Source organism: Nonomuraea sp. B208, from assembly GCF_057536035.1.
The window spans coordinates 278376-334668 of the sequence record NZ_BAAJOU010000023.1 but is presented as its reverse complement, the minus strand read 5'-3'; the positions used below and the strand labels follow the sequence as shown (position 1 = coordinate 334668).

At 72.1% G+C, this 56293-nt stretch carries 55 protein-coding genes and 1 riboswitch (2 of these 56 only partly in view); of the genes, 24 read left to right on the top strand and 31 right to left on the bottom strand.

Going from position 1 to position 56293, the window contains the following annotated elements; translation table 11 throughout:
• The 4 genes from AC27IY_RS25445 to AC27IY_RS25430 all read right to left on the bottom strand — a co-directional run.
• Positions 1-232, bottom strand: partial view of an RNA-guided endonuclease InsQ/TnpB family protein gene (locus AC27IY_RS25445; RefSeq protein WP_487179376.1) — the 5' end (the start) only. 1001 nt of this gene lie to the left of the window's left edge; only the first 232 of its 1233 coding nucleotides appear in the window; its start codon is at positions 230-232; its stop codon lies beyond the left edge, outside the window.
• 290 nt (positions 233-522) lie between these two features.
• Positions 523-1059: a C40 family peptidase gene (locus tag AC27IY_RS25440; protein ID WP_364445656.1), complete on the bottom strand. Its 537-nt coding sequence runs from the start codon at positions 1057-1059 to the stop codon at positions 523-525.
• Positions 1060-1132: 73 nt separating this feature from the next.
• Positions 1133-1298, bottom strand: a riboswitch (cyclic di-AMP (ydaO/yuaA leader).
• A 318-nt stretch (positions 1299-1616) separates the two neighbouring features.
• Positions 1617-2543: a C40 family peptidase gene (locus AC27IY_RS25435; RefSeq protein ID WP_371250308.1), complete on the bottom strand. Its 927-nt coding sequence runs from the start codon at positions 2541-2543 to the stop codon at positions 1617-1619.
• A 140-nt stretch (positions 2544-2683) separates the two neighbouring features.
• Positions 2684-4006, bottom strand: coding sequence for an NYN domain-containing protein (locus tag AC27IY_RS25430; protein WP_423452798.1), 1323 nt, complete (start codon positions 4004-4006; stop codon positions 2684-2686).
• 144 nt (positions 4007-4150) lie between these two features.
• On the opposite strand from AC27IY_RS25430, the gene AC27IY_RS25425 reads away from it, so the two are divergent.
• Entirely contained in the window at positions 4151-5212 is a 1062-nt protein-coding gene (locus AC27IY_RS25425; protein ID WP_487179375.1) for a phosphotransferase family protein, read from the top strand.
• An 18-nt stretch (positions 5213-5230) separates the two neighbouring features.
• On the opposite strand, the gene AC27IY_RS25420 is transcribed toward AC27IY_RS25425, so the two are convergent.
• A complete protein-coding gene (locus AC27IY_RS25420; RefSeq protein ID WP_344214652.1) occupies positions 5231-5878 on the bottom strand; it encodes a response regulator in 648 nt (215 codons plus the stop codon).
• Positions 5875-7149: a sensor histidine kinase gene (locus tag AC27IY_RS25415; protein ID WP_487179374.1), complete on the bottom strand. Its 1275-nt coding sequence runs from the start codon at positions 7147-7149 to the stop codon at positions 5875-5877. Before AC27IY_RS25415 ends, AC27IY_RS25420 begins: the two co-directional genes overlap by 4 nt.
• Before the next feature lie 111 nt (positions 7150-7260).
• Between AC27IY_RS25415 and AC27IY_RS25410 the strand changes: the two genes are divergently transcribed.
• From AC27IY_RS25410 to AC27IY_RS25385, 6 genes are all read left to right on the top strand, one after another.
• Entirely contained in the window at positions 7261-7494 is a 234-nt protein-coding gene (locus tag AC27IY_RS25410; protein WP_423452801.1) for a hypothetical protein, read from the top strand.
• Entirely contained in the window at positions 7491-7982 is a 492-nt protein-coding gene (locus AC27IY_RS25405; protein WP_344214647.1) for a PH domain-containing protein, read from the top strand. The genes AC27IY_RS25410 and AC27IY_RS25405 overlap by 4 nt, the downstream gene beginning before the upstream one ends.
• 44 nt (positions 7983-8026) lie before the next feature.
• Positions 8027-9685: a PH domain-containing protein gene (locus AC27IY_RS25400; RefSeq protein WP_487179373.1), complete on the top strand. Its 1659-nt coding sequence runs from the start codon at positions 8027-8029 to the stop codon at positions 9683-9685.
• A gap of 274 nt (positions 9686-9959) precedes the next feature.
• Positions 9960-10628 carry an ATP-binding cassette domain-containing protein gene (locus AC27IY_RS25395; protein ID WP_487179372.1) on the top strand — a complete coding sequence of 223 codons (669 nt, stop codon included), beginning with the start codon at positions 9960-9962 and terminating at the stop codon, positions 10626-10628.
• Positions 10625-11434, top strand: coding sequence for an ABC transporter ATP-binding protein (locus tag AC27IY_RS25390; RefSeq protein ID WP_364445677.1), 810 nt, complete (start codon positions 10625-10627; stop codon positions 11432-11434). Before AC27IY_RS25395 ends, AC27IY_RS25390 begins: the two co-directional genes overlap by 4 nt.
• On the top strand, positions 11431-14436 hold the full coding sequence (locus AC27IY_RS25385; protein WP_487179371.1) for an FtsX-like permease family protein: 3006 nt from the start codon (positions 11431-11433) through the stop codon (positions 14434-14436). Before AC27IY_RS25390 ends, AC27IY_RS25385 begins: the two co-directional genes overlap by 4 nt.
• Before the next feature lie 8 nt (positions 14437-14444).
• Here the strand turns inward: AC27IY_RS25385 and AC27IY_RS25380 are convergent, their stop codons facing one another.
• The 3 genes from AC27IY_RS25380 to AC27IY_RS25370 all read right to left on the bottom strand — a co-directional run bounded on the left by AC27IY_RS25380 (position 14445) and on the right by AC27IY_RS25370 (position 19893).
• Complete coding sequence (locus AC27IY_RS25380) at positions 14445-15842, bottom strand: hypothetical protein (RefSeq protein ID WP_487179370.1); 1398 nt, start codon at positions 15840-15842, stop codon at positions 14445-14447.
• Positions 15843-16958: 1116 nt separating this feature from the next.
• Entirely contained in the window at positions 16959-18395 is a 1437-nt protein-coding gene (locus tag AC27IY_RS25375; RefSeq protein WP_487179369.1) for a serine/threonine-protein kinase, read from the bottom strand.
• A complete protein-coding gene (locus AC27IY_RS25370; protein WP_423452807.1) occupies positions 18385-19893 on the bottom strand; it encodes a serine/threonine-protein kinase in 1509 nt (502 codons plus the stop codon). Before AC27IY_RS25370 ends, AC27IY_RS25375 begins: the two co-directional genes overlap by 11 nt.
• 75 nt (positions 19894-19968) lie before the next feature.
• On the opposite strand from AC27IY_RS25370, the gene AC27IY_RS25365 reads away from it, so the two are divergent.
• The gene (locus AC27IY_RS25365) at positions 19969-21693 is read left to right on the top strand and encodes a DEDD exonuclease domain-containing protein (protein ID WP_487179368.1); all 1725 of its coding nucleotides are present in this window, start codon (positions 19969-19971) and stop codon (positions 21691-21693) included.
• 17 nt (positions 21694-21710) lie between these two features.
• A complete protein-coding gene (locus AC27IY_RS25360; protein ID WP_329580808.1) occupies positions 21711-21998 on the top strand; it encodes an Lrp/AsnC family transcriptional regulator in 288 nt (95 codons plus the stop codon).
• A gap of 156 nt (positions 21999-22154) precedes the next feature.
• Here AC27IY_RS25360 and qcrB read toward each other — a convergent pair whose 3' ends face one another.
• The 4 genes from qcrB to ctaE are packed head-to-tail and all read right to left on the bottom strand — an operon-like array spanning position 22155 to position 26402.
• Complete coding sequence (gene qcrB, locus AC27IY_RS25355) at positions 22155-23816, bottom strand: cytochrome bc1 complex cytochrome b subunit (RefSeq protein ID WP_423452809.1); 1662 nt, start codon at positions 23814-23816, stop codon at positions 22155-22157.
• Positions 23813-24928, bottom strand: coding sequence for a cytochrome bc1 complex Rieske iron-sulfur subunit (gene qcrA, locus AC27IY_RS25350; protein ID WP_364445694.1), 1116 nt, complete (start codon positions 24926-24928; stop codon positions 23813-23815). The genes qcrB and qcrA overlap by 4 nt, the downstream gene beginning before the upstream one ends.
• The gene (gene qcrC, locus AC27IY_RS25345) at positions 24925-25734 is read right to left on the bottom strand and encodes a cytochrome bc1 complex diheme cytochrome c subunit (RefSeq protein WP_344214623.1); all 810 of its coding nucleotides are present in this window, start codon (positions 25732-25734) and stop codon (positions 24925-24927) included. Before qcrC ends, qcrA begins: the two co-directional genes overlap by 4 nt.
• A gap of 14 nt (positions 25735-25748) precedes the next feature.
• Complete coding sequence (ctaE, locus tag AC27IY_RS25340; RefSeq protein WP_329580819.1) at positions 25749-26402, bottom strand: aa3-type cytochrome oxidase subunit III; 654 nt, start codon at positions 26400-26402, stop codon at positions 25749-25751.
• Between the two features lie 208 nt (positions 26403-26610).
• Here ctaE and AC27IY_RS25335 point away from each other — a divergent pair, with 208 nt between their 5' ends.
• Both AC27IY_RS25335 and trpD read left to right on the top strand, forming a co-directional pair.
• The gene (locus AC27IY_RS25335) at positions 26611-27009 is read left to right on the top strand and encodes a hypothetical protein (protein WP_344215053.1); all 399 of its coding nucleotides are present in this window, start codon (positions 26611-26613) and stop codon (positions 27007-27009) included.
• Positions 27010-27015: 6 nt separating this feature from the next.
• Positions 27016-28053 (top strand): anthranilate phosphoribosyltransferase, encoded by a 1038-nt coding sequence (gene trpD, locus AC27IY_RS25330; protein ID WP_487179367.1) that lies wholly within the window; start codon positions 27016-27018, stop codon positions 28051-28053.
• A 77-nt stretch (positions 28054-28130) separates the two neighbouring features.
• Here the strand turns inward: trpD and AC27IY_RS25325 are convergent, their stop codons facing one another.
• The 4 genes from AC27IY_RS25325 to ctaC all read right to left on the bottom strand — a co-directional run bounded on the left by AC27IY_RS25325 (position 28131) and on the right by ctaC (position 32379).
• Positions 28131-29339, bottom strand: a complete 1209-nt coding sequence (locus AC27IY_RS25325; RefSeq protein WP_423452811.1) for a L,D-transpeptidase — start codon at positions 29337-29339, stop codon at positions 28131-28133.
• A 150-nt stretch (positions 29340-29489) separates the two neighbouring features.
• Entirely contained in the window at positions 29490-29903 is a 414-nt protein-coding gene (locus tag AC27IY_RS25320) for a cytochrome c oxidase subunit 4 (RefSeq protein ID WP_329580828.1), read from the bottom strand.
• Positions 29903-31600 (bottom strand): aa3-type cytochrome oxidase subunit I, encoded by a 1698-nt coding sequence (gene ctaD / locus AC27IY_RS25315; protein WP_487179366.1) that lies wholly within the window; start codon positions 31598-31600, stop codon positions 29903-29905. The genes AC27IY_RS25320 and ctaD overlap by 1 nt, the downstream gene beginning before the upstream one ends.
• A complete protein-coding gene (ctaC, locus tag AC27IY_RS25310) occupies positions 31597-32379 on the bottom strand; it encodes an aa3-type cytochrome oxidase subunit II (RefSeq protein WP_449945407.1) in 783 nt (260 codons plus the stop codon). Before ctaC ends, ctaD begins: the two co-directional genes overlap by 4 nt.
• Positions 32380-32575: 196 nt before the next feature.
• Between ctaC and AC27IY_RS25305 the strand changes: the two genes are divergently transcribed.
• From AC27IY_RS25305 to AC27IY_RS25295, 3 genes are all read left to right on the top strand, one after another.
• Entirely contained in the window at positions 32576-33709 is a 1134-nt protein-coding gene (locus AC27IY_RS25305; protein ID WP_487179365.1) for a cysteine desulfurase family protein, read from the top strand.
• The gene (locus tag AC27IY_RS25300; protein WP_026214000.1) at positions 33706-33951 is read left to right on the top strand and encodes a sulfurtransferase TusA family protein; all 246 of its coding nucleotides are present in this window, start codon (positions 33706-33708) and stop codon (positions 33949-33951) included. Before AC27IY_RS25305 ends, AC27IY_RS25300 begins: the two co-directional genes overlap by 4 nt.
• Before the next feature lie 62 nt (positions 33952-34013).
• Positions 34014-34439, top strand: coding sequence for a CBS domain-containing protein (locus AC27IY_RS25295; RefSeq protein ID WP_364445706.1), 426 nt, complete (start codon positions 34014-34016; stop codon positions 34437-34439).
• A 54-nt stretch (positions 34440-34493) separates the two neighbouring features.
• Here the strand turns inward: AC27IY_RS25295 and AC27IY_RS25290 are convergent, their stop codons facing one another.
• Both AC27IY_RS25290 and erpA read right to left on the bottom strand, forming a co-directional pair.
• Positions 34494-35480: a carbohydrate kinase family protein gene (locus AC27IY_RS25290; RefSeq protein WP_487179364.1), complete on the bottom strand. Its 987-nt coding sequence runs from the start codon at positions 35478-35480 to the stop codon at positions 34494-34496.
• A gap of 98 nt (positions 35481-35578) precedes the next feature.
• Positions 35579-35932, bottom strand: coding sequence for an iron-sulfur cluster insertion protein ErpA (gene erpA, locus AC27IY_RS25285; protein ID WP_242381778.1), 354 nt, complete (start codon positions 35930-35932; stop codon positions 35579-35581).
• A gap of 180 nt (positions 35933-36112) precedes the next feature.
• Here erpA and nadA point away from each other — a divergent pair, with 180 nt between their 5' ends.
• Positions 36113-37264: a quinolinate synthase NadA gene (gene nadA / locus AC27IY_RS25280; protein WP_423452814.1), complete on the top strand. Its 1152-nt coding sequence runs from the start codon at positions 36113-36115 to the stop codon at positions 37262-37264.
• A 4-nt stretch (positions 37265-37268) separates the two neighbouring features.
• On the opposite strand, the gene AC27IY_RS25275 is transcribed toward nadA, so the two are convergent.
• Genes AC27IY_RS25275 through AC27IY_RS25250 form a run of 6 tightly spaced genes read right to left on the bottom strand, consistent with a single transcriptional unit; the run spans position 37269 to position 41887 of the window.
• The gene (locus tag AC27IY_RS25275) at positions 37269-37919 is read right to left on the bottom strand and encodes an SIMPL domain-containing protein (protein ID WP_423452815.1); all 651 of its coding nucleotides are present in this window, start codon (positions 37917-37919) and stop codon (positions 37269-37271) included.
• Between the two features lie 13 nt (positions 37920-37932).
• Entirely contained in the window at positions 37933-39294 is a 1362-nt protein-coding gene (locus AC27IY_RS25270; protein ID WP_449944708.1) for an alpha/beta fold hydrolase, read from the bottom strand.
• Between the two features lie 25 nt (positions 39295-39319).
• Positions 39320-39877 carry a PspA-associated protein PspAB gene (gene pspAB / locus AC27IY_RS25265; RefSeq protein WP_364445715.1) on the bottom strand — a complete coding sequence of 186 codons (558 nt, stop codon included), beginning with the start codon at positions 39875-39877 and terminating at the stop codon, positions 39320-39322.
• A gap of 5 nt (positions 39878-39882) precedes the next feature.
• The gene (gene htpX / locus AC27IY_RS25260; protein ID WP_344214596.1) at positions 39883-40782 is read right to left on the bottom strand and encodes a zinc metalloprotease HtpX; all 900 of its coding nucleotides are present in this window, start codon (positions 40780-40782) and stop codon (positions 39883-39885) included.
• 5 nt (positions 40783-40787) lie between these two features.
• Entirely contained in the window at positions 40788-41066 is a 279-nt protein-coding gene (gene pspAA / locus AC27IY_RS25255; RefSeq protein ID WP_344214594.1) for a PspA-associated protein PspAA, read from the bottom strand.
• Positions 41063-41887 (bottom strand): PspA/IM30 family protein, encoded by an 825-nt coding sequence (locus tag AC27IY_RS25250; RefSeq protein WP_423452818.1) that lies wholly within the window; start codon positions 41885-41887, stop codon positions 41063-41065. Before AC27IY_RS25250 ends, pspAA begins: the two co-directional genes overlap by 4 nt.
• A 152-nt stretch (positions 41888-42039) precedes the next feature.
• Between AC27IY_RS25250 and AC27IY_RS25245 the strand changes: the two genes are divergently transcribed.
• The gene (locus AC27IY_RS25245; RefSeq protein WP_423472637.1) at positions 42040-42624 is read left to right on the top strand and encodes a DUF3043 domain-containing protein; all 585 of its coding nucleotides are present in this window, start codon (positions 42040-42042) and stop codon (positions 42622-42624) included.
• An 88-nt stretch (positions 42625-42712) separates the two neighbouring features.
• Here AC27IY_RS25245 and AC27IY_RS25240 read toward each other — a convergent pair whose 3' ends face one another.
• Complete coding sequence (locus AC27IY_RS25240; RefSeq protein ID WP_487179363.1) at positions 42713-43762, bottom strand: SMI1/KNR4 family protein; 1050 nt, start codon at positions 43760-43762, stop codon at positions 42713-42715.
• 57 nt (positions 43763-43819) lie between these two features.
• Between AC27IY_RS25240 and AC27IY_RS25235 the strand changes: the two genes are divergently transcribed.
• Complete coding sequence (locus tag AC27IY_RS25235; protein ID WP_344214588.1) at positions 43820-44821, top strand: aldo/keto reductase family protein; 1002 nt, start codon at positions 43820-43822, stop codon at positions 44819-44821.
• A gap of 78 nt (positions 44822-44899) precedes the next feature.
• Here the strand turns inward: AC27IY_RS25235 and AC27IY_RS25230 are convergent, their stop codons facing one another.
• Complete coding sequence (locus AC27IY_RS25230) at positions 44900-45064, bottom strand: hypothetical protein (RefSeq protein WP_487179362.1); 165 nt, start codon at positions 45062-45064, stop codon at positions 44900-44902.
• 160 nt (positions 45065-45224) lie between these two features.
• Between AC27IY_RS25230 and AC27IY_RS25225 the strand changes: the two genes are divergently transcribed.
• Complete coding sequence (locus AC27IY_RS25225) at positions 45225-46214, top strand: bifunctional adenosylcobinamide kinase/adenosylcobinamide-phosphate guanylyltransferase (protein WP_487179361.1); 990 nt, start codon at positions 45225-45227, stop codon at positions 46212-46214.
• Positions 46215-46223: 9 nt separating this feature from the next.
• On the opposite strand, the gene AC27IY_RS25220 is transcribed toward AC27IY_RS25225, so the two are convergent.
• Positions 46224-47024 carry an ABC transporter ATP-binding protein gene (locus AC27IY_RS25220; RefSeq protein WP_487179360.1) on the bottom strand — a complete coding sequence of 267 codons (801 nt, stop codon included), beginning with the start codon at positions 47022-47024 and terminating at the stop codon, positions 46224-46226.
• A 33-nt stretch (positions 47025-47057) separates the two neighbouring features.
• Between AC27IY_RS25220 and AC27IY_RS25215 the strand changes: the two genes are divergently transcribed.
• The gene (locus AC27IY_RS25215) at positions 47058-48029 is read left to right on the top strand and encodes an adenosylcobinamide-GDP ribazoletransferase (RefSeq protein ID WP_487179359.1); all 972 of its coding nucleotides are present in this window, start codon (positions 47058-47060) and stop codon (positions 48027-48029) included.
• Between the two features lie 92 nt (positions 48030-48121).
• Here AC27IY_RS25215 and AC27IY_RS25210 read toward each other — a convergent pair whose 3' ends face one another.
• Genes AC27IY_RS25210 through AC27IY_RS25200 form a run of 3 tightly spaced genes read right to left on the bottom strand, consistent with a single transcriptional unit; the run spans position 48122 to position 50390 of the window.
• Positions 48122-49054, bottom strand: coding sequence for a CPBP family intramembrane glutamic endopeptidase (locus AC27IY_RS25210; protein ID WP_487179358.1), 933 nt, complete (start codon positions 49052-49054; stop codon positions 48122-48124).
• On the bottom strand, positions 49051-50034 hold the full coding sequence (locus AC27IY_RS25205; protein WP_487179357.1) for an SdpI family protein: 984 nt from the start codon (positions 50032-50034) through the stop codon (positions 49051-49053). The genes AC27IY_RS25210 and AC27IY_RS25205 overlap by 4 nt, the downstream gene beginning before the upstream one ends.
• Entirely contained in the window at positions 50031-50390 is a 360-nt protein-coding gene (locus tag AC27IY_RS25200; protein ID WP_344214576.1) for a GntR family transcriptional regulator, read from the bottom strand. The genes AC27IY_RS25205 and AC27IY_RS25200 overlap by 4 nt, the downstream gene beginning before the upstream one ends.
• 108 nt (positions 50391-50498) lie before the next feature.
• On the opposite strand from AC27IY_RS25200, the gene AC27IY_RS25195 reads away from it, so the two are divergent.
• The 5 genes from AC27IY_RS25195 to AC27IY_RS25175 all read left to right on the top strand — a co-directional run.
• Positions 50499-51980 (top strand): leucyl aminopeptidase, encoded by a 1482-nt coding sequence (locus AC27IY_RS25195; protein ID WP_423472455.1) that lies wholly within the window; start codon positions 50499-50501, stop codon positions 51978-51980.
• Between the two features lie 51 nt (positions 51981-52031).
• Positions 52032-53396: a dihydrolipoyl dehydrogenase gene (gene lpdA, locus AC27IY_RS25190; RefSeq protein WP_487179356.1), complete on the top strand. Its 1365-nt coding sequence runs from the start codon at positions 52032-52034 to the stop codon at positions 53394-53396.
• Positions 53397-53434: 38 nt separating this feature from the next.
• On the top strand, positions 53435-54925 hold the full coding sequence (gene sucB, locus AC27IY_RS25185; RefSeq protein ID WP_487179355.1) for a 2-oxoglutarate dehydrogenase, E2 component, dihydrolipoamide succinyltransferase: 1491 nt from the start codon (positions 53435-53437) through the stop codon (positions 54923-54925).
• A 95-nt stretch (positions 54926-55020) separates the two neighbouring features.
• A complete protein-coding gene (locus AC27IY_RS25180; protein ID WP_344214568.1) occupies positions 55021-55914 on the top strand; it encodes a TIGR01777 family oxidoreductase in 894 nt (297 codons plus the stop codon).
• Positions 55915-55949: 35 nt separating this feature from the next.
• Positions 55950-56293, top strand: the 5' end (the start) of a protein-coding gene (locus AC27IY_RS25175; RefSeq protein WP_344214566.1) for a Type 1 glutamine amidotransferase-like domain-containing protein. Its footprint extends 394 nt past the window's final position; 344 of the gene's 738 nt are visible here — the first part of the coding sequence; it begins with the start codon at positions 55950-55952; its stop codon lies off the right edge, out of view.

Here is a 56293-nt window from a genome sequence, read left to right as displayed (position 1 = left end):
GCACCACCGCAGACACCTCGCCAAACCAGGAGCGCTGCGGTGTCCGTTTCGCCTGGGTGATCACCAGGCGGGACAGTTCCGCGTCGGTGACGAACGGCAAGCCCTGCTGGTGGACGTGATTGCGCAGCGCGACCGCGTCGTTGAACACCACCCGGGCGCACCCGAACGCCCGCGCGAGCGCAAGGCGCTGGCCGGGGGTCGGGTCGATCCGAAAGGAGTACCGCAGCTGCACTGGGTAATCCTACGGTTGGGTCATGGGCGAGTGCAGCGATATCAGGTCCGGCGGGCATTCCGTCTTCGTGCTGCACCCGCATCTGTTCTTCGTGACGAAGATCCGGCATCCGGTGGCCACCGGCAAGCGCCTGGCCCCGGCTGCAAGAGAGCGAGCTGGTCGGCTTCACCTCCGGGCCGAAGGCCGGAGGTGAAGCCGACGGTTCCGGTAGCCGGGCCGGACGGGTGCCCGGGGTGGGAAAAGGCGACAGCCCCGCCCGATCCCGTACGGGGATCGGGGCGGGGCTGTGGTCACATACCGGGACGGACCGCGCCGACGAACGACGATTTACGCCATCCGCTCAGCTTGTCGATACGTACCCGTTCGCCGGTCCTGGGCGAGTGGATCATCTTGCCCTTGCCGACGTACATGCCTACGTGGCCGAGCCCGTTGAAGAACATCAGGTCGCCTGGCTTGAGCTTTTTCCAGGAGACCTTCGTCCGGGTGCGGGCGAACTGGCTGCTCGCCACGCGCGGGAGCCTGATTCCGGCCTTCTTCCAGGCGTACTGGACGAGTCCGGAGCAGTCGAACGAGCCGGGGCCGGTGCCGCCGTAGCGGTACGGGTCCCCGATCTGGTTCTTGGCCACGGCGACGGCCCGGTGAGCCTTCGCCTGCTGCCGAGCGACCTTGCGCGCCTTGGCCGACCTGGCGGTCTTGACGGCCTTGGCGGACTTCGACGACTTCGTGCTGGTCTGCACCGAGGTCGTGGAGGTCGTGGCCGCGTCGCTCGTGGTCGCCGCCTGAGCCGCCGGGGCGTGGAGGACCACACCTCCGGCCGTCACGGTCATGGTGAGCGCCGCGCCACTCAGGGCAAGACGGGACAGACGGGGGTTATGCGGGGAGGTAGACAGGATTTCTCCTTGAGACTTCCACGAACGCCTACCGGGTTAGCTGACGGATTCGGGCCTGGAAGTAGCCCTACGGCGCGTGCGAACAGCGCCGATTCACCCCTGATCCCCTAGGGAGGGGGATCGGTGGTTCCCCGGCTCCGTGCCTCCTGGCTGCACGGATTCGGCAGGTCGCCGCCCCGTCGAGGTTTTTCTCATGGGGATGTACGGGAGGCGACCGGCGGATTCTGCGGGCGACATGGCGTGTCACCGCGACGCCAGAAGCTACGCCGACACGTCACGAATCGGCAAAGCGGACGACGGCTTGTCAAGATCAGACAAGGGGTCGAGTCAGGATCGAAACTCCTGCTCGGCGACCGGGCTCCGTTACCGGAATGTGACCATACTCACACTTCTCAGGACAGGGTCCAGTAAGGGGCGATTTGTCACTTTCGTCACAGTTTTCACTGCGATAACAGGGCACCGCGTCGCCGGCGCGGGAGGACGTACGGACGGCCTCAGGGACGGATGGCGCCCACGAGCCGCCGCCCGTAGGCCGACAGCTTGACGACCTTCACGACGTCGCCTGTCTGCGGCGCGTGAACGATCTGCCCGTTGCCCGCGTAGATACTGACGTGCCCCAGTCCTTCGCTGAAGATGAGGTCCCCGGGCTGCAGCGCGTCCAGGCTCACCCGGCGGTTCGCCCCCCAGGCCCACTGCTGCCACGTCGTACGCGGCAGCGAGACCCCCGCGGCCCGCCAGGCCGCCTGCGTCAGGCCGGAGCAGTCGTAGCCGCCCGGGCCCGTCCCGCCGAACACGTACGGCTTGCCGATCTGCGCGTAGGCGAAGCGCAGCACCGAGGCCGCGTTGCCCGACGCGGAGCCGGTGTACTTCATGCCGGTGCTGTTGGGGTTGCCTGGGTTGTAGGCGTTCAGCTTCTCCAGCAGCTTCTTCTGCTGGGCGATCAGCTTGAGGATCTCCGCGCGTTCCTTCTGGACCCCGTCGCGCTCCTTGTCGGCCGCCTCCAGGGCCTTCTCCGCCTTGTCCCGCTCGGTCTTGAGCCCGCGGTTCTCCCGGTCGAAGGCGCTCAGCTTCTCGGCCCGTTCCTTGGAGATCTGGCCGGTCAGCGCGAGGCGGGCGAGGAAGTCGTCGGGGTTGTCGGCGCCGAGGAAGCCCGGCAGGGACGTGACGTCGCCGCCGAGCTGGTAGCTGTCGACGGCCATGCTGATCACCTGGGCGCGCAGGTCGGCGACGGTGGCCAGCTTGCGCTTGTAGCTGTTGTCGAGGTCCGTGTAGCTGGACTTCGCCTTCTTGTACCGCTCCGTGGCCGTGTTGTAGCGGTCGACGACCTTGTCCGCCTTGTCGTTGAGCTTCTCCAGCTTGGCCTTGGCCTGAGCGAGCGTGGGTTTGGGATCGGCGATCGCGGCCCCGGTGGGAGTAAGCACCAGTCCGAACGCGATCCCCGCGGCCACCGGTACCCGGCCAAACCTCACTGCGTCGCCTCCCAGGGTAAACATCTGGGGCGAATAGTACAGAAGTGGCGGGTGAGGTCTCACCTCAATGGGTAAAACCTTAAATTCGTAATCTAGGCGCGACCAAGCCGGCGCAACAGCAGAGCAGACGGAACCGGTCTGGCTCCCATCCGCCGCACCGATTCGGCCACCTCGCGGTCGGAGGACACGACGGCGATGGCCCGCCCCGGCGGCTCGACCCGGACGAGCTGCCGGATGAGGTCGTCGGCGATCTCCCCGGGGTCGCTGAAGAGCACCCGCACCCCGCGCGGCGCGACGACCTGCACGGGGGCGTTGAGCTCGGCCCCGTCGAAGACGACGGTCACCTCGACCCTGGTCTGCGCGGCCAGCCCGCCGAGGTTGGTCATGAGCCGGTTGCGCTGGTCGGCCAGGGTGAGCGTGCCGTAGCCGGTCTTGGTGACGTTGTAGCCGTCGATGATGAGGTGGATCTGCGGGATCGCGAGGAGCTGGTCGAGCAGCTGCGGGTCGTCGTCGGCCAGCGCTCGCGCGGGCACGCCGCGCACGCCCGGCCGCTCGCCGGGGTGGGCCGCGACCGAGTCGGCGGGCCGGCTGATGGTGGCCGGCAGGCCGAGCTCCCTGCGCAGCCCGGCCGAGGCGTCCTGCAGGGCGTCGAGCAGCACCCGGATGCGGGCGTCCTCCAGGCTGCGGCCCTCGCGGGCGGCCCGGCGCGAGGCTTCGAGCTGCTTCTCGACGTCGGCCAGCCGCTCGCGCAGCCGCCGCAGCTCGGACTCGCCCGCGCTGCCCGCGGCCACGGCGGCGGTGCGGGCCTCCTCGGCCACGCGCTCCATCTCCTCGGTCCTGGCGAGCGCGGCCTTGGCCCGCTCGCGGGCGTCGTGGAGCTTGCGCCGCAGGTCGGAGTTCTCGGCGCGGGCGGCCTTGAGCTGCTCGCGCAGCCGGTCGGACTCCTCCTTGGCGGCGCTCTTCTGCGCGGCGAGCTGCTCGCGCAGCCGGGAGACCACCTCCTCGCGCTCGGAGCCCTCGGCCGCCGCGGCGGACTGCTGGAGATCGCTCCGGGCGAGCTCGATCATCTCCTCCCAGCCGGGGGGCCGGGTGAGGTAGGCGGCCGCGGCCACCAGCACGGGGTCGGCCGCGGGCGGGATCTGGCCGTCGGCCAGCGAGGCGACCAGCTCGGGCCAGCCCGCGGCCACCGACTCGGCGACCAGCTCGCGGAACTTCTTGTCGTTCTCCAGCTGCGCGGCGATGGGCGCGCTGCCCAGTTTGGCCCTCTTGCGCGCCTCGAACTTGGCGATCCCGCGCAGCGGCGGCGGGATGGAGACAGCGGGCAGTGTCCCGAGAACGGTGGCCGCCAGGTCCACGACGTTGAGCCGTACCTGCTCGGGGAGCGGGCGAGACAAGCCTTCACCCGCTGAACTCATCCCACTTGTCCCTTCGTGACATGCCCTTTCAGACAAGGGTACGGCTGCCGCGTACCTGACCGTAACGGCCGCCTGTGTATGGACGAGCGCTTGGTCGGGGGTGTACGACAGGTGAACGGCAGGTGTGCACCCGGGAGGCCGACCGTGACGGAGCAGATGCGTACTTCCACCCGTGACCTCCACGAACTCCGTGAGCAGGTGACCGCGTGGCTGCGCGGCAAGGTCGGCAAGGACGCCTCCGTGTCGGAGCTGGAGCGCCCCACCGACAACGGCATGTCGAGCGAGACCCTGTTCTTCACCGCGACCTGGGAGGGGCGGCGTACCCGCTGCGTGGCACGGCTGGCACCTGCGGGGGAAGCGGTTCCGGTCTTTCCCGACTACGATCTGCGGTCGCAGTTCGAGATCATGCGTTTGGCCAGGGAAAAAGCTGGGATTCCAGCGCCCAGGACGCTCTGGTTCGAGCCGGACCCCGCGCCGCTCGGCTCCCCGTTCTTCGTCATGGAGCGGGCCGAGGGGCTGGTGCCGCCGGACGTGCTGCCGTACACGTTCGGCGGCTGGCTGTGCGAGGCCGCCCCCGAGGACCAGCGCCGGCTGCAGGAGGCCAGCGTGGGCGTCGTGGCCGCGCTGCACCGGACCCCGTTCACCCCGGACGAGCTGGCCCTTTTCGGACCATCGGGCCTGCGCGCGCACGTGGACGCCCAGTACGCCTACTACCGGTGGGCGCACGGCAGACGTCCCATCCCGCTGCTGGAACGGGCCTTCGCCTGGCTGGAGGCGCACTGGCCGGAACAGCCCGGCCCGGACGTGCTGCTCTGGGGCGACGCCCGCATCGGCAACCTGATGTTCAGGGACTTCGTGCCGGTCGCGGTGCTCGACTGGGAGATGGCCGCGGTGGGGCCGCGCGAGCTGGACCTCTCCTGGATGATCTTCCTGCACCGCTTCTTCCAGGACCTCACCGTCGCCATGGGCCTGCCCGGCATGCCGGCCTTCATGCGCACCGAGGACGTCTGCCGCACCTACCGCGAACTGACCGGCCACGAGCCGCGCGACATGGGTTTCTACGAGATGTACGCGGCCCTGCGCCACGGCATCATCATGGCCAGGATCTGGCAGCGCAGGGTCCACTTCGGCGAGCAGCCCGATCCGGACGACCCCGACGACCTCGTCCTGCACCGGGCGACGATCGAACAACTCCTCACCACCTGACCCGGCCCGCCGGCCGGGTCAGGCCGCCGCGTCGTAGACCAGCAGCGCCACCTGGACCCGGTTGTTGAGTGCCAGCTTGGTGAGGATGCGCGAGACGTGCGCCTTGACCGTGGGCACGCTCATGTACAGCTCGCTCGCGATCTCGGCGTTGGAACGGCCCTGCCCCACGGCCATCGCCACCTCCCGTTCGCGCTCGCTGAGCCGGGCGAGCAGCCGACGGGCCCGCGCGGTGCGCTCCCCCGCGCCGCCGTCGGAGACGTGCGTGATGAGCTGCCGCGTCACGGCGGGCGACAGGATCGGCTCGCCCGCCGCGACCTTCCTGATCGCCTGCACCAGGTCGGCGGGGGCGATGTCCTTGAGCAGGAACCCGGCCGCCCCCGCCCGCAGCGCCCGCAGCACCTGCGCGTCGGCGTGGAACGTGGTCAGCACCACCACCTCGGGCGGCGCAGCCGTCGCCCGCAGCGCCTCGGTGGCGGTGAGGCCGTCCACGGCCGGCATGCGGATGTCCATGAGCACCACGTCCGGCCGGTGCTCGGCGACCAGCGGCGGCACCTCCGCCCCGTCCGCGGCCTCGCCCACGATGGCGATGTCACCGGCACCGCCCAGGATCATCGACAGGCCGGCACGCACCATCGCGTCGTCGTCGACCACGAGCACCTTGATCAATGCCTCTCCCCCGCCACTTGCCCGGCCGCCCCCGCCACCTGCTCCACCGTCTCCCCCGCCGCCTCTTCTGGCCATGGCAGCCGGACGCGCACCACGAACTCCCCCTCCGGCGTCGGGCCGTGCTCCAACCGGCCGCCGGCCAGCTCCGCCCGTTCGGCCAGCCCGATGAGCCCTGCCCGTGCGCCCGGGATGCGAGGGAGATGGCGGGCGCCGAGCGGGTTGCGGACCTCCGCCGACAGCTCCGAGCCCGGGGCACCGGCAACGGTCACGGTGACCGGCTGCCCGGCGGCGTGCTTGCGCGCGTTGGTGAGCGCCTCCTGCACGATGCGGTAGACGTTGCGGCCCAGCCCGTCCGGCGCGTCGCCCGCCCGCTGCTCCAGCCGTACGTCCATGCCGGCCTGGCGGCACTCCTCGACCAGCGACGGCAGGTCGGCGAGCGTGGGCTGCGGCCGGTCGGGCACCTGGTCGTCGCCGCCCTCGGACCGGGGATGGCGCAGCACGCCGATCACCTGGCGCAGGTCCTGCAGGGCGAGGTGGGCGTTGGTCCGGATCGCCCCGGCCGCACGGGCGATGTCTGCGGCGGGCGCGTCCGGCCGGAACTCCAGCGCGCCGGCGTGCAGGCTGAGCATCGAGATGCGGTGGGCGAGCACGTCGTGCATCTCCCTGGCGATGCGCTCGCGTTCGAGCCGTTTGGCCTCCTCGGCGGCGCTCGCGGCGCGCTGGCGCAGCGACCAGATGAGCTGGCGCCTGGCCCGTACGACGATGCCCCAGGCGCAGACGGTCAGCAGCAGGGCCGACAGCAGGACGCCCCACTCCAGCGGCTCCATGTCGTCCTGCGGCCTGATCCACATGTACGGCGGGATCGTCAGGAGGTGGAGCAGCATGATCGGCCCGGAGACCTTGAACGGCCGGTGCACCGCCACGGTGAACAGCGCCACCAGCCCCGCGCCGCCGGCCAGCTCCAGGAAGGTCGAGAGCACCAGCATGACCAGCGCGAGCGCCACCGGCCAGCGGCGGCGCAGCCACACCGACACGCACGAGAGCGCGCCCACGATCTGCTCGGTGAGCAGGAGCGGCTCCGGCTCGTCCTGCACCTCGGACAGGGCGAGCAGCGTGATGCCACAGGCGACCAGGAAGATCGCGATGTCCACGATCCAGTCGCGGGTGGAGCGGCGCACCGGTCGGCCCTCGTTGCCGTCGCCGAGCAGCACCGAGGGCAGCACCCATCGGTACTCGGGCACCGGCCCGTCCTCCACGCGCACGTCGCTCACGTTCATCGAGGTTAGGCCCTGCCGAGGTCGCGCCGATAGCGACCAAAGTCGATACCGTGCGAGACCTGCGGACGATGCGGGCCGGGCGGCCGGCGGGCGAGCCTTGGTCCCGTGAGAACGGTGCTGACGGTGCTCGGCTGGCTGCTGCTCCTCCAGGGCGTGGCCGGCCTGGGCAACTCGCTGCTCGGCCTGTGGCCGTGGACCGAGCGGCTGCTCGTGGCCAACCATCTGGGGTTCCTGCGGGGGCACGAGGTGTTCGCGGCCATCGTGATCGGCGTGCTCGGCTTCGTGCTGCTCGCCGTCGCGGACACGGTGTCACGTACGCAGGAGGAGGAGGGCAGGTGACAGGGACGTCGATACGCCCGCCGCGCAACCGGGCCGATCCGCGAGCGGTCGCGTGGTGGACGGTGCAGTGGCTGATCCTCATGGTGCCGGTGGCCGCGGCGGCGGGCTGGGCCTACTGGACGTTCACCGACCGGCCGGTGTGGCTGGGGCTCGTCGTGGCGGCGTTCGGGGCGGGCTGCCTGGCGCTGGCGGTCGCCGCGCCACGGGCGTACTACCGGGTCGAGCGGTGGGAGGTCACCGACGACGCCGTCTACACGCGCAAGGGATGGCTGACGCACACCTGGCAGGTGGCGCCCATGTCACGCATCCAGCGGATCGACACCGCGCGGGGGCCGGTGCAGCGGTTGTTCGGGCTGGCTGACGTGACGGTGACCACGGCCTCGTCGGCGGGCGCGATCACCATCGCGGCTCTCGACCACCAGCTCGCCGCCGACCTGGCCGAACGCCTGACCGCCCGCACCCAGGCCACTCCCGGAGACGCGACATGACCGCCCCGGACCAGCCCAGGGGACAACTGCCCCCAGAGCACTCCGTGTACGAAACCAAAGCCGGCCACGCTGCGAACGACGCCCAGGCGCCCACGGCGACTGGAGGCCCGGCCGCCGAGGCCGGGTGGCAGTTCTCTGACGGGCGGTCGGCGGAGGAAGGCGGCTGGCGGGCGCTGGCCGGGCGGTCGGTCGTGGCGTCGGCGGTGAAGTCGCTGGCGCTTGTGGCGCCCGCCGTGATCGGGCTGGTGCGCCTGTTCACCGGCGCCGGGTGGCCGACCTGGGGGCTGGTCACGGCGTGCGCGGCGGCGGCGGTGCTCATCGTGGGAGGCGTGGCGGCGTACGACGTGGCCCGGCTCAGGTCCACGCGCTGGCGGCTGACCGGCGAGCGGCTGGAGCTGCGATCCGGCATCGCGGTGCGGCGCGCCCGCGCGATCCCGCGCGACCGGGTGCGGAGCGTGGACCTGCGGGCCGACCCGGTGCTGCGGCTGCTCGGGCTGACCGTGGTCAAGGTCGGCACCGGCGAGCGCGTGGCCGACGGCGACGAGCTGACGCTGGACCCGCTGACCAGGAACGACGCCGAGACGCTGCGCCGTACGCTGCTGCGCGGCGCGGCGGCGGACGAGCAGTCCGGCGAGGAGGTGGATCGCGACGCGCCGCTGGCCGAGCTGCGGTGGTCGTGGGTCCGGTACGCGCCGCTGACGGTGTGGACCTTCGCCGGGGCGGCGGTGGTGCTGGGCGTGGCCTACAAGGCGGCGGAGCGGCTGGGACTGGAGGACCTGGCAGAACAGGCGGCCGGGCCGGTGTGGGACTGGGTGACCGCTCATCCGCTGCCCGCAGTCGTCCTGCTGCTCACCGCCAACGTCGCCGTGGGAGCGCTCGGGGCGGTGCTGCTGTTCGCCGAGTCGTGGGGGCGCTACCGGCTCGACCGGGAGCCGGGACGGCTCCGGCTGCGACGCGGCCTGCTCACCACCCGCTCGCTGACGCTGGAGGAGCGGCGGCTGCGCGGGGTGGAGGTCAGCGAACCGCTGCTGCTCCGGCTGGGCGGCGGGGCGCGCGTCAAGGCGATCGCCACCGGACTCGGCAAGGCCGCCGACAGCGAGAGCGAGGACGTCGGCGCGCTCACCCCACCACTTCCTCGCCCTCTGGCCTGGCGCCTGGCCGACGCCATCGCGAGGGCGAACGCCGGCACGGATGCGGGGGCCGGACTGGTACGGCATCCGCCCGCGGCACAGCGGCGGCGGGTCGTGCGCGCGGTCGTGGTCGTGGTGGTGCTCGCCGCCGTCGCAGGCGTGGTGTCCTGGTCGGTGCCGTGGCCGCAGCCCTGGATGCGGGCCTGGGTGTGGGCGGTGCCGGCGATGGCGGCGCCAGTGGCTTGGTGGGGCGCCGTGACGGGGGCGCGGAGTCTCGGGCACGCCCTCGCCGGGCGGCATCTGGTGACCCGCCACGGAGCGCTGGTCCGGCGTACGGTCGCGCTGGAGCGGGCGGGCATCTCGGGCTGGACGATCACCGAATCGTTCTTCCAGCGGCGGGCCGGCCTGGTGACGGTCTCGGCCACCACCGCCGCGGGTGACGGCCACTACGAGGTCCTGGACGTGGGCCGCGGCGACGGGCTGGAGCTTGCCGCGCGGGCGGCCCCGGACCTGCTGGAGCCGTTCCTGGTAAGGCCGGCAGACGGGCCACCGAGCAGCCGGCGGGATGGGTGAACAAGCGGGCCGCCAGACCGGTTGACGGACCGAGCGCCGAGTGGGCCGACACCGAGCCCAGGTGAGCCGGTCCAGCATGCCGCCGCGCGAGCCCGTACCGCGGGAGAAAAGGGAGAGCCGCGTGACCTCGTTGTTTTGTCCATGCCCCTGTGTTGGACAAATCAGGTCCCGCGGCTCAAGTGCTTGCAGACATAACGGTATTTGGCCCACTTGCAACCGAGTTGCAGCCGTATTAACCGTTGACGGAGATCACTGGTCAAGAGATGATCCGCGGGTGTCGCCAGGACCCGCGCTCGCCTGCCGCACACTGAGCTGCCGGGCCGGCGGGCGTACGATCATCGAGGATCTCACCCTGGAGTTCGAGCCGGGCGAGCGCGTGGCGCTCATAGGTCCGTCAGGCTCCGGGAAGACGACGCTGCTCACCACGCTGGCCGGGCTGCTGCCGCCCGCCGCGGGCCGGGTGCTGGCCGGCGGCGTCCCCCTGGACGAGCAGCCGGAGCTGCGGGCCGGGCTGGCGCTGGTCTTCCAGTCGTACGGGCTGCTGAGCCTGCTCACGGCGGCCGAGAACGTCGAGGTCGCGCTGCGGGCGGCGGGCCGGCCCCCGCGCGAGGCGATGCGGCTGGCGGCGGAGGCGCTGGACCGGCTGCGGGTGGCGCGGTTCGCCGACCACCTGGTCGAGGAGCTGTCCGGAGGCCAGCAGCAGCGGGTGGCGGTGGCGCGGGCGCTGGCGCTGCGGCCCCGGGTGCTGCTGGCCGACGAGCCCACGGCCGAGCAGGACGCCACGCATCGCGCCCTCGTCCTGGACGAGCTGCTCGCGATCGCGGCGCAGGGCACCACGGTGGTGCTGGCGACCCACGACCCGGAGGTGGCCGAGCGCTGCGACCGGGTGATCGAGCTGCGGGCGCTGGCCGCCTCCTCCAGGCGGGCGAGGAGGGGCCGGTGAGCCTCGTCAGGTGCGACGGCGTCGTACAGATCTACCGGGCGCAGGACGTCGAGGTCGTCGCGCTCCGCGACGTCGACCTGACCATCGGCGCGGGCGAGACGGTCGCGCTGCTCGGGCCGTCGGGCGCGGGCAAGTCGACCCTGCTGTGGCTGCTTGCCGGGCTGCTGCGGCCGAGCGCGGGCCGCCTGTGGCTGGACGGCGCGGACCTCGGCCGGCTCGACCAGCGCAGGCTGGACCGGCTGCGGGCCACGCACATCGGCATGGTGCTGCAGAACCCGGCGCGCAACCTCATCGGCCACCTGTCCGCCGCCCAGAACATCGCCTTCGCCCAGCGCGCTGTACGCCGGGACCGGCGGCGGGCGCGCGAGCTGCTGGCCCGGGTCGGCCTGGCGGACGCGGCCGACCGCCCGGCGGGCCGGATGTCGGGCGGTGAGCAGCAGCGCCTCGCGCTGGCCGTGGCGCTGGCCAACGCCCCCAGGCTGCTGCTCGCCGACGAGCCCACCAGCCAGCTCGACGAGGAGTCCGGGCGGCGGGTGATCGAGCTCGTCCGGGACGCCGCCGGTGACGGCACGACCGCCGTCGTGGTCACCCATGACCCGGCCGTGGGCGAGGCGCTGGACCGTACGGTGACGATCAGGGACGGCCGGGTCGGGGCGGAGGGCCGGCGCGGCGAGGACTTCGTGGTCGTCGGCAGGGAGGGCGCCGTGCAGGTGCCGCCCGAATACCACCATCTGCTGCCGCCCGGCTCCATGGCCAGGATCGAGGAGCTGGAGGACGGCATCGCGCTGCGGAGGGCCGAACCGTGATCCTGCGCGGTCTCTGGGAACGCCGCACGCTCTCGCTGGTCGTGCTGCTCATCGCGATCGTCCCGATCGCCTCGGCGGCCGTCGGGCCGATCTACGCCGCCGCCGCCCGCACCACCATCGCCCGGGAGGCGCTCGCGGCGGCCCCGGTCGAGGGCCGCGGCTGGCGCTACACCACCACCGAGGGCGACATCGAGGCCAAGGTGGCGGCGTTCACGGCGGGCGCGGACTTCACCACCAAGCCGATCTACGGCCTGGAGCTCACCAGCGGCCGGCGTGACGACGAGCGGGCGTTCTCGCTGGTGTGGCAGGACGGGCAGTGCGCGCACCTGACGCTCGCCGAGGGCCGCTGCCCGCGCGCCGGCGGCGAGGTGATGGCGAGCCAGGCGACCGGGTTCGAGGTGGGCGAGACCGTCGAGCTGACGACGGTCATGCAGACCGGCTCCGGCACCACGGGGCGCGAGTCCGCGCCGCTGACCGTGGTCGGGCTCTACCGGCCCGGCTCGGCGGCCGACCCGTTCTGGTTCGGCCGGACGCTGTTCTCCCCCACCGGCGAGCCGAGCTCGGACAAGGCCGACGCGCTGTTCACGGTGCCGGAGACGCGGCTCGACACGTACATCGTCAACTCCGGCGTCACCATCGGCTCGGCCGACGCGCCGGGCGGCTGGACCGACTACGCGGTCATCGGCATCGACCCCGCCCGCCTCGACGGCGCCGACCTCGACCGGCTGAGCGCCATGCAGGCCGCGGCCGAGGCGGCGGGCCGCGACAGCCGGGTCATCGTCTACTCCCGGCTGGCCGACACGCTCAAGGTCATGACCGCCAACGCCGACGCGCTCGGCGTCCCGACGCTCCTGGTGATCGCCCAGCTCGTCGCGCTCGGCTGGATGCTGCTCTTCCAGACCGTCGGCGACCTCGTACGCGCCCGCGGGCCGGAGATCGCGCTGGCGCGGCTGCGCGGCCTGCGCCGGACGCGGGTGTGGCTGTTCGCGCTGGCCGAGCCGCTGCTGCTGCTGGCCGCCGCAGTGCCGCTCGGGCTGTTCGCCGGGCACGTCGCCGCGGGCGCGATGATCCGCGCGCTGCTGCCGCCCGGCATCCCCGTGGCCTTCCCGCTCACGGCCGCGCTGGCCGGGGTGGCGGCCATGCTGGGCGGGCTGCTGGCCGCCGGGCCGGTCGCCTGGCGGGTGGCCACCCGGCCGGTCACCGAGGAGTGGCGGCGCACCCCGCGCCGCTCGGCGCGCGGCTGGGTGCTGGACGCCGTGGTCCTGGCGATCACCGCGCTGGGGCTGGTCGAGCTGCTGGCCGCCGGCGTGCTCACCGACGTCTCGGGACGCGGTTCGAGCGCGATGGCGGTGCCGGGGCTGATCGCGCTCGGCGTGGCGCTGCTGGCCGGGCGGGCGCTGCCGGTGCTCACCCGGCGGCTGTTCGCGGTGACCCGCAGGCGGGGCGGGCTCGGGCCGTTCCTGGCGCTGCGGCAGGTGGCGCGGGGGCCGGTCACGGCGGGCAGCGTGGTGGTGCTGGGGGCCGCGTTCGGGCTGGCCACGTTCGCGGTGTCGGCGTGGAGCGCCACGTCGGGCGACTACGCGGAGACGGCCAGGTTCCACAACGGGGCAGCCACGGCGATCACCGTGCGGCCGGTCGAGCCGCGCGAGCTGATCGCCGCCGTGGCCGCCGCCGACCCCGGCGGCCGGACCGCCGCGCCCGTGATCACGGTGCCGGGGCCGCCGCAGCTGGTCGCCACCGACCCGGCGCGGCTGGCCGCGATCGGCGCGGCCTGGCGTCCCGAGCTGGCCGGGGGCACGTCGCTGGAGCAGGCCGCCGCAGCGCTGGAGGGGCCGCGTACGCCGCGCGTGTGGGTGCGCGGCGACCGGTTCCGCGTCCGGCTCCGCCACGACCCGCCGCCGGAGGGCTGGCGGATCCGGCTGTCGGCGGTGTTCCGCGTGCCGGGCACGCTGCGGCCCGCGCAGCTCCCGCTCGGCGAGCTGTCCGGCACGTCGGGGACGCGCGCCTGGAACCTGCCGCCCGCCTGCGCCCGCGCGGCGTGCGAGCTGCGCGCCTTCCGCGGGGAGCCGGTGCCGCCGCCCGAGTACGCCCAGTCCGCGTTCGTACGGGTGACCGTCGCCGGAATGGCCGTACGCGACCAGGGCCAATGGCGGTCGCTGGAGCTGCCCGCGTGGCGGGTGGACGAGGACCCTGACGCGCGCGACGGCTCGTTCGTCGTCACCGACACCGGCAACCAGACGCTGCGCCCCGACACGTACGCGCCGGAGCCTGCCGCCGTCTCCGTCGGACCGGTCGGCAGGAAGGCGGTGCCGGGCCTGGACAGCGGCTACGCCACGCCGGTGCGCGCCGCCGTCACCTCGGCCGCCGGGCCCGGCCTGACCGACGCGGGCGTCGTCATGGATCTGGAGCAGGCCGACCGGATCGCGTACGGCGTGCACGAGAAGGGCGTCCACCAGGTGTGGACCCGGCTGTCCGACACCGCCGCGCTGGAACGCGAGCTGGAACGCCAGGGGCTGTCGGTGGTGTCGCGGCGGACCGTGACGGAGCTGACCGCGTCCTTCGCCGGGCAGGGGCCGGGGCTGGCGCTGTTGCTGCTGCTGGTCTCCGCGCTCGCCGCCGCCGCGCTCGCGCTCGGGCGGACCGTGCTCGCCCTGCACACGGCGGCCAGGAGACGCGGCTACGAGCTGGCCGCGCTGGAGGCGGCGGGCGCCAGGGTGGCGGCGCTGCGGATCGCGCTGCTGCTGGAACAGGTGATCACGGTGGCCGCGGGCACGTTCGCCGGGCTGGCGGCCGGGCTGCTCGCGGCCTGGGCGGCGCTCGGCCGGATCCCGCAGTTCGCCGTGGCGCCGGTGACGCCGCCGCTGCCGCACCACGTGGCGGCGGCGCCCGTCGCGCTCGTCGTGGGCGCCGCGCTGCTGCTCAGCCTGGTGGCCGCGGCGGTGGTGGCGGAGCTGCTGCTGCGCGGCGTACGGGTCGAACGCCTGCGCGACGCCCCCGCCTGACCGCCGCGTCAGCTCCCGACCGGGCGTCTGGTCATCTCCGTCATGAACGTCCTGGCCATCTGCAGCACCCCGCCCATGGCCTCCTTCTCGGACATGAGCCGGACCTTCGGCGAGTTCGTGGCCGCGTCCTTCGGCCGCTGGTGGCCGGAGTAGTCGACGCGTACGACCACCGCGCCCTTGCGCATGAGCACCGAGCCGCTGGAGGCCGCCACGTCGCTGTGCCTGGTCTGCACGAACTGCTGGTACGCCTGGTCGCCCAGGTCCTTGCGATCGACCAGTTCGCCCCAGGTGATGCCGCCCATGGACGCGCCCGCCATGTTCTTGTCGCCGCCGCGCTGGGTGGCGTAGTAGGACTTGGCGCCGCTCTCGTCGGCCTGGCCGGTACGGTCGCTGAAACGGTGCACGGTGATCAGCACGCTGCGGATCTTCTTCGTGTCCGCGTCGTCGCCCGGCAGGTCCAGGTTGAGCCAGCGGCACTCGGTCTGGCTGTCGCCGCCCTCCTCCAGCCCGCGCGCCCGCGTCGTGGGGCTCGGCACCAGCTCGGTGGCCTTCGCGCCGACGGCCGTGCAGAACGCGGGGAACGCGGCCAGCACGGTCGGCGAGGCCGACGGCTTCGGGCTGGGCGAGGAGGTGACGGCGGGCTCGTCGGCCTCGGCCAGCACGTTCGGGTTCTTCGCCTGCCAGGCCGCCACGCCCTTGGCGAAGTACGCGACCAGGCCGCTGACCTCGCGCAGCGCGTTCGCCTCGGTGATCGACTGCCGGGTCTCGCTCGACAGGATCTGGGCGTCCTTCTTCTGCTGGTCGGCCTGGAACTTCACCTTGATGGTGAAGTCGCCGACGCGGGCGTTCGCGGTGCCGAACGAATACCACAGGAGCTTGTCGCGCCGCCACGTGTACTGGGCGAACGCGCCTTCGCCGACGCCGGGGATGTCCTTGATCGGGGAGATGTACTCCTTCCCGCCGGGGTCCAGGGACGGCTTGGCGGTGGCGGCGTACTTGCCGCCGCGGTACTCCGCCTCGTAGGCGTTCTGGGCCTGGCTGCGGCCGGTCTTGGCGCCCTCGCCGCGGTATTGGGCGATCTTGACGTCGATCTCCCTGCTGCGCCAGTACTCGCCGAACGAGATGCGGCGGTTGACCCAGTTGCAGCCGAAGTCGACGGTGAACTCGCCGTCGCGGGAGGACTTGGCGACGGTCGCACCGGGCACCAGGCGGTCGGCCTCCTCCTTGGGGAGCATGCCGCACACGTCGGGGCCCTTCGCGCCGGAGGCGGCGGAGGCCGACGAGGACGCCGCCGGCCTGCCATCGGCGTCCCCCGAGCCCACGGGCGCCTCGCCGGAGGTGAGCACGAACACGCCCACGCCCCCGGCCGCCACGAGCACCACCACGCCGGCGGCCAACACCGGCATCAACCACCCACGCCGCCCCGGACCCGGCACCGACGGGGGCTGCGGCACCGTGGGCGCCGTGGACGGCATCTGCGGCGAACCCCACGACTGCCCACCCGGCGAGTGGGGTCCCGGTGGCTGGGCATCCCACGATTGCCCGCCCGGCGCGTGCGAGGCCGGCGGCTGGGGGCCCGCCGCCTGCTCACCGGACGAGTACGGTCCAGGCGGCTGGGGCCCCATCGCCTGCTCACCCGACGAGTACGGTCCAGGCGGCTGAGCACCCCACGGCTGCCCGCCCGGCGAGTGCGGGGCCGGCGGCTGAGGGCCGGGCGCCTCCTGGTTCCTCGGTTGCCCGTCCCAGGGCTGCGCATTCGGGGACTGCGGGCCCGGCAACGGAGAGTTCGGCGGCTGCGAGTTCTGCGGGGGCATCCCAGGAGGGGGCGGTCCGTAGGACGGCGGGCCTTGCGGCGGCGGGCCCTGAGGGGAGCCGTAGGACGGACCCTGGGGAGGCGCGCCCTGACCGGGCCCCTGAAACGGGGCCTGCGGAGGCCCGTAAGGCGAGCCCTCAAGAGACGGGTCCGTAGGCGAGGCGTAGGGCGGACCCTGAGGGCCGTAAGACGGGGTCTGCGGAGATGAGTCCTGAGGCGGTGAGGCATAGGACGGCCCCTGGGAAGGGGCGTAAGGGCCTTGAGGTGAGCCGTAAGGGGCTTGCGGTGGCATGGCGGGCGGGGGCGGGCCCGGGTGGGCGCTCCCGCCGGGCGGGGATGGGGGCCCGCCCGGGACGCCGGCCCCTGGGCTCATCGGCTGCCAGCCCTGCGGACCATACGACCCGTCCTGTGAACCGTAGGGTCCACCCTGCTGCACCTGGGGCCCGTTCTGCGAACCATAGGGCCCGCCCTGCGCCCCGTACCCCAGCGGAGGACCGTACCCGTCCCGAGGCCCGACCGGGGTGCTCGGGGAGCCGGGTGGCGGGTTGTCGCCGGGGTCGTCGTCCCGCCCCCCGGACGGGTACGGGGTCGCCGGCGGCTCGTACGCGTTTCCGGGGTTCACTGGGACTCCTGGGGTCGCCCTGACTTGCGGGAGAACATGCTAGTCACACCCCTCGCACGATGCTTGCGACGTTTGTCACGGCGCGGGTCATCTGTCCAGGGCCGCGGCCACCAGTCGCGCCGCGGCGACGGCCGTCTCCTTGTCCGCCGCTCTCGATGCCGGGACGTCGTCACGGTGCCACACCACTTCGCCGAGCAGGTTACTCGTCCGGAAGAGCAGCACGCTGTCGGATCGGCCGCTTTTGTTGGTGTTGATGTAGAACGTGAAGCTGTTCTGGAGGATGGCCGACTCCGCGATCCCCGGCACCTCGGACACCCCGCCGCGCACGTCGCGCCCCTCCTGGCCCTTGCCCGCGGCCCTGGTGGCCTTCTCGCTGGCGAAGCGCCGCTGCGCCACCTGCGGCCCGCCGAGGTCGCCGTCCGGCTTCTCCGCCCAGGCCCGTACGGTGAGCGTGCGCCCAGGCTCCTCGCGCACGATCCACTGGCACTCCCCCGGCCGGGTCGCGTTGCGCACCGGCGTGACCTTCATGAGCTCCGCGGCCTGGGCGTCGGTCAGCAGCGTGCACGGGTCGGGCGCGGCGGCGTACCGGCCGGTGTCGGGCTGCGGGCGCACAACAGAGACGGCGTACCATCCGCCGGCGCCCAGCAGAACGACGGCGGCCGCGAGCGCGGCGGGCAGCAGCCACCGCGGGCGGCCCCGCGGCTCGGCGGCGGCGTCGGCCAGGGCGGTGAGCGCCTGCCTGATCTGCGGCGCGGTGGGCCGGGCGGCGGGATCCTTGGCGAGCATGGCCATCAGCAGGCCGCCGAGCCGCCGCCCCGCCCTGGCCGGGAACGGCGGGTCGTGCAGCAGCACCGCCGCCGCCACCGCGGCGGGCAGGTCGCGCTCGAACGGCGCCCGCCCCTCCACCGCCGTGTAGAGGCTCGCGCCGAGCGACCACAGGTCGGACGCGGGGCCGGAGGGCTGCTCGTTGAGGCGTTCAGGGGCCATGTAGCCGGGCGAGCCCGCGCTGCCCGTCACGTCTCCCGGGCCGCCCATGGGGGCCGCGATGCCGAAGTCGGTGAGCATGGCCGAGCCGTCCGCGTCGAGCAGGATGTTGCCCGGCTTGACGTCCTGGTGCAGCAGGCCGTGGGCGTGCGCGACCTCCAGCGCCGACAGCACCCGCAACCCGATCCTGGCCACGGCCCCGGGCGGCAGCGGGCCCCGCTCCCTGACGAGCTGGTCGAGCGAGCGGCCGGTGACCAGGTCCATGATGATCCACGGCTGGTGGCCCTCCAGCACGACGTCGTGCACGAGCACGATCGCCGGGTCGCGCAGCCGGCCCGCGGAGCGGGCCTCGTGGATGGCCCGGCCGGTGAACTGCGCCCGCGCGTGCGGGGTGAGGCCGTCGGGTACGCGTACCTGCTTGACGGCGACCTGCCGGTCGAGCATCTCGTCGATGGCCCGCCACACGGTGCCCGCGCCGCCCTGGCCGAGCCGCTCGATCAGCCGGTAGCGGCCGGCCAGCAGGTAGAGGTCATGCGGCATGGCGCAACGCCTGCTCGCTCGCCCGCGCGGCCTTCAGCGCCGCCTGCCGGACGTCCTCGTCCGTGGGCCGGTCGGACAGGGTGGAGTACTCGACGCTGACGACGAGGTTGGCCAGCCGGTAGTAGACGTGCGCGGAGTGCACCCGGCCGGTGGGCCCCTTCAGCTCGAAGCCGAACGCCTCCTCGCCGACCCCGCCGATCTGCCGCACCGGCGTCAGCGTGGCCTTCCTGGAGGTCTTGACGCCGATCTCCGGCCAGGTCCAGTCGACGCTGGTGTACTTGCCCCAGTAACGCTTCTGGTTCTGGAACAGCGTGCGGGCCGTGGCCTGGGTCATCGACCACGGGTCGACGGTGTCGGAGTCCTTCTGCACCTGCAGCCCCACGCCCGTGCCGGAGATCGGCCAGCCGCACTTGGGGCCGACCTCGTCGGAGCCGGGCTGCGGCTTGGGCGGGGCGGCGGTGAGCAGCAGCCGGCCCACCTCCTCCGAGGCGAGCAGCGTGCACACGTCCATGGGGGCGGTGAACGCCGCGGGCACGTCGTCGCCGCCGCCCAGGCCGCGTACGGCGAGGAAGCCGCCGCCGGCCAGCACGGCCGCGAGCGCCGTCCCCGCCGCGACCCACACCACGGTACGGCCGCGCCTGGCGACCCGGCCGGGCACGGTGACGTCGGCGGCGGCCGGCAGCTCGGGAAGCGGACGGCCGGCGGCGACCTCGCGCAGCGCGGACACGACCACCCGCGGGTCGGGGCGGGCGGCCGGGTGGTGCGCCATCATGGCGGCGATCAGCGGGCCGAGCGGGCCGGGCGCGACCGGCGGCGGCGACAGCAGCGTGGCCTGCACCCGCTGGGCGGCCGACCCCTCGTAGGCGGGCACGCCGGTGACCGCGACGTAGAGGGTGGCGCCGAGTGACCACAGGTCGCTGGCCGGGCCGCCGGGCAGACCCTCCAGCCGCTCGGGGGCGATGAAGCCGGGCGAGCCGATCATCAGGCCCTGCTCGGTGAGCGTGGCCTGGCCCTCCTGGCGGGCGATGCCGAAGTCGGTGAGCACGACCCGGCCGCTCTCGGTCAGGAACACGTTGCCCGGCTTGACGTCGCGGTGCTGCATGCCCTGGGCGTGCGCGGCCGTCAGCGCCTCCAGCACCTCGGCGCCGACGCGGGCGGCGTGACCGGCGGGCATGGGCCCGAACTGGCGGACGGTGTCGCCGAGGGTGCGGCCCCGCAGCAGCTCCATGACCAGCCACGGCCGGTCGTTCTCGACCACCACGTCGTGCAGGGCGACGATGCCGGGGTGACGCAGCCGCGCGGTGGCCTGCGCCTCGCGCACTGCGCGCTTGACCGAGTCGGCCCGCTCCTTGGGCGCCATGCCCTCGGGCAGCGTGAGCTCCTTGACCGCGACCTCGCGCTCGAGCATCTCGTCCCTGGCCAGCCACACCTTCCCCATGCCGCCCGCGCCCAGCGGACGCAGCAGGGAGTAGCGGCCGGCGAGTCTTCCCGCCGACATAAAGGGAAGGGTAACGAACGACCAAGAGGGATGGTTATTCCATCCTGTCGGTCGCTCTCTCTATGGTCTTGGTTCGTGGAAGTGGTTCAAGGCACCCTCGACGAGCTCGGCACCCCGCTCAGCGACGTCACGTTCGTCGTGTTCGACCTGGAGACGACCGGCGGCTCGCCCGCGGAGGACGCGATCACCGAGATCGGCGCGGTCAAGGTGCGGGCGGGCGAGGTGCTGGGCGAGTTCTCCACGCTGGTCGATCCCGGGGGGCCGATCCCGCCGTTCATCTCGGTGCTGACCGGCATCACCGACGCCATGGTGGTGGCCGCGCCGCGCATCGAGGCGGTGCTGCCGAGTTTCCTGGAGTTCATCCGGGGCTCGGTGCTGGTGGCGCACAACGCGAGCTTCGACACGCGCTTCGTCAAGGCCGCCTGCGCCGCCCACGGCTATCCTCCGCCCGCCAATCCGGTGGTCGACACCGTCGACCTCGCCCGCCGGGTGCTCACCCGCGACGAGACGCCCAACGCCAAGCTGGCGACGCTGGCCCGTTTCTTCCGCAGCCCGGTCGAGCCGTGCCACCGGGCGCTGCAGGACGCGCGGGCCACGGTCGACGTGCTGCACGGGCTCATCGAGCGGGCGGGATCGTTCCAGGTGCACACGCTGGAGGAGCTCAAGTCGTTCGTCCGCGCGCCGACGCCCGAGCAGCAGCGCAAGCGCCACCTGGCCGACTCCGTGCCGCACGCGCCGGGCGTCTACCTGTTCGAGGACGAGCGGGGCGAGGTGCTCTACATCGGCAAGAGCACCAACCTGCGCAACCGCGTGCGCTCCTACTTCACGGCGAGCGAGACCCGGCCGCGCATCCGGGAGATGATCGGGATCGCCGACCGGGTCCGGCACATCGTCTGCGCGACCGCGCTGGAGGCCGAGGTCAGGGAGCTGCGCCTGATCGGCGGCGCCAAGCCGCGCTACAACCGGCGCTCCCGCTTCCCCGAGAAGATGGTGTGGCTCAAGCTCACGGCCGAGCCGTTCCCCCGGCTGTCGATCGTGCGCGAGCTCAAGGACGACGCGGCCACCTACCTCGGGCCGTTCAGCAGCGCGCGGCAGGCCGACGACGCGCGCATCGCGCTGCACGAGGCGGTGCCGCTGCGCCAGTGCACGCAGGCGCTCGGGCCGCGCACCCGCCGCGCGGCCTGCGTGCTGCACGAGATGGGCCGCTGCGGCGCGCCGTGCGAGGGCAGGGAGAGCCCGGAGGACTACGCCGCGCACGCCGAGGCGGCCCGGCGGGCCATGACCCTCGACGCGACGCCGGTCTTCGCCGCCGTCGCGACGCGCATGGAGCGGCTGTCGGTCGAGCAGCGCTACGAGGAGGCGTCGGTCGACCGCGACCGGCTGGCCTCGTTCGTCCGCACGGCGGCCCGCATGCAGCGGCTCAGCGCGCTCACCCGCATCCCGCAGCTCGTGGCCGCGAGCCCGGCCTTCGGCGGCGGCTGGGACGTCCACGTCGTCCGCTACGGGCGGCTGGCCGGGGCGGGGGTGCTGGCCAAGGGCGCGCACCCCACGCCGTTCGTGGCCTCGCTCACGGCCTCGGCGGAATCCGTCCTGCCGGGGCCCGGTCCGGTGCACGCGGCGAGCGCCGAGGAGACCGAGTGCATCCTGCGCTGGCTGGAGTCGCCGGGGGTGCGGCTGGTGGAGGTCGACGGCGAGTGGAGCCTGCCCGCCCAGGGGGCCGCCCGGCACAAGGCCCGCATCGACCTCGCCTACCGGCACCTCGATCAGGGGCGCGGGCGGGAGGGGCGGCCTTTGCGGTGAACCGATAGAGTTGGTGCATGGTCACGGCTATCGTCCACATCAATGCCGAGGTAGACCGGATCACGGAGGTCGCCGAGACGATCGCCGAGATCGACGGGGTCAGCGAGGTCTACTCCATCACCGGCGACTACGACCTGCTCGCCATGGTCCGGGTCCCGGTCTACGAGCAGATCGCCGAGGTCGTCCCCGGGCGCATCAACAAGGTCGAGGGCGTGCTGCACACCGAGACGCACATCGCCTTCCGCGCCTACTCCAAGCACGACCTCGACGCGGCGTTCTCCATCGGCTTCCCCGAGGCCGACTGACCCCTCTCCCCTGACCCGCCGCCCGGACCACCGTCCCCGGGCGGCTTCTCGCATGCCCGCATGCGGCAGCGGCTCACCTCGGGGAAAAACCGGCGGGCCCGGACGACCAGTGGTCGTCCGGGCCCGCGCGGTGTGGCGATGCTGTTCGCGGAGCGGTCAGTGGGTGAGGCTGCGGTCGTCGTCTCCGCCGGAGCCGATGGCGGCGTGCTCGTCGCCGTGACCGTGGCCGTGCCCGTCGTCCAGCGGGATCTTCTCCCCGCCGTACGCGCGGGACATCCGCGCCCGCAGCTTGCCGAGCGGGCCGCGCATGCCCTTCGGCGGGATGCCCGCGCGGTCCTCCTTCACCGGGAGCATCAGCACCGGCTGCTTGCCGCGCATGTGGGCCTCGATGTCGTCCGCCGGCGGCGTGTGGACCTCGATGAACTCACCGTGCGGCAGCCGCTTGATGACACCCGACTCCACGCCGTGCGAGATGATCGCGGCGTCGGAGCGCTGCAGGCCGAGGCACATGCGGTAGGTGATCAGGTAGGCGAGCGCCGGACCGACGAAGACCAGCGCCCTGCCGATGTAGGTCGTCCAGTTGAGGCTGATGTGGAAGTTCGCCGCGATCTCGTCGTTCGCGCCGAGCAGCCACAGCACGCCGTAGAACGTCATCGCCGCAATGCCGATCGCGGTGCGGTGCGGGTTGTTGCGCGGGCGGTCGGCGACGTGGTGCTCACGCCGGTCGCCGGTCACCCACTGTTCGAGGAACGGGTAGAGCGCCAGGCCCGTCATGACGAGGCCGAGCGGCACCAGCGCCGGGATGATGACGCTCAGCGGCAGCGTGCCCGCGTGGGCCGTCCCGAAGAGGTTCCACTCCCACGGCGGCATGAGCCGCAGGGAGCCCTCCAGGAAGCCCATGTACCAGTCGGGCTGCGATCCCGCCGAGATGTCGGCCGGGGTGTAGGGCCCGAACAGCCAGATCGGGTTGATCTGGACGAACGTCGCCAGACCCGCGATCACCCCGAACGTGAACAGGAAGTACGCGCCCGCCTTGGCCATGAAGGCCGGGTAGAACGGCGCGCCGACCACGTTGGTGTTGGTGCGGCTCTTGCCCGGCATCTGCGTGTGCTTCTGCACCCACATGAGCACCATGTGGGCCGAGATCAGCGCCAGCAGGATGCCCGGGATGAGCAGGATGTGCAGCGAGTAGAAGCGCGGAATGATGTCCTCGCCCGGATATTCGCCGCCGAACAGGAAGAACGTGATGTACGTGCCGACCAGCGGCAGCGAGATCGCCACGCCCTCCGTGATGCGCAGACCGGCGCCGGACAGCAGGTCGTCGGGCAGCGAGTAGCCGGTCAGACCCTCGACCAGTGCCAGGCTCAGCAGCAGCACGCCGATCAGCCAGTTGATCTCGCGCGGCTTGCGGTAGGCGCCCGTGAAGAACACCCGCAGCATGTGGACCGTCATGCCGGCCACGAAGAGCAGGGCCGCCCAGTGGTGCATCTGCCGCATGAGCAGTCCACCACGGACCTCGAAGCTGATCTCCAGCGCCGAGGCGTAGGCCTCCGACATCATGACGCCCTTGAGCGGCGCGTAGGGGCCGTCGTAGGCGACCTCCGTCATGCTGGGGTTGAACCACAGCGTCAGGAACGTGCCGGTCAGCAGCAGGATGATGAAGGAGTAGAGCGCGATCTCGCCCAGCAGGAACGACCAGTGGTCGGGGAAGATCTTGCGCAGGTTGCGCTTGAGCGCGTTGGCGCCGCCCAACCGGTCGTCCAGCCAGGTCGACGGGCCCGCGATGCCCTTGGGCACCTTGTTCAGTTCGCCGCTCACGCCTGGCCTCCCTTCATTCTGGCCTCGGCCTCGGCGTCGCCGCGTTCCCAGTAGCTCGGGCCGACCGGCACGTTGAAGTCGCCCTTGGCGATCAGGTAGCCCTGGTCGTCAACGGTGATCGGCAGCTGCGGCAGCGGCCGCGCGGCCGGGCCGAAGATGACCTTGGCGCCGTCGGCGGCGTCGAACGTCGACTGGTGGCACGGGCAGAGGATGTGGTGGGTGTTCTGCTCGTAGAGCGCGGCCGGGCAGCCCACGTGCGTGCAGATCTTGGAGTAGGCGACGATGCCGTCGTGGATCCAGTTCTTGTTGACCCCGTCCTTGATCTCCTCGGGACGGAACTTGATCAGGATCAGCGTGGCCTTGGCCAGGGCGTTGAGGTCGTGCTCGTAGCCCTCGGGGACGACCGACAGGATGCCGCCGGGCGAGTTGAAGTCGGCGGCCCTGATGGGCTGGCCGGTGCCCTCGACGACGAGCCTGAGCGGCTTGCCCTCCTTGGTCTTCTCGCCCCAGACCGTGTGACGCAGCAGCTTGTTGAACTTCGCGCCCGGCATGTTGCTGTTGTCCAGGTCGCGCAGCAGCACCAGCGGCACCAGGCCCAGCGGGGCCGCGGCCAGCAGCAGGGTGCGGCGCAGCAGCTTGCGCTTGACGAAGCCGCTCTCGTTGGCGCCCTGCACGAAGGTGTCGGCGACGACCTCGCGGTCGGCCTCGTCGGAGGCCATCTCGTGGCGCTCCTGGATGAGCGCGTACTTCGGCATGATCATCCGGACCCAGACGACGATGCCGACGGCCAGGCCCATGATGGCGACGGTGAGCGAGGCGCCCAGCGCGAGGTTGGAGACCCCCGTCGACTCGGGCGTGCCCACCTGGAACACCACGTAGGAGATGATGAACGCGATCGCCGCGAGGAAGGTGATCGTGAAGCAGAGCGCCACGATCTTCTCGGCCTTGCGGGCCTTCGCCTCGTCCTGCAGCGTCACGCCGGGGACGTCCTTGCCGGCAGCCTCGGCCGCCGCCGCGTCGCCGAGCATCGAGGTGCCCGGTGCGGGAGTGCCGATGACGCGCTTGGGGACGCGCTCGTCCGGCTGCTCGATCTCGTGCTCGTTGTCAGTCATGACTTCTGTCGCTTCTTCGCGGTGATCCAGATGGCGGCGAGTACGAGGGCGACGATGCCCACCACCCACGCGGCGATGCCTTCCGTCACGGGGCCGATGCGCCCGAGGCCGAAGCCTCCCGGGTCCTTCTGCTCACGGACCTGGACGATGTAGGCGATCATGTCACGCTTCTCTTCCGGCGTGATCGTCGTGTCGTTGAAGACCGGCATCGCCTGGGGGCCAGTGATCATCGCCTCGTAGATCTGCGTCGGGGACGCCGAGTTGAGGTTGGGGGCGTACTTGCCCTGCGTCAGAGCGCCGCCCGCGCCCGCCCAGTTGTGGCACTGGATGCAGTTGGCGCGGAACAGCTCGCCACCGCGGCCGGCGTCGCCGAGCTTGGCGTCGACCTGCTCGGCGCCGGGCACCTGGGGGCCACCGCCGAGCGACTGCACGTACGCCGAGATCTGCCGGATGGCGTTCTCGTCCACCCAGCGGGCCAGCGGCTTGCGCGGGGCCTGGGGGCCGGGGTTGGCCGCGGGCATGCGGCCGGTGCTCATCTGGAAGTCGACCGCCGCGGCGCCGACACCGACGAGCGTGGGGGCGGTGTTGGTGCCCTCCGCGTTGAGTCCGTGGCAAGACGCGCAGTGCGCGACGAACAGGCTCTTGCCCTCGGCCACGTCATCGACCTTGCCTGCCGCCATCGCCGCGTCGGCAGGCTTACCCGCCTGGACAAAGGCGGCGTATACCATCCCGACCAGCGACAACGCCAAAATCAGGACGGCGTATCTCGCGAGGGGATGCCGCCGCCAAGCGGTGATCCTAGTCACAGAGATCCCGTTCCTTACCGAATGATGTAGATGGTCGCGAAAAGACCGATCCAGACGACGTCGACGAAGTGCCAGTAGTAGGACACGACGATCGCGCTGGTGGCCTGCTCATGCGTGAAGCGCTTCGCGGCGTACGTGCGTCCCAGCATGAACAGGAACGCGATCAGGCCACCGGTCACGTGCAGGCCGTGGAAGCCCGTCGTCAGGTAGAACACCGAGGTGTAGGCGTTAGCGGACAGGGTCGCGCCCTCTGACGCCAGCTCCATGTACTCGTACAGCTGCCCGGCCACGAAGACCGCGCCCATGATGAAGCTGACGATGTACCAGAAGCGGAGCTTGCCGACCTGCCCCTTCTCCGCGGCCCACACGCCGAGCTGGCACGTCACACTCGACAGCACCAGGATGATCGTGTTGACCGTCGCGAACGGGATGTTCAGGTGAGCGGCTTCGGCGGCGTGCGCGCCTGCAGGCAGGAGCGCGGGACCCCAGTCGAGGCCCTTGCCGATGCTCACCGACCGGATGGTGAAGTACATCGCGAACAGCGCCGCGAAGAACATGAGCTCAGAGGACAGCCAGACGATCGTCCCGACGCTGACCAGGTTGGGTCTGCGGAACGGCTGTGCTGTCGTCGTCGAAGTTATTGCGGATGCTGTCGCCACGGGCAGCATTATTGCGGCTCTGTGAGTCGGTCCGGCGCACGACCCCCCGTTAGGAGGTACAAACCGGCCACCAACCTGGGATAATTGCCGCAAAACGCCCCTCCGGGGCGGCGGCCTGGGTCTGCACGCCGGAGCACCGGTACGATCCAGGGTGACCATACCGCTACGACCGATAGTGAGCGCGACAGTGACGTCATCAGGCAGCACCGACGACACGATGAAGGTCCTCGTCTACAGCGACGACGCCGCCACGAGGGCTGAGGTGATCCAGGCCATCGGCAGGCGGCCCGCGGCGGACGTGCCCCTGGTCGAGATCGTGGAGTGCGCCACCGAGCCGAAGGTCCACCAGTGGCTGGGGTCCGGGGAGATCGACGTGGCCGTCCTCGACGGCGAGACCCAGCCCGCCGGCGGCATGGGCGTCTCCCGCCAGGCGAAGGACGAGGTCTACGACTGCCCGCCCATCTGCCTGCTCATCGCCCGCCGCGACGACCGCTGGCTGGCCGAGTGGTCCAAGGCCGACGCCGTCGTCCCCCAGCCCCTGGAGCCCATGGTGCTGGCCGACGCGGTGGCCGACCTCATGCGCCGTCGCAATTCCACCCGACTCAACGCTAAGTAGGTGCCCATGGACTCCCGGACGACCTGGCCCGCCCTGCTGTCGGCTCTCCTCGCGGGAGAGCACCTCACCTCGGACGAGACGGCCTGGGCGATGCGGGAGATCATGTCCGGCACCGCGACGCCCTCCCAGATCGCGGGGTTCGTGACCGCGCTGCGCGCCAAGGGCGAGTCGGTGTCGGAGGTCGTGGGCCTGGCCCGCACCATGCTGGAGTTCGCCACGCCGCTGCGGGTCGAGGGTCCCGTGGTCGACATCGTCGGCACCGGCGGCGACCGCGCCCACACCGTCAACGTCTCGACGATGGCCGCCATCGTGACCGCGGCGGCCGGCGCCCGCGTGGTCAAGCACGGCAACCGGGCCGCCTCCTCCTCGTGCGGGGCCGCCGACGTCCTGGAGCACCTGGGCATCCGCCTGGACCTCACGCCCGAGCAGACCGCACGCGTGGCCGGCGAGGCGGGCATCGCGTTCTGCTTCGCGCCGGTCTACCACCCCGCGCTGCGCTTCGCCGGTCCCACCCGCAGGGAGATCGGCATCCCGACGATCTTCAACTTCCTCGGCCCGCTCACCAACCCGGCCCGGCCCACCGCCCAGGCCATCGGCGTCTACGACCCCCGCATGGTGCCCGTGATGGCCGGCGTCTTCGCCGAGCGCGGCGTCAGCGCCCTGGTCTTCCGCGGCGACGACGGCCTCGACGAGCTGACCATCGCCGGCACCTCCACCGTCTGGGTGGTCAGGGACGGCGCGGCCACGCAGACCACGTTCGACCCGCGGGTCCTCGGCATCCCCCGCGCCGACGTGGGCGCGCTGCGCGGCGGCGACGTGGCCTTCAACGCCAAGGCCGTGCACGACGTGCTGAGCGGCGAGAGCGGCCCGGTGCGCGACGCGGTGCTGCTCAACGCCGCCGCGGCCCTGGTGGCCCACGAGGGGCCCGGGGACGACCTGGACGCGTCCATGAGGGCCGGTTACGATCGCGCGGCCCAGGCGGTCGACTCAGGGGCCGCCAAGGCCGTCCTGGAGCGCTGGGTGGAGGTCAGCGGCTCCTGCTGAGCCCTTCCACGGCGAAGGCGCGCTCCCGGAAGGGAAGCGCGCCTTTTTCGTGCAGCGTTTCGTGCGGTTTTTCGTGCTCAGAACGTTATGGTGGGGCCGGCCTTGAGCGTGCTCCACTTCAGCCACTCGTGCCACTTCTCCTGCCAGTGGCCCCAGCCGTTCGTCGGCTCCAGCTTGCGCGGGCTGCCGGTGATGATGATGGGATCGCCGATCAGGGTGTTCTTGATGAACCAGGCGGCGTTCTCCGGGCTGACGTTCACGCAGCCGTGGCTGACGTTGGAGTTGCCCTGGGAGCCGACCGACCACGGGGCGCTGTGGACGTACTCGCCGCTGTTGGAGATGCGCACGGTGTTGTAGACGGTGAGCTGGTAGTAGCCGGACTGGCCGGGGCCGATGCCCGGCGAGGTCATGACGGTGACCGGCTCGCGGGACATCGCGAGGTGGATGCCCGAGGTGGTGTAGTACTTCCACTGGCCGCCCTGGCCGGCGCTCATCGGCATGGTGCGGATGCGCTTGCCGTCGCGGCGCACGTACAGCACGTGCTCGTCGGTGCTGCCCTTGGTGATCTGCGAACGGCCGATCTTGAAGTCGAGCTTCACGTCGCGCTTGCCGTACAGGCCGGGGGCGCCCTGGACGCCGGCCAGCTTGGCCTCAAGCCGCACCTTCGTGTGGGCCGGCCAGTACTCCTGGGGACGGAAGTCCACGTGCGAGGAGTCGAACCAGTGCCAGGCGCCCTCGACCGGCTTGCTGCTGCGTACGACGAGGTTGCGCTCGATCGCGACGCGGTCGGTGACCGGCTTGTCGAAGGTGATCATGATGGGCATGCCGACGCCGACCGTCAGGCCCGTGTCGTCCTTGTTCGGGGTGATGTTCGCGATGTCGAACGTGCCCTTGCCCTTCACGGTCGTGAACGTGCTGGTGGTCTCGCTCCGCTTGCCCGACGCGTCCACCGAGACCGCGGTGACCGTGTAGGAGGCGCCGGGGCGGGCGGTGGCGGTGCTGCGCCAGCGGGTGCCGTCGGAACTGAGGACGCCCGGCAGCTTGCCCGCCTTGCCGCCGTCCACGCGGACGCCGGTCAGCTTCCCGCCGGAGGCCGCGACGACCACGGTCTGGTCGGTGGGCACGTTCGCGCTCTTGTCGCGGGGCGAGAACGTCACCGACGCCGGACGAACCCCGCCGGCCATGGCGGTCGTGTCCTTCCCGCCGTCGCCCGCCGAACACGCCGAGCAGGCCGCCAGCAGGGCAACGGCCAGCAGGCCGGCCTTTCCATAAGGTCCGCGCTCCAAGAGTCACTCCCTCGCCGAAGATCGGTCCGCTTCTACCTCCTTTATTACCCTGAGTGACCGAATAGGCGCATCCGGACACTGGTAAAGAACGCCAAAAAGCGGACGCCATCCCCCAAGTGGGAAGACGCCCGCTCCGTGGCCGGGCACCGCTCAGTGCGAGAAGTTGCCCCGGTAGTACTGGAAGACGAACCCGATCATGGCCATGATGACCAGGAAGAGCCCGATCAGGAACATCCAGAAGCCGATCACGAACCCGGCGAAGGCGAAGGCCGCCGCCAGGCACAGGAACAGCGGCCACCAGCTGCTCGGGCTGAAGAAGCCGATCTCGCCCGCGCCGTCGCTGATGTCGGCCTGCTTGTTGTCCTCCGGCTGCGGGCCGATGCGCCGCGCGGTGAACATCAGGTAGTAGCCGACCATGAACGCGAAGCCGACCGAGATGGCCATCGCGGTGGTGCCGACCGGCTCACCCACGCCCGTCGACGCCTTGGTCCAGAACCAGTAGGCGACGTCGACGCCGGCGAAGAACAGCCCGCACAGCAGGAACAGCCAACCCTGGACCTTCATCAGGCCTCGACCTCCCCGGCCGGCTTGTCAGCCGTGGCGCTCTTGTGCGACGAGTGTGCGGACGTGTGCGGGAAACGCAGGTCGAACGCGGGACGCTCGGACCGGATGGGCGGCAGCGAGGTGAAGTTGTGCCGCGGCGGCGGGCAGGACGTGGCCCACTCCAGCGAGCCGCCGTAGCCCCACGGGTCGTCCACGGTGACCTTGGGCGCGCTGCGCCAGGTCTTCCAGACGTTGTAGAAGAACGGCAGCGTGGACAGGCCGAGGACGAACGCGCCCACCGACGAGATCATGTTGAGGTCGGTGAACTTGTCGGCCGCGCTGTAGTCGGCGTAACGGCGGGGGAAGCCCGCCACGCCGAGCCAGTGCTGCACCAGGAACGTGGCGTGGAAGCCGATGAACAGCAGCCAGAAGTGCAGCTTGCCCAGCTTGTCGTTGAGCATCTTGCCGGTGAACTTGGGCCACCAGAAGTAGAAGCCCGCGAACATGGCGAACACGACGGTGCCGAAGACCACGTAGTGGAAGTGGGCGACGACGAAGTAGGTGTCGCTGATGTGGAAGTCGAGCGGCGGCGAGGCCAGGATGACGCCCGTCAGGCCGCCCAGGAGGAACGTGATGAGGAAGCCGACCGAGAACAGCATCGGCGACTCGAAGCTCAGGTGCCCCCGCCACATCGTGCCGATCCAGTTGAAGAACTTCACGCCCGTCGGCACCGCGATGAGGAACGTCATGAACGAGAAGAACGGCAACAGGACCTGACCGGTCGGGAACATGTGGTGCGCCCAGACCGTGATGGACAGACCCGCGATCGCGATGGTCGCGCCCACGAGGCTGATGTAACCGAAGATCGGCTTACGGCTGAAGACCGGCAGGATCTCGGTGACGATGCCGAAGAACGGCAGCGCGATGATGTAGACCTCGGGATGCCCGAAGAACCAGAACAGGTGCTGCCACAGCAGCGCCCCGCCGTTCTCCGAGGTGAAGATGTGCGTGCCGAGCTTGCGGTCGGACTCCAGCGCGAGCAGCGCGGCGGCCAGCACCGGGAAGGCCATCAGCACGAGCATGCTGGTCAGCAGGATGTTCCAGGTGAAGATCGGCATCCGGAACATCGTCATGCCGGGGGCGCGCATGCAGATGATCGTGGTGATGAAGTTGACCGCGCCGAGGATCGTGCCGAGGCCGGACAGCGCGAGGCCCATGATCCACAGGTCGCCGCCGATGCCGGGCGAGTTGATCGCGTTGGACAGCGGCGTGTAGGCGAACCAGCCGAAGGAGGCCGCGCCGCCCGGGGTGAAGAAGCCGGAGACCGCGATGAGGCTGCCGAACAGGTAGAGCCAGTAGCTCACCATGTTGAGCCGCGGGAAGGCCACGTCGGGGGCGCCGATCTGCAGCGGCATGAGCTCGTTGGCGAAGCCGGCGAACAGCGGCGTCGCGAACATGAGCAGCATGATCGTGCCGTGCATGGTGAACAGCTGGTTGAACTGCTCGTTGCTGGTGAACTGCAGCCCCGGCTGCGCCAGCTCCGCCCGCATGATCAGCGCCATCACGCCGCCGATCAGGAAGAACGCGAACGACGTGATGAGGTACATGTGCCCAATGATCTTGTGATCAGTGGACGACATCCACTTCGCAATGATCTGGCCCTTGGTCACGGGCCGGATCACCGCGGTGCGGACGGGTGGTTCTTGGATGGCGGTCACTGGGCGCTCCCAGCCTGGTTTGTCGCGATGTACTGGTCGAACTCTCGCTGCGAGACGAGCTTGACGGAGAACAGCATGCGGCTGTGGTCGACACCGCACAGCTCGGCGCAGCGCCCGGCGTAGACGCCCGGCTTGTCCAGGGTCTTGATCTGGAACTTCCGGCCCGGGTTGCCCTCGGGGATGCCGGGGATGATGTCACGCTTGAACAGGAACTCCGGCACCCAGAAGGAGTGGATGACGTCGTCCGTCTGCAGGTCGAACTCGATCTCCTGGTTGACCGGGAGGACGAGCTGCGGGCCCTGGTGGTAGTCGTGCACCGGCGTGCCGGCGACCGGCTTCGAGGTCTTGCCGTTGTACGTCGTCGTGAAGCGCCAGCTCCACTGGAACGCCTCCACCTTGACCTTGACGGGCGCGTTGCCGCTCACCTTCGCCAGGGCCTCGCTGTCGCGGGCGGTGAAGAAGAAGAACACCGACACCATGACCAGCGGGATCAAGGTGTAAAGCATCTCGATCGGCAGGTTGTAGCGCACCTGCGGCGGCAGGTCGGCCTTGGCCCGGCGCTTCCGGTGGAAGAAGGAAGCCCACAGAATCAGGACGATGACGACGGCGCCCGTGGCGAGCGCGGCGATCCAGGCCCCGTTCCACAGGGACTGGACTATGCCGCCCTGCTCGGTGACGTGGTCGGGAAGCAAGCCACGAGACCAGTTGGCCTCGGGCACGTCATTAGCACACGCCGTAGCAGTGGCCAGCAGCAACGCCAGAGCGGCGGCGCGTGGCACCCTGCGCCGGGCCAACGAACGCCGCGTACGGCGAGTCGGACTCACGGATCGCCTACCCCACAGATGAAGCCCAAGGGTCTTTCCCTCGGGTGCTCGTATTTCCCATGCACAACTGAATGCAGAACACATTAGCGTGCAGGTGGCCCGCCCCACCGCGCGACCCCTCAGTGGCGCCGCAAGTGGGACGATTGGTCTCGTGGCGTATTTCGACGCGGCCTCGAGCGAGCCGCTCCACCCGCAGGCGCGCGAGGCGCTGCTGGCGGCGATCGATGCCGGCTGGGCCGATCCCGCGAGACTGTACGGCCAGGCCCGCCGCGCGCACCTGCTGCTTGAGCAGGCCCGCACGGAGGTCGCCGAGGTGCTCGGCGCACGCGCGGACGAGGTGTCGTTCACCGCGTCCGGCACGCAGGCCGTGCATCTCGGCGTCCTCGGCACCCTACACGGAAGGCGCAGGGCCGGACGCCACCTGGTGACCTCCGCGGTCGAGCACTCCAGCGTGCTGCACGCGGCCCAGCTGCACGAACGCGAGGGCGGCACGGTCGAGACCGTGGGCGTCGATCTGACCGGCCGGGTCGATCCGGCCCGCTTCGCGGCGGCGGTCGCGCGCCCTGACACCACCCTGGCCTGCCTGCAGACGGCCAACCACGAGGTGGGCACCGCGCAGCCGGTCGCCGAGGCCGCCGCGGCCTGCCGCGAGCACGGCGTGCCCCTGCTGGTGGACGCCGCCCAGACGGCCGGGCGCATGCCGGTCCCCGCGGGCTGGTCGGTGCTGACCGCCAGCGCGCACAAGTGGGGCGGCCCGGCCGGGGTGGGCGTGCTGGCGGTGCGCAAGGGCACCAGGTTCCGCTCGTTCCTGCCCGAGGACGAGCGGGAGCGGCGGCGGGTGCCGGGCTTCGAGAACGTCCCGGCGATCGTGGCCGCCGCGGCGGCGCTGCGCGCGACGGCCGCGGAGGCGGCCGAGGAGCAGGCGCGGCTGTCGGCGCTGGTGGACAGGATCAGGGAGACGGTGCCGGGGATCGTCCCGGACGTGGAGGTGATCGGCGACCCGGTGGACCGGGCGCCGCACATCGTCACCTTCTCCTGCCTCTACGTCGACGGCGAGGCCCTGCTCACCGAGCTCGACCGGGCGGGCTTCGCCGTGTCGTCCGGGAGCTCGTGCACCGCTAGTACGCTTCGTCCATCGCACGTCCTCGAAGCGATGGGCGTGCTCACGCATGGCAATGTCCGGGTGTCACTGCCCAGGGGCGCTTCGGCGGCCGAGGTCGACAGGTTCCTCGGCGTGCTGCCCGAGCTGGTGCGCCGCATCCGCCAGGACGCAGGAGTCGCATGACCGAGGTTACGCAGCCGGCTTTGACGATCGACGCGCTCGGCAAGAAGTGCCCGATCCCGATCATCATGCTGGCCGAGCAGATCAACGCCGTGCCGCTGAACGCGGTGGTGGCGGTGCTGGCCGACGATCCGGCGGCCTACAACGACGTGCCGGCCTGGTGCCGGCTGAAGTCGCACCGCCATGTCGGCTCGTACGAGCTGCCGGGGGGCGGCTGGGCGATACACGTGAGGCGAAATTACTGATTTATCCGTTTTGGGTGGGTAGGGGCTCCCCGTACGGAAAGCAGATCGACCGGGGGTGAGCCATGACCAGCGGACGCGAGACCGCCCGCGACGTGATGAGCACGGGAGCCGAGTGCATCGGCGCGCACGAGACGCTCGACCGGGCGGCGCAGCTGATGCGCACCCACGGGGTGGGCGCGCTGCCGGTGTGCGGTCCTGACGAGCGGGTGACGGGCATCATCACCGACCGCGACATCGTGGTGAAGTGCGTGGCGGCGGGCCACGACCCGTCGCAGGTGACGGCCGGCGAGCTGGCGACGGGCCTGGTGTGGGTGAGCGCGGACACCAGCGTCGAGGAGGCGCTGGCGCGCATGGAGGAGCACCGCATCAAGCGCCTGCCGGTGATGGACGGCGACCGGATCGTCGGCATGATCAGCGAGGCCGACCTGGCCCAGCACCTGCCTGACGACCAGCTCGCCGAGTTCGTGCACCGCGTGTACGGCGACTGAGGAGCCGCACGGAACGCCCCCGCCTCCGGCGGGGGCGTTTCTCGTTCCCGGCGGCTACGGGTGGTGGCAGCGGACGTGCGCGCCGACCTCGGCCGCCGCGTCCGCGCCGTAGGCGGCGGCGAAGCGCTCCAGGAAGGTCGCCTGGCCGAGCTCGTACTCCTGGCCGCCCACCCGCTCCAGCACGTGCGTGGCGGTGAGGTTGCCGACCTGGCCGCAGCGCTCCAGCGACAGGCCCCAGGCCAGCGCGGACAGGAAGCCGGCGCGGAAGGCGTCGCCGACGCCGGTGGGGTCGGCCTTGCCGCGCTCGGGCGAGGGCGCGACCTGGATCGAGGGCTTGCCGGCACGGTCGATGACGGCGCCCTTGGGGCCGAGCGTGGTGATCCGCACACCGACCCTGGACAGGATCTCCTCGTCGGACCAGCCGGTCTTCTGCTCGATCAGGCCCTTCTCGTAGTCGTTGGAGAACAGGTAGGCGGCGCCGTCGACGAGCTGGCGAATCTGGCCGTCCTCCATGCGGGCGAGCTGCTGGGAGATGTCGGCCGCGAACGGGATGCCGCGCTGGCGGCACTCGTCGGTGTGCCGCAGCATCGCGTCGGGGTCGTTGGGGCTGATGAGCACGAGGTCGAGCCCGCCGAGGCGGTCGGCGACCGGCTTGAGCTCGATGAGCCGCGCCTCGGCCATCGCCCCGGTGTAGAAGGAGGCGATCTGGTTGTGGTGCTCGTCAGTGGTGCACAGGAAGCGCGCCGTGTGCCGGGTCTCCGAGACGTGCACCGAGTCGCAGTCGACCCCGTGGCGCTCCAGCCAGGACCGGTAGTCGGCGAAGTCGTTGCCGACGGCTCCCACCAGGACGGGCCGCAGGCCGAGGCAGCCCATGCCGAAGGCGATGTTGGCGGCGCAGCCGCCGCGCCGGATCTGCAGATCGTCGACCAGGAACGACAGTGACACCCGGTCGAGCTGTTCGGCGATGAGCTGCTCGCCGAAACTGCCGGGGAACGTCATCAGATGGTCTGTCGCGATGGAGCCGGTGACGGCGATGCGCACGGGATTCTTCTTCCTCGTTGTCAGCAGGCCAATAAGCCCCCCGAGAATACGCGAAGGTCCCGCGCGCACAAAGGCGAGCGGGACCCTGGCGGCGCCGGCTAGTTGAACGAGTCGCCACAGGCGCAGGAGCCGGTGGCGTTGGGGTTGTCGATGGTGAACCCCTGCTTCTCGATCGTGTCGACGAAGTCGATGGAGGCGCCCATGAGATAAGGAGCGCTCATCCGGTCGGTGACCACGTTGACGCCGCCGAACTCCGACACCACGTCGCCGTCCATCGAACGATCGTCGAAGAAGAGCTGGTAGCGCAGGCCGGAGCAACCGCCCGGCTGCACCGCGACCCGAAGCTGCAGCCCTTCCTCGCCCTGCTGCTCAAGCAGGCTCTTGACCTTCGCGGCGGCCGCGTCGGTCAGGATCAGGCCCTGCGTCGTGGTCTCGCTGCTCTCAACCGTCATCTCGCTGACTCCCTAACTGGGGCTGTCTTGTTCTCGACGTCCTACCTAATGACGCTACCAACACCCGGGCCATGCCACACATTCCCGGGTCCCCCACCTCAGGGAACAACCGGCTTCCTCCGTGTGTCATAGTGAGTATCGTCTTTCTGACGATAAGTGCCTCATGAGGGGAGTGTGGCCATGGCCACCGAGACTGGGCTTCCGCTCTTCGTGCTGGGCCGGGGCGCCGATCCGCACAGCGAGCAGGGCGTCGACTGCCCCGGCGAGCTGCCGCCCGCCTCGGACCCGGGGCTGGTGGAGCGCGCCCGCAAGGCCAAGGAGACGCTGGGCGACCGGCTGTTCGTGCTCGGCCACCACTACCAGCGCGACGAGGTCATCCAGTTCGCCGACGTGACGGGTGACTCCTTCAAGCTCGCCCAGCAGGCGGCGGCGCGACCGGAGGCGGAGTACATCGTCTTCTGCGGCGTGCACTTCATGGCCGAGTCCGCCGACATCCTGACCGGCGACGCCCAGAAGGTCGTCCTGCCCGACCTGGCGGCCGGCTGCTCGATGGCCGACATGGCCACCTTCGACCAGGTCGAGGAGTGCTGGGAGGCGCTGGAGGACGCCGGGCTGGCCGAGCGGGTGGTGCCGGTCACGTACATGAACTCCAGCGCCGACATCAAGGCGTTCTGCGGCCGCAACGGCGGCGTCGTCTGCACCTCCTCCAACGCCCGCCGGGCCCTCGACTGGGCCTTCGAGCGGGGCGAGAAGGTGCTGTTCCTGCCCGACCAGCACCTCGGGCGCAACACGGCGGTGCTGGAGATGGGCATGACGCTCGACGACTGCGTGGTGTGGAACCCGCACCGGCCGGACGGCGGCCTGACCCGCGAGCAGCTCGACCGGGCGAAGATGATCCTGTGGCGCGGCCACTGCTCGGTGCACGGCCGCTTCACGGCCGAGTCGGTGGACGACGTACGGGCCCGCATCCCCGGCGTCAACGTCCTGGTGCACCCCGAGTGCCGGCACGAGGTCGTGCTCAAGGCCGACCAGGTCGGCTCGACCGAGTACATCATCAAGACGCTGGAGGCCGCCCCCGCCGGGTCGAGCTGGGCCGTCGGCACCGAGCTCAACCTGGTCAAGCGGCTGGCGGCGATGTTCCCCGACAAGAACGTGTCGTTCCTGGACCGCACGGTCTGCTACTGCTCGACCATGAACAGGATCGACCTGCCCCACCTGGTGTGGGCGCTGGAGTCGCTGGTGCTGGGCGAGGTCGTCAACCAGATCACGGTCGACCCCGACACCGCCCACTGGGCGCGGGTCGCCCTCGACCGGATGCTCGCCCTGCCGTAGACCGTCACTGGGCGAACTCGTAGCCGACCCTGACCGTCACCGCGAGGCTCTGGCGGCCGGGGGCGAGCGAGGACCGGTCCTCGGCGACGCCCGCGGCCGCGAACGTCAGCGGCTGCGGGCCGCCGCCCCTGACGTCCTCGGCGACCGACACCACCCGGCCGAGCGGGCGGCCGGCCAGCTCGGCGTACCTGGCGGCCTTGGCGGCGGCGTCGCGGAAGGCCCGCGTCCTCGCCTCGGCGAGGGCGGCGGCCGGGTCGGACACCTCGAACGCCATCCCGTTCAGCCGGGCCTCCTCTCCCACCCCGGCGACCGTGTCGATCAGCCGGTCGGCCCGCGCCAGGTCGCGCACCACGACCTCGACGCCCTGCGCCGCGCGGTAGGCCGACACCTTGGGGTAGGACTCGTACTCGGGGCCGAGCGACAGCTCGACGGTGCGTACGTCCTCGTCCGCGACGCCCTCCTCGCGCAGCGCCCCGGCCAGGCGGGCGGCGGCGGCGCGGGCCGCGGTGAACGCCTCCGCGGCCGACTGCCTGCGGGCCTCCACGCCCGCGTACAGGCGCAGGACGTCCGGCGCGGCCAGGACCGCGCCCTCCCCGACGACGGTGATGTCCACGATGGCGTCCTCCCAGGACTCCGGCTCGGTGCCCGCCGCCATTGTCGCGCGCCGCTCACCCCGTGGCCAGGACCGCGTCCACGATCATCCGGGGATCGCGGAGCTGGAGGCGGCGGCGGGCGTGCGGCGCGCGGACCAGCCGGCCGCCCAGCTCGGCGGCCAGCCGCCGGGCGCAGCCGTCGTCGCGGCCCGCGGCGAGCACGGTCACCGGCACCTCGGGCAGCGGCTTGTCCGCGCGCAGACGGCGCAGGTCGGCGGCCATGCCGCGGCGGGCCAGCCACTCCCCCGCCACCGCGACCGGCACCTTGCCCATGCGGTAGACGTCGTGCGGGTCCGGCATCCCGGTCAGCCGCCGGTGCGCGGCCGGGCCGGTCAGGCGGGCCAGCGCCGCCGCGCCCCACGTGCCGCCGAGCGCGGGCAGGCACCGGCCGAGCGCGTGCGCGGCCGCGGGCGGCTGCCGCCGGTCCGGGCAGGCCGGCTCGACCAGCACGAGCGCCGCCACGCACAGCGGATGCAGCCGCGCGAACGCCTCCGCGTGCCAGCACGCCACCCCCTGAGCGACGACGGTGACCCGTTCGGGGTGCGCGGGGGCGAGCGCGGCCAGGCGGGCGGCCTCGGCGTACAGGCTGGGCGGGGCCGGCGAGCGCGGGCTCAGCCCGAGCCCCGGCCGGTCGAAGCGGATGACCCGGCGGGCGCCGGACAGCCCGCGCGCCACCGCGTCCCAGTGGAACCAGGCGCCGGCCTGGCCTCCGGTGACGAGCACGACGGGGCCGTCGCCCTCCTCGACCACGTGCGGGGGGCCGTGCGCGGTGACCGGCCACTCGGCGACGAGCAGGCGCAGCGCCACGTACACGAGCCAGACGGCGACGAGCGTGAGCAGGGCGCGGTCGGCGAGGCCCGCGCCGCGCCCCGCGGCCAGCGCGACCCCGATCAGCGCCGTGGCGGCGACCGCCAGTGCGGTCATCACCCAGGCCGTACGGGCCCGCCACCGCGCCGCGAGCAACGCCATGGCGGACAGCGCCGAGGCCGTGCACAGCGCGCCGGCCGCCAGGTGCGCGAGCCGGCTCGGCGGCGGCCAGGTCTCGCCGCAGCCGGGATCGCTGAGCACCGCGCAGTCCAGCGGCAGCGCCGCCCCCACCGCCAGGAGCAGCCCGTACGCGGCCAGCGCCGCCCACCCCGGCCCCTCCCCCTCCACGCGCGGCGCCAGCGCCACGCCGAGCAGGCAGGACAGCCCCGCGAGCGCGTCGCTCACCCGGAACAGGCGCGTCCACGGCTGGTCACGGGCGGCGAGCTCGCTGACGTAGCCGTTGGCACGGTCCACCGCCGGTGTCGTGAACTGGCCGGTGATCCAGGCGCTGCCCAGCACGGCCGCCACGATGAACGCCGTGGCCGCGAGCACGTACAATCGTCGCTCCACGTGACGATTAGACCACTATGGGTCATTACACCCCTGGAGCACCCCATACCGGGAACCATCTACCGAGATCGGACTCAAGCGGCAGCTCGCCGTCCAGCACCCCTCTGACCTGGAGTTCGAGCGCGTTGTCGCGCTTCTGACCGGGCAGCGGCGCGAACGGGTAGAACGTTCCGCGCTTGTAGAGGTAGACCACGGCGACCCGGCGCCCCTCGGGATCGGCGAAGGACACCAGCGAGCACAGCAGCGACGCGCCGAACCCGGCGCCCTCCAGCGAGGAGTTGACCGCGTGCAACTCGGTGACCAGGTCGGCGACCGCCTCCGGCGGCCGGCTGACCAGCAGCCACGTGTAGCCGTAACCGTCGTCGCTCTGCACCACGCGGTCGCCGAGCAGCGCCTTGACGTCACGTTCGAGCGTGGCGAAGGCGCCGCCCTCGGCCGCGCGGAAGGCCACCGAGCCGAGGCCGGTGGGCGCGAGGCCCGTCGCGGCCTGGAGCGTCACGGCCGCCGACGGCAGCGCGAACAGCGCGTCGAGGTCGGGCTTGGCCGGCTTCGACCGGCCGAGCAGCGCATCGAGCCAGCCCATGTGGCTCAACCCCTTCCGAGCTGCGCGGAGATGCCGGCGAGCTGCTGCAGCCGGCGCTCCAGCGATGGGTGGGTGGAGAACAGGGCCGCGATCGACTGACCCCCGGACAGCGCCGGGGCGAAGTAGAAGGCGTTGAACGCCGACGCCTCGCGCAGGTCGCGGGTCGGGATCCTGGCCATCTCGCCACTGATCTTCGTCAGCGCGCTGGCCAGCTCGGACGGGCGCTGCGTGAGCAGCGCGCCCGCGCGGTCGGCGGCCAGCTCACGGTAGCGCGACAGGGCGCGGGTGAGCAGGAAGCTGACGGCGTACACGAGGACCGAGACGAGCAGGATGATCGCGCCGACCGGGACGCCGCCCTGGCCGTTGTTGCGCCGGCCGCCGAGCCCGCTGTAGAGCGCGAAGCGGGTCATGAGGCCGGCCACCAGGCCGAGGAACGACGCGATCGTCATCACCGCCACGTCGCGGTGCGCGACGTGCGACAACTCGTGCGCGAGCACCCCTTCGAGCTCCCGCGGCTCCAGGCGCCGCAGGATGCCGGTCGTCACGCAGACGACCGCGTTCTTCTGGTTGCGGCCGGTGGCGAAGGCGTTGGGGACATCGGAATCCGCGATCGCCACCCGCGGCTTGGGCATGTCGGCCAGCGCGCACAGCCGGTCGATCATGCCGTGCAGTTCGGGGGCCTCCTCCGGCGAGACCTCCCGCCCGTGCATCGCGAACAGGGCGATGCGGTCGGACAGGAAGTACTGCGCCAGCAGCAGGAGGCCGGCCACCACCAGCACGGTCAGCGCCCGGACGCCGAGGGCGATCAGGACGCCGACGAACACCACGTAGAGCAACCCGAGCAGGAACATCGTCACGACCATCCGGCGGGTGAGGCCGCTGTCGGGCGCGAAACGCGTGCGCACGGTGCTCAGCCCGGAATGAGGCCCTGGTCGCCCAGCATCTCCCGGACCTCTTCGATCGAAGCGTCCGCGGGGGGAAGGATCAGCTCTGACGGCTCAAGGCTGTCGTCCGGCAGGGACTTGCCCACAGCGCGCACCTTGTCGAGCAGCGCGTGCAGCTTGACGCGGAACGCCTTCTCGTCGCCGGTCTCGATGGCGGCTTCGAGCTCGCTGTCGAGCTCGTTGAGCACGGCGATGTCGTCGGGCGAGATCTCGGTCTGACCCTCGCCCATGATTCTGACGATCATGCGTTCTCCCCGGGCTGACGCAGGTGCTGGGTCTGACCCTGCTGATGTGGCTGGCCCTGCTGGTGCGGCTGGGCCTGCTGCTGCGGCTGGCCCTGCTCGATCGCGGACTGCGGGGCCGGGCCCTGGCCGAGCTCGGCCTTCATCCTGGCCAGCTCCAGCTCGACGTCCATGCCGCCGCCCATGCGGTCGAGCTCGGCCTGGATGTCGTCGCCGCGGCTGCCCGTGACGTCGTCGAGCGCGCCGCTGGCCAGCAGCTCGTCGATCGCGCCCGCGCGGGCCTGCATCTGCGCCGTCTTGTCCTCGGCGCGCTGGATCGCCAGGCCGACGTCGCCCATCTCCTCGGAGATGCCGGAGAACGCCTCGTTGATGCGCGTCTGCGCCTCGGCGGCGGTGTAGGTGGCCTTGATGGTCTCCTTCTTCGTGCGGAAGGCGTCCACCTTGGCCTGCAGGCGCTGGGAAGCCGTGGTCAGCTTCTCCTCCTCGGCCTGCAGGTTGTCGTGCTGGACCTTGAGGTCGGCCATCTGGCTCTGGATGCCGGAACGCCGCTGCAGCGCCTCGCGCGCGAGGTCCTCGCGCCCGACCGACAGCGCCTTGCGCCCCTGCTCCTCAAGCTTCCTGGCGGACTGCTCAAGACCGTTGAGCTGCAGCTCCACCCGCTTGCGCGACGTGGCCACGTCGGCCACACCCCTGCGCACCTTCTGCAGCAGCTCCAGTTGCCGCTGGTAGGAGTAGTCAAGGGTCTCGCGCGGATCCTCCATCTTGTCCAAGGCCTTGTTGGCCTTGGACTTGAAGATCATCGAAAGTCTCTTCATCACGCTCATGCGCGTCGGCCGTCCCCTTCTAGGTCGTGCTGGTGTTCACCCAATGCAGCGCAGCCGCCTTGGGATTACCCTACGCATAACGCACGGGGGCGTCACTAAGTTGCAGTCCAGGTAGGGTTGACGTCGTGTTGCGACGCCGTTCCCAGACCTCAGTGGACGACACCCCCGTCCCCGTTGACGATCCTAAGCCCCAGGGTAAAGGTCGTCCCACACCCAAGCGCCGCGATCAGGAGAGCCGCCGGCGCCAGCCCGTGCACGCGCCGAAGGATCGCAAAGAGGCCTACCGGCAGATGCGGGCCAAGCAGGCCGCCGAGCGCGAGCGCGCCCGCAAGGGCATGCTCGCTGGTGACGAGCGCTATCTCCCGGCCAGGGACAAGGGCCCGGCGCGCAAGTTCGCGCGTGACTGGGTCGACTCGCGGCGGCTGCCGAGCCAGTATTTCCTGCCGTTCTCGCTACTGATCCTGCTGGCCACCTGGGTGCCGTGGCCCGTCGAGATCCGCGCGGCGGTGCTCAACATCGTGATCGCCGTCGGCTGGCCGATCATGATGATCGGCGTGGTGGTCACCGGCGTCTACGTCGCGTGGAAGGTGAAGCGGGAGGTGGCGAGCAAGCTGCCGGACGAGAGCGTCAAGGGCGTGGGCTTCTACGCGGCCATGCGGGCGCTGCAGATCCGCAAGCTGCGCTTCCCGCCGCCCACGGTGGCGCCCGGCGGCAAGCCGGTCCCCCCGAAGCGTTAGAGATCCCCGTACGGGGACCGCGCACGAGGAGCCCGGGGGCTCCTCGTGGGGGGCGCGGCCCTCGGCGGGAGGCCATCTCGATCAGGCGTCAGCCGCTCGGCGGGTTCTCCGCCTGCCAGCGCAGGACGCCGCGGACCACGACCGGCCGCCGGCCGTCCAGCGGCGTGCCCTGTTCCAAAGCGTCGGCGACGGCTCGCACCAGCGCGTAGTAGGACGGCATGCGCGGGGCCATGCCGCCGTCCGCGCCCTCCCAGAGCAGCCCGCCGCCTGTGGCGTCGGCGACGGCGTACGACGGCGCGGACCCGGCGGGGCCGGTTGTGGCGAGGAAGGGTATCCACGTGCCCTCCCAGCCGTCCGGCGAGTGCCGGCCGCACAGGAGCCGCCACGAGTCCCTGATCTGCCGGGTGCCGAGGTTGGCGGACCCGTCCGCCCAGAACCCGAGCCCGAACGCCCACCTGCCCCGCGACCCGTTGTGACGCAGGAGTGAGGCGCGCAGGTCGTCGGGGAAGTCCACGCCCATCTGGGCCTCGGCGACGGCGATCGTACGGGCCCGGCCGGGGCCGGCCAGCGTGCGGTAGGTCCGGGGGGCGTTCGCCCTGAGCCAGCGCTCGACGCGCCGCCACTGCCGGTTCACGGCCCGCCGCACGGCGGGGTCGATCGGCCGCACCGCCACCGGACGGGAGACGGGCGCGCAGGCGCTCCCGCCCTCCTGCGGCGCCGGCGTGACCGCGGGAGGCGGGACCGCGGGCTGCGTCGCCGCGGGCTGCGTCGCCGCGGGCTGCGTCGCCGCGGGCTGCGTCGCCTGCGGAGTTGTGGCGGGCCGGAGCGGTCCAGAGGTCTCCGTGGGCACGGCGACGCCGGGCGTCCCCTGCGCGGCGGTCGCGCCCGCGAGAGGGGCGGGCGAGGCCGAGGCGACGCCCAGGGTCTCCCGGGGGATCAGGGCGAGGGTCAGGACCAGCGCCACGAGCGCCGCGATCCCCGCCCAGACCCATCCCATCCGCGCGCTGCTCACGGACCCGTCCAGGGGCGTACGCGCAGGCTCCGTACGCCGCTCGGGCAGGCGGGCCCGGCGGCGCAGCCGGATCGCGATCGCGGTCAGGACGGCCGCCGTCAGCGCCAGCCGTACGAGCTTCAGCACGTCGCGCACCCTATCCCGAAACCGATCACCCCATGTGCCGGGATTAAGGTCGGACCTATGGAATTCCGACACCTCGGTCGCAGCGGTCTCAAGGTCAGCGAGATCAGCTACGGCAACTGGCTCACGCACGGCTCCCAGGTCGAGGAGGACGCCGCCAAGCAGTGCGTGCAGGCGGCTCTCGACGAGGGCATCACCACGTTCGACACCGCGGACGTCTACGCCGGCACCAAGGCGGAGGAAGTGCTCGGCCGGGCGTTGAAGGGCGTGCGCAGGGAGTCGCTGGAGATCTTCACCAAGGTCTACTGGCCGACCGGCCCCGGCCAGAACGACCGCGGCCTGTCCCGCAAGCACATCACCGAGTCCATCAACGCCTCCCTGCGCCGCCTCCAGACGGACTACGTCGACCTCTACCAGGCGCACCGCTTCGACCACGAGACGCCGCTCGAGGAGACGCTGAAGACGTTCGACGACCTCGTCCGCCAGGGCAAGGTGCTCTACGTCGGCGTCAGCGAGTGGACCGCCGACCAGATCGCCCAGGCGCTGAAGATCGCCGACGAGATGGGCTTCGACCGCATCGTCTCCAACCAGCCGCAGTACTCGATGCTCTGGCGGGTCATCGAGAGCGAGATCGTGCCGCTGAGCGAGAAGGAGGGCGTGGGCCAGATCGTCTGGTCGCCGATTGCCCAGGGCGTGCTGACCGGGAAGTACCTGCCCGGCCAGCAGCCGCCGGAGGGCTCCAGGGCCACCGACGCCGCGGGCGGCAGCGCGATGATCGCCCGGTTCATGAACGACGACGTGCTGACCCGGGTGCAGGAGCTCAAGCCGATCGCCGCCGACCTCGGTCTCAGCATGGCGCAGCTGGCGATCGCCTGGGTGCTGCAGAACCCCAACGTCTCCAGCGCGATCGTCGGCGCGAGCCGTCCCGAGCAGGTGCGCGACAACGTCAAGGCGGCGGGCGTCAAGCTGGACCAGGACGTGCTGCGGCGCATCGACGACGCGCTCGGCCCGATCGTCGAACGCGACCCCGCCAAGACCACGAGCCCCCGTCCCCGGGCGTGACCCCCGTCAGACGCTAGACACAGCAAGAACCCCTTGGGCCGCGACCTGGCCCAAGGGGTTTTTCTTCAGTCCGGAACGTCACTCCTGGCGCAACGACAACCCCGCGTACTCGACGCGGTCCTCCTCGAGCAGGGCCACCTGTTCGACGCCCGATTCGAGCAGCTCACGCCAGTTCTCGCCGAGCCAGGACTCCGCGTCCGCCTGGCTGGGGAAGACCTCTCGCGGCAAAGGGCGGTCCGTCACCTCAGCACCACTCGCGTTCTCGTAACGCCACCGCCATGTCATGCCACACGCTCCTTCTCCGCGGGTTCGCCGGCGCGCCTTCCGACGGCAATCGAACCCTACCCGTGAACGACCGCCCGCAGCGGGCGGCGCCGTGCGGGCTCTCTGTACGCTCGGCGCGGTGGAAGTGCTTCTCTCCGGCACGGCGGGCCGGCCCGAGCCCGGCTGCCGCTGCGTCTCCTGCCTCTCCCCCGACGGGTTGCCCGCCGGTCGTCGCCGTCCGTTCGAGGTGCTGGTGGACGGGCGTGTCCCCTTCCCCTTCGCCGACGTGCCGCCCGGCTACCGCGCCTGGGGCGGCGGGCTCGGGCTGACCGGCCCGGACGGCGGGACGCTGCTGTGCGTGCCCCCGGGGCGGGAGCCGCCCGCCGACCTGCCCGACCGGCTCGACCTGGTCCTCATCGACCTGCTCGACCGGCCGGAGCGCCTCGGGCGGCTGCGGCGTACGCATCCGGGGGTCGCGGCGGTGGCCGTCGGTCTCGACCACCGGGTCCGCTCGGAGGCGGAGCTGGACAGGCGGCTGCGCCTGTGGGGCGCCCTGTCCGTGCCGGACGGGACCGTGCTGCGGACGCCCGCGACGGGAGCCGGCCACTGCGTGCGGCGGCGGGCGTTGCTGCTGGGCGGGTCGCGTTCGGGCAAGTCGGCCGAGGCCGAGCTGCGGATGGCGGCCGAGCCGTACGTGACCTACGTCGCCACCGGCCCCGGCGGCGCGGGGGACGGCGAGTGGGCGGCCCGCGTACGGGCCCATCGGGAGCGCCGGCCCGCGCACTGGGACACCGTCGAGACCACCGACCTGGTCGCGGCCCTCTCGGGAGCCACCACGCCGCTGCTCGTCGACGGTCTCGGCACGTGGCTGGCGGCGGTGTTCGACGAGCACGGGGCGTGGGAGGGCGACCGGGCGCCGGTGCTGCGGCGGTGCGACGAGCTGGTGGCCGCCTGGCGGCAGGCGCCGCAGACGGTGGTGGCCGTGTCGGACGAGGTGGGGATGGGCGTGGTGCCGGCCACGGCCAGCGGGCGCGCCTTCCGTGACGCGCTCGGGCGGCTGAACCAACGGCTCGCCGCCGAGTCGGAGTACGTCGCCCTCGTCGTCGCCGGCCGCGTCATGGAGCTGTGAGAGGGCCCGTCAGGGGCGGAGGGCTCGGGCGTACCAGCGGCCGTCGAGCCGGTCCACGCGCAGGGGCCGGCCGAAGCACTCGGAGAGGTTGGCCGGCGTGAGCACGCCGGACACCGGCCCGGCGGCCAGCACCCTGGCGTCGCGCATGAGCATGGCGTGCGTGGTCGTCGCCGGCACCTCCTCCAGGTGGTGGGTGACGGTGATGGTGGTGAGCACGGGCCGGGTGGCGGCGAGGTCCTCGACGGCGGTGATGAGGTCCTCGCGGGCCGGCAGGTCGAGCCCCGCGAACGGCTCGTCGAGCAGCAGCACCGCCGGATCGGCCATGAGCGCCCTTGCCACCCGGATCCGCGCCCGCTCCCCCTGGGAGCACACCCGGAACGGCCGGTCGGCGAGGTCCTTGCAGCCCAGGTCGGCGAGCAGCCGGTGGGCCCGGTCACGCTCGGAGTCGCCGTACTTGTCCCACAAAGGAGCGCTCGTCCCCGTGTGGCCGGTGAGCACCACGGTGAGGGCGGTCGCCCCCTCCTCCTCCATCAGCCCCTCGTCGACGAGCCGCTGGCTGGCCGCGACCAGGCCGAGGTGGCGGCGCAGCTCGCGCAGGTCGACCCGGCCGAGCCGGTGGCCGAGCACCTTGACCGTGCCCGCGCTGGGGTGGCGTACGGCGGCGGCCAGCGAGAGCAGCGTCGTCTTGCCCGCGCCGTTGGGGCCGAGGATCACCCAGTGGTCGCCGTAGTCCACCTGCCAGTCCACGCCGTCCAGCAGCGTCTTGCCGGTGACCCGGACCGCTACGTCTTCGAGTTCAACCACGTGCATCCCGCCACCCTAGTGGCCCTAGGATCGTCCGCCATGCGGCACCTCACGGACGGACTGCGGTTCGCGGTCGGCACGCTCAGCGTCTTCCCCGTCCGTGTCGAACGGGTGGACCGCCAGGTCGCGGGGCAGGCGATGACGCTGGCGCCGCTCATCGGGCTGGCGCTCGGCGCGGTCGCCGGGCTGCCGCTGCTCCTGCCCGTTCACCCGCTGCTCGGCGCGGCCCTGGCGGTCGGCCTGCTCGCGCTGCTGACCCGTGGCCTGCACCTGGACGGGCTGGCCGACCTGGCCGACGGCCTGGGCAGCGGCAAGCCCGCCGATCAGGCGCTCGGCATCATGAAAAAGTCGGACATCGGGCCGTTCGGTGTGATGACGCTGCTGCTCGTGCTGCTCGCGGAGGTGGCGGCGCTGGCGGGCACGGGCGCGGGGTACGCGGCGCTGGTGACCGCCTGCGTGGCGGGGCGGCTGGCGCTGACCTGGGCCTGCCGGCCGAGGGTGCCCGCCGCCCGGCCCGAGGGGCTGGGGGCGGCGGTCGCCGGATCGGTACGCCCGGCCGCCCCCTGGCTCGTCACCCTGGCCGCGCTGCTCGCCTTCGCGGGCCTCGGGCTGAGCGTCGACGCCGGGACCTGGGGCGGGGCGCCCCGTACGTGGGCGTCGGCCGTCGCCGAGTGGCTGACCGGCGCGGACGAGCGGGCCCCCGAGGTCGGCCTGTCGTCCTTCAAAGGGCTGACGGACTACCTCGAAAGCGTCACGGGGACCGACCCAGGGTGGGACCTCGGAGCGATGGCGTCCGACGGGATCATCACGGCCGCCAGGACCACGGGATACGGCCTGGGCCTGCCGGCGCTCCTCGCCCTGCCGATCGCCCTGCTCGCCGGCCTGCTGGCCGCCCTGGCGCTGCTCCGGCGGGCCCGCTGCCGCCTCGGCGGGATCACCGGCGACGTCCTGGGCGCGCTGGTGGAGACCGCCACGGCGGCGACGCTGGTGGCGTACGCCGTCATGGGCTGAGACGACGAGCTGAGACGGCCGGACTCAGCCGGCCGGACTCAGACGGCGGGCCCAGAGAGCCGGCTGAGACGAGCGGGCTCAGACGAGCGGGCTCAGACGGCGGGCTCGGCCGTGGGCGCGGGCTCCTGAGGCGCGGGCGGCGCGGGCGGGACGGACCGGCGGGGCGGGGCGAACCGGAGCAGCACCGCGCCGACCACCGCGAGCAGCGCCCACCCCACGAGCCCGGTGATCCCGGCCAGCACCTCGTTCGGCGGCGAGGCGGGGTCGCCGAGCAGGAGGGCGTTGGCGGCGACGGCGTTCAGCGAGCCGTGGGCCACCACGGCGGGCCACACGCTCCCGGTGCGCAGCCGCAGCCAGCCGAACAGCACCCCGGCCAGCACGCAGAACCCGACGAAGAACAGCGCCGCCCACGACCCGAGCCGCGGGTAGTTGTAGCCGAGCAGGGTGAGCGGCGCGTGCCAGAGCCCCCAGATCACGCCCGACAGCAGCAGCCCGGGCAGGACGCCGTTCGCGTCGACGAGCCGGGGCAGCAGCCAGCCGCGCCAGCCCCACTCCTCGCCGAGCGCGGGGATGGCGTTCAGCAGGGGGCCGGCGACCACGCCGAGCACGAACTGCAGCGCGAACATCTGCCCGAGGTCGCCGGGGACGGGCACGCCGCGCGACTCGTACACCTCGCGCAGCAGGCCCAGCTCGTCCAGGTCCAGGGCCATGAGCCCGACCGCGACGCTGAGCCCCAGCGCCACGAAGATCAGCACGGGCACCCCGATCCAGGCGCCGAGGACGTACCGGCCGGTGCGGCCCTTGCGCTCGCCGAGCGTGAGCCCGGTCTGCCTGGCCCACTGGCGGAACGGCGCGCGGGTGAGCGCCCACGCCCCGAGCACGCCCACGGTGGGCGTGAACATCATCAGCGTGGCCGCCACGGTGGTCAGCGGCGAGCCGAGCCCGCCGCCGAGCCAGACGGGCAGCGCCGCCGCCCAGGCGAGCCCGAAGGCGAGGACAAGGAAGACGATGAGAGGCTTTTTCATGATTCGACCCGCTCCGCGATGAGGGCGTTGATGAGGGAGGCGCCGCGCGCGGCGTCGTCGACGCTGACGGCCAGCTGTCCGCCGGACCGGTAGCCGATGACCAGGCACTCGCCGCCGCGCAGCATGATGGTGGCCCCGCCGGGCAGGCCGCGGAACCCCCATCCGCCGACCTGGCTGGGGTGACGCTCCTCCGACCAGGCCGAGGCGATCTTCGACAGCGGGATGCGGCGGGCCGGCACCCGCAGCAGCCCGATGCCGATGACGACCTGGCCGCCGCTGACCCGGACTGACGCCTGCGTGGTCAGCAGCCCGATCACCAGGACGATGAGCAGGCCGGGCAGGACCGACCCCATCAGGCTCCCGTCGACCACGCCGAGCAGCTGGAGGGCGCCGAGCACGAGGAGCACGGCGGTGTCGGCCACGGTGATCAGGGCCAGCCAGGGGTTGAACACGTGACCGACCCAGACGGCCCGCTGGCCAGGCCGCAGGCGCAGGCTCGGCGGCTCCCGGCGCTCGTCCGGGGACTCGTCCGGCCCTCCCCTGCCCAGGTAGCCCGCGAGCGCCGCGGCGGCGAGCGCGGCGGCGACGACCAGCAGCGGGTGCACGACCCCGAGCTCGGCCTGCGTCCAGTCGGTGACGTCGAGGTTGGCGAGGACGCCGGAGAGGTTGACGCCGAGGGCGAGCACGCTCAGCCCGGACAGCGCGCCCCACCAGGCGACGCGGCCCTGCCTGCGGGTCAGCGTCCGCCCGCCGAACGCCGTGACCAGCGCCACGATCCAGGGCACCACCCAGAGCAGGGTCACCGTGAGCACGTAGGCGGTGAAGGACTGCGAGCCGTCGGGCCGGTCGCCGGCGCCCCAGTGCGAGGCCATGGGGTCGGGCAGCCGGTCACGCAGTGCGAGGGGCAGCCCTATTTGCGCGGCGGTCACGAGCAGGCCCCAGGCCGCCGCCGTCGCTCGCGCCGTCACTCGGGGGTTCATGGGAGCTCCTCCAGGATCGTGATGAGGTCGTCACGGCCGTAGCCGTATCTCCGGGCCTCCTCCAGCAGCTCTCTGGCGCGCTGGACGAGCAGGGCGCGGCCCGCGACCTGCTCGCTGGCCGGTCCCGCGACGCTGACGCCCCGGCCGCGCCGGAACTCCAGCAGGCCCTCGTCGCGCAGGTCGCGCAGCGCGCGCAGCACGGTGTTGGGGTTGATGCCGAGCGCCTGGGCGAGGTCCCTGGCGGGCGGCAGCCGATCACCGGGGACGTAGGAGCCGTCCCCGATGGCGCGGCGGATGGCGCCGGCGACCTGCTCGTGCAGGGGCCGGGCGTCATTGAGGTCGAGCGTCAGCAACATGATGCTAATGAGACTAGCACCATGTCTCAGAAACCGGCGTCCGCCACTGATTTGTAGGATGAACCCCTGTTTGTGAGTAGCCAGAAGACGTGGATAGCATCGGTTTACGTGACCACTGTGCGGCTGAACTCAGCAGATCCCGTCTCTTTCGACACCGACGCGTTGATCGTCGGCTTCACGGCGGGCCAGGACGGACCGGCCCCCGTCCCGGGCGCCGAATCCCTCGACGCGGCCTTCGGCGGCAAGCTGGCCGCCTCGCTCGGCGCGGTCGCCTTCTCCGGCAAGAGCGGTGAGCTGGCCAAGCTGCCCACCTTCGGCGCCGTCACCGCCCCGCTGCTGGTCGCGGTCGGCCTCGGCGACTCCTACGACGCCGAGGCCCTGCGCAGGGCCGCGGGCGCCGCCGTACGCTCGCTGGCCGGCACCGCCCGCGCCGCGCTCGCGCTGCCCGCGGGCACGCCCGAGGAGGCCGAGGCCGTCACCCTCGGCGGCCTGCTCGGCGCCTACTCCTTCGGCCGCTACCGCACCACCGGCGACCAGAAGGAGCCCGTTGCGGAGCTGACCGTGCTCTCCGACCAGCCCGAGTCCGCCGCCGAGTCCGCCACTGGGCGCGCGCAGGTGCTGGCCGCGTCCGTCACGCTCGTCCGCGACCTGGTCAACACGCCGCCCTCCGACCTGTGGCCGGCCAAGTTCGCCGAGATCGCCGAGCAGGTGGGCGGCGAGGCGGGGCTGAGCGTCGAGGTGCTCGACGACAAGCAGCTGCGCGACGGCGGCTACGGCGGCCTCATCGGCGTCGGCCAGGGCTCGGTCAACCCGCCGCGGCTGGTCCGCCTGTCCTACACCCACCCCGAGGCCACCAAGACCCTCGCGTACGTCGGCAAGGGCATCACCTTCGACTCGGGCGGCCTGTCGCTCAAGCCGTCCGCGGCCATGGACTGGATGAAGTCCGACATGGGCGGCGCGGGCGCGGTGTTCGGCGCGCTGGTCGGCATCGCCCGCCTCGGCCTGCCGGTCAACGCCGTCGGCTACCTCTGCCTGGCCGAGAACCTGCCGAGCGGCACCGCGCAGCGCCCCTCCGACGTCCTCCACAGCTACAGCGGCAAGACCGTCGAGGTGCTCGACACCGACGCCGAGGGCCGCCTGGTGCTGATGGACGGCATCGCCCGCGCCGCCGAGGACAACCCCGACCTCATCGTGGACGTCGCCACCCTCACCGGCGCGCAGATCGTCGCGCTCGGCTGGCGCACGGCCGGCGTCATGGCCAACGACGACGCCATCAGGGAGCTGGTCGTCGAGGCCGCCGGCGCCGCCGGCGAAAACGCCTGGGGCATGCCGCTGCCCGAGGAGCTGCGCAAGGGCCTCGACTCCCCGATCGCCGACATCGCCAACCTCCACCCCGAGCGCTTCGGCGGCATGCTGACCGCCGGCATCTTCCTCAAGGAGTTCGTGCCGGACGGCGTCCGCTGGGCCCACATCGACATGGCAGGACCCGCGTTCAACAAGGGCGAGCCGTACGGATACGTCCCCAAGGGCGGCACCGGCGCGATCACCCGCACCCTGATCGGACTCGCCGAGCGGCACGCGAGCATCTGAAACAGATGAAAAGATGAGCCATCACGAACACCCCGACCAAGGAGCCTTCCTGTGGCCTACGACATCGTCGTCCTAGGTGGCGGCAGCGGCGGTTACGCCTGCGCGCTGAGGGCCGCCGAGCTGGGCAAGTCGGTCGTCCTGATCGAGAAGGACAAGATCGGCGGCACCTGCCTCCACCGGGGGTGCATCCCCACCAAGGCGCTGCTGCACTCGGCCGAGGTCGCCGACGAGACCCGCGAGAGCGCCTCCTACGGCGTCAAGGCCCGCTTCGAGGGCATCGACGTCCAGGGCGTGCACGCCTTCAAGGACAAGATCGTCACGCGGGCCTGGAAGGGCGTGCAGGGCCTGCTCAAGGGCGCGGGCGTGACGGTCGTCGAGGGCGAGGGCCGGCTGGTCGGCCCCGACCGGGTCCAGGTGGGCGAGGAGGTCTACGAGGGCCGCAACCTCGTCCTCGCCACCGGCTCGGCCCCGCGCTCGCTGCCCGGTCTGGAGATCGACGGCGAGCGCGTCATCACCAGCGAGCACACGCTGCGCATGGACCGCGTGCCGAGCTCGGTGATCGTGCTCGGCGGCGGCGTGATCGGCGTCGAGCTGGCCAGCGTCTACCGTTCCTTCGGCGCCGAGGTGACGATCGTCGAGGCGCTGCCGCACCTGCTGCCCCTGGAGGAGGAGTCGAGCTCCAAGCTGCTGGAGCGGGCCTTCCGCCGCCGCGGCATCAAGTACGAACTGGGCGTCTTCTTCGACGGCGTCAAGACCACCGAGACGGGCGTCGTGGTCACCCTGGCCAACGGCAAGACGCTCGACGCCGAGCTGCTGCTCGTCGCCGTCGGGCGCGGCCCGGTCTCGGCCGGGATGGGCTTCGAGGAGCAGGGCGTCACCGTCGAGCGCGGCGCGGTCGTGGTCGACGAGCACTGCCGCACCTCGGTCCGCGGCGTCTACGCCATCGGCGACCTGATCCCGACGCCGCAGCTCGCCCACGCCGGCTTCGCCGAGGGGATCATGGTGGCCGAGCACATCGCCGGCCTCAACCCGCCGCCCATCAACTACGACGGCGTGCCGCGCATCACCTACTCCGACCCCGAGGTGGCCTCGGTCGGCATCACCTCGGCCCAGGCGGCCGAGCGCGGCATCGAGATCGTCGAGCAGGTCTACGACCTCGCGGGCAACCCCAAGAGCCAGATCCTCGGCACCTCCGGCGCGGTGAAGGTCATCGCCCAGAAGGACGGCCCGGTCGTCGGTGTCCACATGGTGGGCCGGCGCATCGGCGAGCTCGTCACGGAGGGCCAGCTGATCTACAACTGGGAGGCGCTGCCCTCAGAGGTCGCCCAGCTCATCCACGCACACCCGACCCAGTCCGAGGCGATGGGTGAGGCGATGCTGGCCCTGGCCGGCAAGCCGTTGCACGTACACAACTAGTCCAGCCCTCGAGATCAGAACGCGAGAGAAGAATAACGATGCCGGTCTCCGTACAGATGCCCCAGCTCGGCGAGAGCGTGACCGAGGGCACCGTAACCCGTTGGCTGAAGAAGGAGGGCGAGCGCGTCGAGGCCGACGAGCCGCTCCTCGAAGTGTCCACCGACAAGGTCGACACCGAGATCCCGTCGCCGTCCGCGGGTGTCCTCACGAAGATCGTCGTTGCCGAGGACGAGACGGTCGAGGTCGGCGCGGAGCTGGCCGTCATCGACGAGAACGCCCAGGAGGGCGCGGCCGCCCCGGCCGCCGAGGCCCCGGCGCCGCAGGCCCAGCCCGAGCCGGAGCCCGAGCCCGAGCCCGCCCCGGCTCCGCAGGCCTCCTCCATCCCGCAGCCGGCGCCCGCGCAGCCGACGCCGCCGCCCGCCCCGGCCCCCCAGCCGGCCCAGCAGCCGGCCCAGCAGCCCGCGCCGCAGGCCCAGGCCCCGGCTCAGGCTCCGGCTCAGGCTCCGGCGCAGCAGGCCGCCGAGCCCACGCCGATCCCGTCGTCCGGCGAGAGCCCCTACGTCACGCCGCTGGTGCGCAAGCTCGCCAACGAGCACGGCGTCGACCTCGAGGCGATCAGCGGCACCGGCGTGGGCGGCCGGATCCGCAAGCAGGACGTGCTGGAGGCCGCCAAGGCGCAGCGCGAGAAGGCGGCGGCCCCGGCCGCCCCGGCTCCCGCCGCCGCCCAGGCCGCTCCGGCCGCCCAGGCTCCGGCCGCGCAGGCCCCGGCCGCCGCGGCGCCCGAGGCGGTCGAGGTCGACACCACGCTGCGCGGCCGTACCGAGAAGATGTCGCGGCTGCGGCAGACCATCGCCAAGCGCATGGTCGAGTCGCTGCAGACCGCCGCGCAGCTCACCTCGGTCGTCGAGGTCGACGTCACCAAGATCGCGCAGCTGCGGGCGCGGGCGAAGGACGACTTCTTCCGCCGCGAGGGCGTGAAGCTGACCTTCACCCCGTTCTTCGCGATGGCGACGGTCGAGGCGCTCAAGCAGCACCCCAAGCTCAACGCCACGATCAACAACGAGACCAACGAGGTCACCTACTTCGACGTCGAGAACCTCGGCATGGCGGTCGACACCGAGCGCGGCCTGCTCGCCGCGGTCGTCAAGAACGCCGGCGACCTCAACCTGGCCGGTCTGGCCCGGAAGATCACCGATGTCGCCGAGCGCACCCGCAACAACCAGGTGACGCCCGACGAGCTCACCGGCGGCACGTTCACGCTGACCAACACCGGCAGCCGCGGCGCGCTGTTCGACACCCCGATCCTCAACCAGCCGCAGGTCGGCATGCTCGGCACGGGCGCGGTCGTCAAGCGCCCCGTCGTGCTCGACACGCCGCAGGGCGAGGTCATCGCGGTGCGCTCGATGGTCTACCTCGCGCTGACCTACGACCACCGCCTGGTCGACGGCGCCGACGCCGCCCGCTTCCTCACGACGATCAAGCGTCGCCTGGAGGAGGGCCGCTTCGAGGCGCAGCTCGGCCTCGCGTAAGGCTCCCCCCGGACGGCCGGGCGTTCCCCTCGGGGGCGCCCGGCCGTTCGTGTCCCAGCCGCGGGAAGCGGCACGGGCGGGCGTAGTGTGAAGTCATGGCGATCATCGTGACGGGGGCGTCGGGGCTGCTGGGGACGGCGCTGACCGAGGCGCTGCGCGCCGAGGGGCGTGAGGTCGTGCGCCTGGTGCGCAGGCCGGCGCGGGGCCCTGGAGAGGTGTCCTGGCGGCCGGGCGAGCGGCTCTCCGACCTGACGGCGCTGGAGGGCGCCGAGGCGGCGGTGCACCTCGCGGGCGCGTCCATCGGTGACCGTCGCTGGAGCGAGGCGTACAAACGCGAGCTGGTCACCAGCCGGGTCGAGGGCACCCGCACGCTGGTCGGCGCGCTGCGCGAGCTGTCCAGCCCGCCCGAGGTGCTGCTGTCGGCCTCTGGGGTCGACTTCTACGGCGACACCGGCGACCGGGAGATCGACGAGAGCCAGGGCAAGGGCACCGGCTTCCTGGCCGACCTGTGCGAGCGCTGGGAGGGCGAGGCGGTGCGGGCCGAGGAGGCCGGCGTCCGCACCGTGCTGCTGCGCAGCGGGCTCGTGCTGAGCAGGCGGGGCGGGGCGCTCGGCCGGGTCCTGCCGCTGTTCAGGATGGGCCTCGGGGCGCCGCTGGGCACCGGCAGGCAATACTGGTCGTGGATCACCGTGGCCGACTGGGTGGGGGCGGTGCTGCACCTGATCCGGGAGCGGGAGGTGCGCGGGCCGGTCAACCTCACCTCGCCCTCCCCCGTCACCAACACCGAGTTCACCCGCACGCTGGCGAAGGCGGTCGGCAGGAGCGCCATGCCGATCCCGGTGCCGGCGTTCGCGCTCTCGCTCGGCCTCGGCGAGTTCGCCCGCGCGGGGCTGCTGCCGAGCCACCGGATCATGCCGGGCAGGCTCACGGGCAGCGGCTACCGCTTCGCCCATACCCGACTCGACGCGGCGCTGAGCGCCGTACTCTAGTGGCCGTTCGTTTCTCTGCAGGTGGGGAGTCCCAGATGACACGGTCAGGCCAGTCGCACATCCTCGCGATCGGGGGCGGCTCGTTCCGCCCGAGCCCGCGCTACTCCTTCGTGGAGCCGAGCGGGCTGCTGCGCTACGGGCTGGACCTGACCGGCCAGGACCGGCCCAAGCTGGGCCTGCTGGCGACCGCCGTGGGCGACGACGCCGACTGGATCTTGAAGATGTACGGCGCGTTCGCCGGGTGGGACGTCGAGGTGAGCCATCTGACGGTGTTCCCGATGCCCAACGTGCCCGATCCCAGAGCCTGGTTGCTGGAACAGGACATGATCTACGTGAGCGGCGGCAGCGTGGCCAACCTGATGGCGCTGTGGCGGCTGCA

What these genes read in the sequence shown, in the direction of transcription:
- AC27IY_RS25440 (WP_364445656.1), bottom strand. Translation starts at nt 1,059, where the DNA reads ATGACCGTGACGGCCGGAGGTGTGGTCCTCCACGCCCCGGCGGCTCAG.
- AC27IY_RS25430 (WP_423452798.1), bottom strand. Translation starts at nt 4,006, where the DNA reads ATGAGTTCAGCGGGTGAAGGCTTGTCTCGCCCGCTCCCCGAGCAGGTA.
- AC27IY_RS25380 (WP_487179370.1), bottom strand. Translation starts at nt 15,842, where the DNA reads ATGCCGGTGTTGGCCGCCGGCGTGGTGGTGCTCGTGGCGGCCGGGGGC.
- AC27IY_RS25375 (WP_487179369.1), bottom strand. Translation starts at nt 18,395, where the DNA reads ATGCCGCATGACCTCTACCTGCTGGCCGGCCGCTACCGGCTGATCGAG.
- AC27IY_RS25370 (WP_423452807.1), bottom strand. Translation starts at nt 19,893, where the DNA reads ATGTCGGCGGGAAGACTCGCCGGCCGCTACTCCCTGCTGCGTCCGCTG.
- AC27IY_RS25360 (WP_329580808.1), top strand. Translation starts at nt 21,711, where the DNA reads ATGGTCACGGCTATCGTCCACATCAATGCCGAGGTAGACCGGATCACG.
- qcrA (WP_364445694.1), bottom strand. Translation starts at nt 24,928, where the DNA reads ATGACTGACAACGAGCACGAGATCGAGCAGCCGGACGAGCGCGTCCCC.
- ctaE (WP_329580819.1), bottom strand. Translation starts at nt 26,402, where the DNA reads ATGCTGCCCGTGGCGACAGCATCCGCAATAACTTCGACGACGACAGCA.
- AC27IY_RS25335 (WP_344215053.1), top strand. Translation starts at nt 26,611, where the DNA reads ATGAAGGTCCTCGTCTACAGCGACGACGCCGCCACGAGGGCTGAGGTG.
- trpD (WP_487179367.1), top strand. Translation starts at nt 27,016, where the DNA reads ATGGACTCCCGGACGACCTGGCCCGCCCTGCTGTCGGCTCTCCTCGCG.
- AC27IY_RS25320 (WP_329580828.1), bottom strand. Translation starts at nt 29,903, where the DNA reads ATGAAGGTCCAGGGTTGGCTGTTCCTGCTGTGCGGGCTGTTCTTCGCC.
- AC27IY_RS25300 (WP_026214000.1), top strand. Translation starts at nt 33,706, where the DNA reads ATGACCGAGGTTACGCAGCCGGCTTTGACGATCGACGCGCTCGGCAAG.
- AC27IY_RS25295 (WP_364445706.1), top strand. Translation starts at nt 34,014, where the DNA reads ATGACCAGCGGACGCGAGACCGCCCGCGACGTGATGAGCACGGGAGCC.
- erpA (WP_242381778.1), bottom strand. Translation starts at nt 35,932, where the DNA reads ATGACGGTTGAGAGCAGCGAGACCACGACGCAGGGCCTGATCCTGACC.
- nadA (WP_423452814.1), top strand. Translation starts at nt 36,113, where the DNA reads ATGGCCACCGAGACTGGGCTTCCGCTCTTCGTGCTGGGCCGGGGCGCC.
- AC27IY_RS25275 (WP_423452815.1), bottom strand. Translation starts at nt 37,919, where the DNA reads ATGGCGGCGGGCACCGAGCCGGAGTCCTGGGAGGACGCCATCGTGGAC.
- pspAB (WP_364445715.1), bottom strand. Translation starts at nt 39,877, where the DNA reads ATGGGCTGGCTCGATGCGCTGCTCGGCCGGTCGAAGCCGGCCAAGCCC.
- pspAA (WP_344214594.1), bottom strand. Translation starts at nt 41,066, where the DNA reads ATGATCGTCAGAATCATGGGCGAGGGTCAGACCGAGATCTCGCCCGAC.
- AC27IY_RS25250 (WP_423452818.1), bottom strand. Translation starts at nt 41,887, where the DNA reads ATGAGCGTGATGAAGAGACTTTCGATGATCTTCAAGTCCAAGGCCAAC.
- AC27IY_RS25235 (WP_344214588.1), top strand. Translation starts at nt 43,820, where the DNA reads ATGGAATTCCGACACCTCGGTCGCAGCGGTCTCAAGGTCAGCGAGATC.
- AC27IY_RS25220 (WP_487179360.1), bottom strand. Translation starts at nt 47,024, where the DNA reads ATGCACGTGGTTGAACTCGAAGACGTAGCGGTCCGGGTCACCGGCAAG.
- AC27IY_RS25215 (WP_487179359.1), top strand. Translation starts at nt 47,058, where the DNA reads ATGCGGCACCTCACGGACGGACTGCGGTTCGCGGTCGGCACGCTCAGC.
- AC27IY_RS25210 (WP_487179358.1), bottom strand. Translation starts at nt 49,054, where the DNA reads ATGAAAAAGCCTCTCATCGTCTTCCTTGTCCTCGCCTTCGGGCTCGCC.
- AC27IY_RS25205 (WP_487179357.1), bottom strand. Translation starts at nt 50,034, where the DNA reads ATGAACCCCCGAGTGACGGCGCGAGCGACGGCGGCGGCCTGGGGCCTG.
- AC27IY_RS25200 (WP_344214576.1), bottom strand. Translation starts at nt 50,390, where the DNA reads ATGTTGCTGACGCTCGACCTCAATGACGCCCGGCCCCTGCACGAGCAG.
- sucB (WP_487179355.1), top strand. Translation starts at nt 53,435, where the DNA reads ATGCCGGTCTCCGTACAGATGCCCCAGCTCGGCGAGAGCGTGACCGAG.
- AC27IY_RS25180 (WP_344214568.1), top strand. Translation starts at nt 55,021, where the DNA reads ATGGCGATCATCGTGACGGGGGCGTCGGGGCTGCTGGGGACGGCGCTG.